Consider the following 57,671-nt stretch of genomic DNA (forward strand, 5'->3'; position numbering starts at 1 on the left):
CGAACTGTCCCGTCGGGTCACGGACGAGGCGCTGTCGCCGCGCGAGGTCGAGGTGCTCGGCGAAGTGGCCGCGGGCGGCGCCAACAAGCAGGTCGCGGACCGGCTCGGCGTGTCGGAGGAGACGGTCAAGACCCACATGAAGAACATCCTGGTCAAGCTGGGCGCCAGCGACCGGCTTCAAGCCGTCGTCATCGCCATGCGGCGCGGCATCCTCAACGAGGATCTCTGACCGGCCGCGGCCGTGATCCGGCCCCCGTCAGCCACTGCAGCCAGCCGCGCCGCGTCCGCCGGTAGGCCAGACGCCCCGGCACCCGCAGATGCACGGCGGTGCCGCCGGCGTCCGAGCGGACCTCCAGGATCGCCCGCAGGCGGGCGGCCCGTTCGCGCATGCCGACCAGGCCCCAGCGGTCGGCGTGCCGGACCGCGGTGTCGAAGCCGCGTCCGTCGTCCGACACCCGCAGCGAGAACGACCGGGGCGTGTAGGCGATGTCCAGCCGCACGGTCGCGGCCTCGGCGTGGCGGAACGCGTTGCTCAGGGCCTCGGTGGCCAGGCGCTGACACTCCTGCAGCACGATCGGGTCGAGGGCCCTCACGGCGCCCAGCACCTCGGCCCTGAAGGCGACGCCGGTGTCCTGCGACCAGCGTTCGCCGATCAGTTGCAGATCCGCGGCCAGGTCGATCGACAGGTCCGCCGGCTCGCGCAGGTTCAGCACGGCGTCCCGGCCCACGGCGATCACGTCGTCGGCGCTGTCCAGCGCGTGCTCCATCAGCTCGCGCGCGGGCTCATGCGGGGGGATGCGCTCCATCGCGGAATGGAAGCGCAGCATCAGGCCCTGCACGGCCTGCAGGAAGGTGTCGTGCAGCTCGCGCGCGATGCGCTCTCGTTCCACCATGCGTTCCTCCAGCCGCAGGCGCAGCCGGTCGTTGACCGCGCGCAGGCGCATCAGGTACAGCAGCCACAGCGCGCCAAGCACCGCGATCACGCACAAGGCGATGAACCACGGCGTCTGCACGAAGGCGGGCGGGATGACGACCTCGACGCTGGCGCCCGTGTCGCTCCAGAGGCCGTCGTTGTTGGCGGCAGTCACCTGGAATCGATACCGGCCCGGCGCCAGGTCCTTGAAGTAGACCTCGCGGTGATTGCCGATGTCCTGCCATCCGGCGCCCGCGTCACCCGAATCACCCATTGCGCCTGCATCGCCTGCATCGCTCGCATCGACCAGGCGATAACGGAAACGCACCCGCTCCGGCATCGTCAGGCTGGGCGCGGTGAAGGTGATCTTCAGATCGCGCGTGCGCAGCGGCAGTCGGGTCGGTGCATCCGCCGAGAAGGGATGGAGCGTACCGTCCGCGACGATGGCCTTCACCACCACCGTGGGGGCGACCGTGTTGCGCGGTCGTTTCGACGGGTCCATCCACACGACGCCGTTCACCGTGGCGAACCAGATCCGGCCGTCGTTGCCTTCGGCGCCATCGGGCACGCCGGGCAGGCCGTCGAGGTAGTCGAGCAGCTCGTGGCGGAGGCGATGGTCGGGACGCCCGCGGGCCAGCTGCAGCTCGGCCGCGTCCAGGCGGACCGGGCCCTCCACCGTGCTCAGCCACAGGTCCCCGGAAGCGGTCGGCACGATGCCGACGACGCCGATGAACGGCCCCCGCGTGCCTTCGACCGCCTGGAGGGCCAGCCGCTGTTCCTGCCGCTCATGCAGACGCTCATCCAGCCTCCACAAGCCCTTCTGTGTACCGATCCAGAGCGTCTCCCCCTGCTGCACGAAGACGGACACCTCTCCCAGCACCGGGCGCGGCGGCGTTTCCGCGGGCGCCACGACGGTGGCGAACCGGTCGCCGTCGAGCACGCCGACCCGGCCGTCGTCATAACCGAACCACACCCGTCCGCGCGCATCGGTGAACAGGGCCGTCACGTTGTTGACGGGCATGTCCGTGCGTCCTCCCCATAGCGTCCACTGGTCGCCGACGACGCGGTACACGCCGACGCGGAGCACGGACACCCACATGCCGCCTTGCGGATCCTGGGTCATCGCCTCGATATTGGAATAGGCGTTGGTTCCGGGCTGATTCGGGGCTGCGGCCGCGGCCCCGCGGCGCGCCGACCGGCGCCAGCGGTGATCCGGCAGGCGCTCCAGGATCGAATCGTCGGCGGCGGCCCACAGCGTGCCGGACGGGTCGGTGTAGAGGACGTCGATGCCGGCCCGGAAATGCGGATCGGACCTGACCTGTTCCTGCGCGCCGGGAGACGAGCGGAAGAGGTTGCCTTCCGAGGTCCCGATCCAGACGCCGCCGTCCCGGGCCGGGGCCAGCGGGTACTCCATGGCCCCCACGTCCAGCGGCAGCCTGCGCAGCGCGGGCGCGCGGATCCGGTCCAGCCCGCTGCGGGTGGCTATCCAGATGTTGCCTTCGCGGTCCTCCAGCACCTTCGCCAGGGAGGTGCCGGTGAGCGTCATCAGCGCGGTAGTCTCCGACCGCGCGGCCCGCGCAACCCGCGCGATGGTCGCGGTGGTCGCTGCGGTCGTGGAGGCCGCGGAGGCTCTGGCATCAGGAGCGGCCGGGAAGCGTCCGCCGCCCTTGAGTCCTCCGAACCACAGCTGACCCTGCCGGTCGAACCCGCAGCGGTTGGCACCGATGTCGACCGGGCGATCCGTCCAGCCGGGAATGACGGCCGGCTCGCGGGACGAGGCGGGCGACGTCAGCGCCATCACCCGGGTGTCCATGCACACCATGGCGGTGCCGTCCGGATGCAGCACCAGCGTCGAGTAGTCGCTCCTCGGGATGGTCGCGGCGAAGGTCTCGAACCGGGCGGCCCCCTTGCGGAGGAAGTAGACCCGGTCGGCGCTCATCACCCACAAGGTGCGGTCGCGGTCGAGCACCAGGGCGTCCACGGGTTCCGTCGGCACGTGCCAGGCGCTGTTGGCCGGGGACCAGCGGCCGCCCTCCAGCCGATAGAGGCCCCGGGTGGTCCCGGCCCAGATGGTGCCGTCGCCGTCCTGCCCCAACGCGCTCACCGACGATCGCGGCAGGCCTTGATCCGGGCCGTGGTTGACCAGCCGTCCCTGCTGCAGGCGGCTCACGCCACCGAGGTGATGCCCTATCCACAACGCGCCGTCCGCGGCGACGTTCAGGGAGTAGATGTCCTGGGACAGGAGCGGGACGCCGTCGACGCCCGAAAAGCGCTCGAAGCTCACGCCGTCGAAGCGGAACAGCCCGCCCGGGCTTCCCAGCCACAGGAAGCCGTCCGGGGTCTGGACCATGGCGGCAATGCCGGTCGGCACGCCGTCACGGACGGTCCACTGGGTGTGATACAGCTCGTCGACGCCGTAGTCCGCCGGCAGGGCCCAGACGGCGGCGCCGGTCAGCCATGCGATGGCGACCGCGGCCAGCCGGCCGATCAAGGTCTGGCGCAAACGCGGGACGATCCGTTGGAGAGCTCTTTTCAATCACAGGCCCGTGGATGGGAGGGGGCCATTATCTTTACTGGCTCACAGATGCTCGCTCACATCCGCTGACTCACAGGGACTGACTCACAGGGACTGACTCACGTCGCGGAGCCGTCTGCCTCGCCCAGGCCACGGCGCGACGCGCCAGCGCCGCAGTCGCATCGATCACCGGCAGTCCGGCCGACTGCTCATCGAGCACCAGCGGGATCTCGGTGCATCCGAGCACGAGCGCACGGGCACCCCGTGCCCGCAAGCGCTGCGCGGCCGCGGTCAGTCGCGGCGCCGCCATCGCGAGTTGCCCCGCCTTGACCTCCGCGATGGCCGGCATGATCAGCTCGAGCATCTCGCCCGCCGTCGGCAGCAGCCACTGCACCGCCCTTCCCTGCGGCGCCTTGCGGTTCAGATAGAGCCCGGAAGCCAGCGTGGCATCGGTCGCCAGCAGGCCGACCTTGCCGCCCTCGGGCACCAGGGCCAGGGCCTCCTCGATCGCGGCATCCACGAGGTGGATCATCGGCAGACCGAGCGCCTGCTCGAGGTCGTCGAACCACAGGTGCGCGGTGTTGCAGGGCACGACGACCACGCCCGCGCCCGCCGCGGCCAGGCGACGGCCGCTGACGATCATCGCGGCGAGCGGCGACTCGCCCTCGCCACGGAAGGCCGCGGTGCGGTCGGGGACCTGCGGGATGCTGCTCACCACGACGGGGATGTGCTCCTGGTCCGTGGCGGCCGGCGTGGCGTCGAGCAGCTTGCGCATGAAGTCGACCGTCGCCAGCGGACCCATGCCGCCGAGGACGCCGACGATGCCCGGCGCGGCGGGCAAGGCTCCGCCCTCGCCGCGCGCGGGTCGCGGTGTGGTGTGCGTCATGACGGGATCAGTGCGTGATCAGCGCGCGGGCTTGTCCGACAGCGCCTGCAGGTTCTCCTGCAGCTCGCGGCTCATCGGCGCGCCCAGCGTGATGCCCTTGGGCGGGATCGGCGACTGGAACCACTTCTTGTAGAGCGCCTCGAACTCGCCGCTCTTCATCAGGCCCGTCAGCGTGGCGTCGACCAGCTTCTTGAACGCGGCATCGTCCTTGCGGACCATGATCGCGTAGGGCTCCACCTGGACCGGATCGCCGACCACCGCGAGCTCGGCCGGATTGAGCGCCCCGGCGCGCAGCCCGTACAGCAGGATGTCGTCCATCGCGAACGCGTCGGCCCGGCCCGACTGCACCAGCAGCGCGGCGTCGGCATGGTCCTTGGCGCCGAGCATCTCGAAGCCCAGGTTCTGCTCCTGGTTCATCCGCCGCATCACCTGGTAGTTGGTCGTGCCGGTGGTCGACACGACCTTGCGTCCCTTCAGGTCGGCGAAGGTCTTGATCGGCGAGCTCGACTTCACCAGCAGCCGGGAGCCCGTGTAGAAGTAGTTGATCGCGAAGTCCACCTGCTTCGCGCGCTCGCTGTTGTTGGTGGTGGAGCCGCATTCGATGTCGATCGTGCCGTTGTCCAGCAGCGGGATGCGGTTCTGCGAGGTCACGGACTGCGTGGCCACCTTCAGGTCGGCGCGGCCGGTGGCCTTCTTCACCTGCTCGACGACCTTGCCGCAGATCTCCCAGCCGAAACCGGTCGGCTGCCCGTCCGCGCCGAGGTAGGAGAACGGGATCGAGGAATCCCGGTACGCGACGGTGATCACGCCCGAGGACTTCACCTTCTCGAGCGTGCCCGAGGGCTGCGCCGCGGCGGGTCCCGCGATGAACGCGGTCATGGCGGTCAAGGCGCAGACGGCGATCGACGCGATCGGAGCCGTCGAGGCGAAGGACACGGCAACGGCACGGGGAGCGGGCATCTTCATGGCGTATTCCTTTGTCGGGAGAAGTGAAGTTTGCATGGCGTCAACGATAGTGGCCATCGCCGTTTGCGAGCATCGGGATCGCGCCGCTTCGTATAAGCTGGCCTTATGTTCGTCGGCAATGTCCATCCATGCGACTGAAGCACATCGAGGTCTTCCACGCGGTCATGCTGACGGGCTCCGTGAGCGCGGCCTCGAAGCTGCTGCATGTCACCCAACCGGCGGTGACCCAGTCGCTGCAGCTGGCGGAGCTGCAGCTGGGGTACGCGCTGTTCACGCGGCAACGGCGGCGCCTGATGCCCACGCGCGAGGCGCAGGCGCTCTACCCGGAGGTGCAGGCGCTGATGTCGCAGCTGGAATCGGTGCGGCGCATGGCCACGGCGCTGGGCACCGGCGAGGGACAAGGTTTCCGCATCCTGATCGTGCCTTCGCTGGCCGTGAAGGCCCTGCCCGACGCCTTGAAGGTCTTCCGCCGGCGCTATCGCGATCTGCCGATCAGCGTGCGGACGCTGCATTCGAACGACATCGCGCGGGCGATGCTGCTGCAGGAAGGCGATGTCGGCATCGTGTACGGACGCCCGTCCCACGCGGCACTCTCCGAAGAACTCGTCGCCACCGGGCGGCTGGTCTGCGCGTCGCCCCGCGGCAAAGCGGGCACGGACCGTCGCACGACGGTGGCGCTGCAGGATCTGCTGCGGGAGCCGTTCATCCGCATCGACGAGCACGATCCGCTGGGCGCCGTGCTCGCCGATCAGTGGGCGCGACTGGCGCTGTCGCCGCGCGCCGGCATCACGGTGCAGACGCACCACATCGCGATGGTGATGGCCGAGCAGGGATTCGGGCCGGCCATCATCGACTCCTTCACCGCCCAGGCCAGCGGCGGCGACCTGCACATCCGCACGCTGCTGCCGGAGGTGCCGGTCGAGGTCCGCGCCGTCCAGCCGCAAGGGCTGCATTCGCCGCAGCCGGTCGCGGACTTCATCGCGGCGTTCAGGCAGGCGATCGAGGAATAGCGTCCTGCGCCAGCGCCCACTCGATGTGCTCGGCCACGACGGGCGTCGCCGTCGGCAACGCGGCGTTCAGCGCCGCGAGCAGCTCCGAGCGCAGCGCCGGCGCCAGGTCTTGCCTCAGCGCGTTCCCCATCGCCACGGCGATGTTGCGTTGCCATCGCGCATGGCCGATGCGGCGGATCGCGGAGCCTTCGGTGCGCTTGAGGAAGGCCGCCTCGTCCCAGGCGAAGAGTTCCAGGAGCGACGCATGTCCCAGCGGCTCGCGCCATTCGAAGTCCGGCAGCGGGTTCCTGCGCGCGAACTTGTTCCAGGGGCACGCGAGCTGGCAATCGTCGCAGCCGTAGATGCGGTTGCCGATCGCCTCGCGGAACTCGATCGGGATGGGACCGTCCTGCTCGATCGTCAGGTAGCTGATGCAGCGCCGCGCGTCGAGGCGGTACGGGGCGACGATCGCCCCGGTCGGACACGCGTCGAGGCAGGCGCGGCACTGGCCGCAATGCGCGGTGACGGGCTCGCTGGTCGGCAGCGCGAGGTCCAGGTAGATCTCCCCGAGGAAGAACATCGACCCGCTGTCGCGATGCAGCGTCAGCGTGTGCTTGCCGCGCCAGCCGATGCCGGAGCGGCTGGCGAGCTCGACCTCCAGCACCGGCGCGGAATCGGTGAACACGCGGTGCCCCATCGGGCCGACGCGTTCCTGGATACGGTCTGCCAGTTGCTGCAGCCGCTGGCGCAGCACCTTGTGATAGTCCCGGCCGCGGGCATAGAGCGAGACCTGCGCGCGCGCCGGGTCGCGCATCGCGGCCCATTCGCGGTCCTGCCAGTCGCCGCCGGCGGCCTCGGGCAGGTAGTCCATGCGGGCGGTCAGGATGCTGATCGTGCCCGGCACCAGTTCGGCGGGTCGAGCGCGCTTGAGGCCGTGCGCGGCCATGTACCGCATCTCGCCATGGAAACCGGCGTCGAGCCAAGCCTGCAAACCGGCTTCCGCGTCGCTCAGATCGACGTGGGCCACCCCAATCTGTGAGAATCCGAACTCAAGCGCCCAGGCGCGGACCTCGACCATCAGCGCACGCAGCGCGTCGGGGTCTCGGGAGGGGCTCGACGGGTCATCGGAGGACGCGTCGGGCCGTGGCGTGTTGACCAGGGAATTCATCGCAGTTGAGCATTCTAGAAACCCGCCCGTACCGTTGGCCCGACGAGGCCGCCTGCGAACGTTTCGCACAGGCGTTGGCCCGCTGTCCGCAGATCGCGGACCTGAGCATTGAACTCGACGGCGGCCTGGGGGCCGGCAAGACCAGCCTGGTCCGTCATCTGCTCCGCGCGCTGGGCGTCACCGGACGCATCAAGAGCCCGAGTTACGCCGTGGTCGAAGACTACGCCCCGCCGGGCCTGGGCGGCCTGCCCGCCCATCATTTCGACTTCTACCGCTTCAGCGATCCGCGCGAGTGGGAGGACGCGGGCTTCCGCGACCTGTTCGCCGCGCCGGGGCTCAAGCTCAGCGAATGGCCCGAGAAGGCCGCCGGCATGCTGCCGACGCCGGACCTGCGGCTGTTCCTCACGGTCAACGACGACGACAGCCGCGACGTTCGGGCTGAAGCGCACACGGTGCGGGGTCAGGATTTGCTGGTGGAGTTGGACCGGCAACTGGCCGGACCGTCCCACTGATCTGACGGCAAGCGCCCGCCACACATGAACGCAGACATGAACGGAGACATGACCGGCCTGCCCTCCTCCACCGCAGATACGACGCCGACGCGCGCCGACCTGCCCTCGCGGAGCCGCCGCAAGGCCCTGGGCCGCATGGGCGCGACGGTGCTGAGCTTCTCCGTGCTGCCCGCCGTGCCGGCGCTGGCCGCGAGCGCCACCAACATCGTCGCGGTGCGGGTCTGGCCGGCGAGCGACTACACCCGCGTGACGATCGAATCCGATCGGCAACTGGCCGCGAAGAGCTTCATGGCGGCGAATCCGGACCGGCTCGTGATCGACATCGACGGGCTGGAGCTGAACGCGGGCCTGAAGGAGCTGCTGGGCAAGGTCAAGCCGGACGACCCGTTCATCGCGGGCGTGCGCGTGGGACAGAACCAGCCGCGCGTGGTGCGCATCGTGCTGGACCTGAAGCAGACGGTGGCGCCGCAGGTGTTCACGATCGAGCCGGTGGCGGCCTACCAGAACCGGCTGGTGCTGGACCTGTATCCGACGCGCGAGCGCGATCCGCTGCTGGACCTGGTGCGCGGCAAGGAAGCGGCCGAGTCCGCCGCGGCGCAGTCGGTGAACGACGCGCTGGGCGAGCTGATCGGCCGCATCGACCGGCCGCTGTCGGCGGCCTCGTCGGCCGAGCAGGCCGCGAGCGCCGCGACGCCGCCGCAGCGCCCGGCGAGCGCGACGGCGATCGCGAAGATCGACACCCCGCCCCCGCCCGCGCCGCCGCTGAAGGAAGTGGCGCCGGAGATGAGCCAGACCAAGCTGGACCGGCTGATCGTGATCGCGATCGATCCGGGCCACGGGGGCGAGGATCCGGGCGCCATCGGCCCGACGGGCCTGAGAGAGAAGGACGTGGTGCTGGCGATCGGCAAGAAGCTGCGCGACCGCCTGAACGCGAACCCGCGCATCCGCGTGATGATGACGCGCGACGCCGACTTCTTCGTCCCGCTGGGCGAGCGCGTGCGCAAGGCGCGGCGGGTGCAGGCCGACCTGTTCGTGTCGATCCACGCGGACGCCTTCATCACGCCGAAGGCACGCGGCGCCTCGGTCTTCGCGCTGTCGACCAGCGGCGCGAGCTCGACGAACGCGCGCTGGATGGCCGACAAGGAGAACGCGGCCGACGTGATCGGCGGCGTCAACACCAAGGCGGTGAAGGACGCGGGCGTGCTGCGCGCGATGCTGGACATGAGCACCTCGGCGCAGATCAAGGACAGCCTGAAGCTGGGCGGCGAGGTGCTGGGTCAGATCGGCAAGCTGGCCAAGCTGCACAAGGGCAGCGTCGAGCAGGCCGGCTTCGCGGTGCTGAAGGCGCCGGACGTGCCGTCGATCCTGGTGGAGACCGCCTTCATCTCCAACCCCGAGGAAGAGGCGAGATTGCGCGATCCGGACTACCAGGACGACCTGGTCAAGGCGCTGGCGACGGGCATCGCGCGCTACTTCGCGAAGAATCCGCCGCTGGCGGCGAGACACCGCGCGCTGTGACGGTGCTCGAGGATCAGCCTGCGGCGCCCCGGCCGCTGTTCGGGTTCGGCTCGATCCTGCTGGCGGGGTTCATCGGCGGGCCGCCCGCGGCGGGCGTGCTGGCGTTCCTCAACCTGCGAACGGCACCGGCTCGCGCACGCCAGCTGGTGCTCGGCTTCTTCGTGGCGGCGTCCGCCGTCTGGTGGTGGTGCCTGACGCAGGTTCCACCGGATGCCCTCTCGCAGCTGCTGGCCCATCTCCCGGTCTGGGCCGTCCTGAGCTTGCCCGCCTGGCTGATGCTGCGCGGATCTCACCGCGCCCACAAGGTAGCGGGCGGAGCGTTCAGGTCTGCGTGGGCGGCAGTCGGGATTGCAGTGCTCGTCCGGGTCGCGCTGGCGATGCTGACGCTTGCAGTTGCGGTCGCGACAGTCGGTTCCTAGGCGCGATCAGCCCTTGCTCTTGGCCGCGCGACTCGACGCTCGTGCTCGCTGCCTGGCTGGCACGCCGCCCTCGGGCAACAGTGTGCCAAATCCGTCGAGCACGATGACCACGCCAGCAGCAGTACGAATGGTGAGCTGCAACTCTGCCCCCATCGCGGACACGTACTTCCGCAATGTCGAAAGCAGCATGTCGCTGCGCTTTTCCAGTTGAGCGACCGCGTTCTGTTTGATCTGCAGGACATCGGCCAATTCGGTCTGAGTCTTTTCCAAAGCGCGGCGTGCCTGTGCGAGCGTCTCCGCGTAACGGATCATGTCGTCGGCCATCTCACGACTCTTGGCCTCAACCTTTGCGCGCCGCTCCGGCGGAAGCTCCGCGACGATGCTCTTGAGTGATCGGCTCATCTTCATTTCCTCTCGAACGTCCTGCCCCGATGGCCTTTGCGAGCCAGATGATCGGCAAATCGCCGATCGGCAATGCGGATCAACTGCTCGTAGAACATCGCCTGGCTCCTACCTTGCTTCGCCCCTGCCACCAGCACGCACGCCTGTCGATCAGGATCAAACGCGAATGCAGCGCGCCACACTTCCTTGCCGGCATTTGCCGTAAATCGCAGCTCCTTCATGTTGGAAAACTTCGAACCATGAAGCGTGTCCACGTGCGGCCTACCTGTCATCGGTCCAGACAATTCGATCGCACCCGCCGCACCGACCAAAGCGTCTTGGACATCCAATTCCAGGGCTTCATATTCGGCGACGAATTCATCATGAAAGAAGACTTCCCATGCGCCGGGAGAACAATCGTATGAGGACAAAACCATAACCTTTGCGTGATATCACGTCAAGGTGATGGTAGGCATGCAATCGGCACTTGGGCGATCTTCTCCCCCGACGCCGACCCGGCTCCCTCTTCAGTGGGAAACAGGTCAGGATTCAGAAAGCAATCGGCACCAATGAAAAACGGGGCCGCAGCCCCGTTCCGTTTCGTGATGGCGAGATGCCTTACTTGCCGACCTGCGTCGGCATCGCCGGCGCCGTCGTGCGCTGGATCGGCTTCCAGGTCTTGAGGCGTTCGAGGACGCTCGCGACGCCCGCTTCGAGCTGCACATCACGTCCCGCGTTCACCGCCACCGGGTCCAGATCGACATCGATGTCCGGCGCGACGCCTTCGTTCTCGATGCGCCACTCGCCTTCCGGCGTGAAGAAGCGGAAGAACGGCACCACGAGGAAGCCGCCGTCGATCAGGCTCGGGTTCGCCGAGATGCCGATCAGGCCGCCCCAGGTCCGCTTGCCGATCAACGGGCCCAGGCCCGTGCGCTTGAACGCATAGGGCATGAAGTCGCCGCCGGAGCCCGCGTCCTGGTCGATCAGCATCGCCTTGGGACCGTAGATCGCGCCCGCGGGCGTGTCGTAGATCAGGCCGTCGCGGTCCTTCCAACTGCCCAGGTAGGCGCGGTTCAGCAGCTCCGTCACGTAGTTCGCCGCCTGGCCGCCGCCGTTGCGGCGGTCATCGACGATCAGCCCCGGCTTGTCCACCTGCGCGAAGAACATCCGGTTGAAGTGCTGGAAGCCCGGACCCGCCGTGTCCGGCATGTAGACGTAGGCGATCTTGCCGCCGCTCAGGCGATCCACTTCCTCGCGGTTGTGGTCGATCCAGGCCCACTGGCGCAGCCGGCCCTCGGTCGCGATCGGCTCCACGGTCACGCGGCGCGCGCCCTGCCCGTTCGCGTTGGCCGACACCGTCAGCTGCACCTGCTTGCCGACCGTGTTCTCCAGCTGCTGGTACAGGTTGTGCGCGCCGTCCACCGGCTGGCCGTTGACCGCCAGCAGGTAGTCGCCTTCCTTGACGCCCAGGCCCGGTGCCGCCAGCGGCGCCTTCAGGTAGGGATCCCAGCGGTCGCCCTTGAAGATCGTCTTGATGCGGTAACGGCCGTTCTCGACGCTGAAGTCCGCGCCCAGCAGGCCCACCGCGACACGCGCCTCCTGGTGCACGTCGCCGCCACCCGTGCGGTTGTGGCCGACCTGCAGCTCGCCGATCATCTCGACGAGCAGGTCGTTGAGGTCCTCGCGGCGCTGCAGTCCCGCCACCAGCGGCGAATAACGCTGGTACACGCCCTTCCAGTCGAGGCCGTGCAGGTTGGGGTCGTAGAAGAACTCCTTCTCCATCCACCAGGTCTCGTCGAAGATCTGACGCCATTCGGCGCGCGGATCCACGCGGGTCTTCAGGCCCGACAGGTCGATGCTCTTGGCGTCGATCTTCTCCTTGGCATCGGCGATCTCCAGGCGGCCGCCGCCCGGGCTCAACAGGATCTTCTTGCCGTCCGGGCTCAGGCTGTAGCCCTCGATCTGCGGCTTGACCAGCTTGGCCTTCTTCTCCTCGAAGTCGAAGCGGTACAGATCGCCCTTGCCGGCGTTGCCGGCCTCGGCGTCGATGGACACGCCCGGCTGCTTGCGCTCGATGTAGAACAGCGCGCCGTCGTCCGCGACGGCCAGGTCGTCGTAGCGCGCGGTCGACACCGGCAGGCCGACGATGCGATCCTTCAGGCCGGCGAAGTCGATGCGCACCGGCTTGACCTTGGGCTTCACGTCCTTGCCGTCGTCCTTCTTGCCGGACTTCCCGTCGTCCTTCGATTCCTTGTCGGCCTTGGCGTCCTTGTCGGCCTTCTCGCCCTTCTCGGACTTGTCCGACTTGTCGTCCTTCTTGTCCTCGTCCGCCTTCTTGTCCTTGCCGTCCTCGTCACCGGCCTTGGGCTCGAGCGGCGACTTGCCGTCCGCGCGCAGCACCGCCGCGTACAGGCCCATGCGCAGCGAGCGCTCCTGCGTGGACATGTCCAGGCCCACCTGAGCCGGGCCCGAGTTGATCGACGCGGCGAAGAACAGCACGTCGCCCTTGGCCGAGAACGCCGGCAGGTTGGCGTGGCTCAGGCCGTCGGTGACCGTGTGCTGCTGACCGGTCTGGAAGTCGGCGATGCGGACCTGGCTGAAGAAGTTCTTGCCCACCACCGTGTAGGCCAGGTAACGACCGTCGGGCGAGAAGCCGACGTCGAAGCCGGCGCGACGCTCGCTGCTGTCGATCTTCGCCAGCTTGCCCGACTGCGCGCCGGTCAACGGCAGCTGGTACAGGTTGAGGTGGTTGTCCTGCAGCACCAGCCGCGCGCCGTCAGGCGACCACGCGAGCAGCGTGTAGTAGCCGGTCTCCGGCAGCAGCAGCTTGCGCGTGGGCTTGTTGGCGGCCTGGTCGCCGAGCTGGTCGCGGATCACGACCTGGTGGCGCATGCCGGGCTCGTCGGAGACGTAGGCGACCTGCTGGCCGTCGGGGCTCCACAGGCCGTCCTTCTCGCGCACGCCGGAAGTCTGCGTCAGGTTGCGCACGACGCCGTCCTTCACCGGCACGGAGAAGATCTCGCCGCGCGCGCTCACCACGACGCGCTTGCCGGTCGCCGACAGCGACGCGCCGGTCATCGTCTTGGCGGCGTCCTTCCACTGCACGCGCGCCTCGTTGCTCGGTTCGTTCAGCGCGATGCTGAGGAAACGCGCGGTGCCGCCGTCGATGCCGACTTCCTTCAGCTGGCCGCCGGCCTCGTAGACGATGCGGCCGTCACGGCCGTCGGCGCTGCGCACGTCCCAGACGGTTTCCTTCGTCAGCTGGCGCAGCGCCTTGGTCCTGGTGTTGAACGCGAACAGGTTGGCCGCGCCGTCGTTGCGGTCGGAGATGAAGACGACCTCGTCGCCCATCCAGATCGGGTTGCTGTCGGTCGCGTTGACGTGGGGGATCTGCTCCCAGGTCTTGCCCTTGGGATCGAGGATCCAGATCGGCGGCGTCGTGCCGCCGCGGCTCTGGCGCCAGCCGCTCGGGCCGACGTACGCGGCCGCGTAGGGACGGTAGGCCAGGCGCGTGCCGTCGGGCGACCACGTGCCTTCGAAGGCCACGGCCTCCATCACCTTCTGCTCGAAGCCGCCGTCGACCGGCACTTCGAAGAGCTGTCGGCTGCGGTTGTTCAGCACCTCGCGGTTGGAGGCGAACAGCACACGCTTGCCGTCGGGGCTCCAGCCGGTCACCACGTCGGCGGCCGGGTGCCAGGTCAGGCGACGGGGCTGGCCGCCGCTGGCGGCGATGACGTAGACATCGGTGTTGCCGTCGTAACCCGCGGAGAACGCGATCCACTGGCCGTCCGGCGAGAAGCGCGGCGCGAACTCGGCGGCCGCGTGGCCGGCGAGCCGGCGCGGCTGGCTGCCGTCGCGGTTGGCGATCCACAGGTCGCCGCCGTAGACGAAGGCCAGATGGCGCGCGGACACGGCGGGCTCGCGCAGCAGCAGGGTCACGGCTTGCGTCGGTGCGGTCGTCGTGGCCGTCGCGGCGGCGGATGCGATGACGGCAGGCTGGGCCTGCTGAGCCTGTGTCGGGGCTGCCGCGATGACGGCGGTCAGACTCAGGGCCAGGGTGATGGCCTTGCTGAGGATGCTGGGTTGCATGAGCGTGATCGGCGGTGAAAACAGCGGGCGAGGATAGCCCTGCGATTTCACCGTGACGAAGCTCACCCCCGGGGTTTGCGCGCTCTGCGGGTCGGTGTTTTCCCTTTAGGTGCCGCCTGCCTGCCGCGACCGGGGCGTTGGCCGCTGGGGCATGGGGCCACAGGCGTCAAGCGCCTGAACCCCAAGCCCCACCGTCCCCAACCGCTCGTGGCGTACGACGTCTTGGCGGCTCGCTGTCTGCGTCGATCAGGCGGTGGTGGTCTTCGCGCGTGAGGCGCGCCATCCACCGTACAAAGCGATCAGGCCCGGGATCAGGATCATGGCCCAGATGATCTTGCTGAGATGGGTCTGCACGAACGGGATGTTGCCGAAGAGGTAGCCCGCCATCGTCAGACCGACGACCCAGATGACGCCGCCGGCGACGTTGTAGGCGGTGAAGCGGCTGCGGGTCATCGCCGCGACGCCGGCCACGAAGGGCGCGAAGGTGCGGATGAAGGGCATGAAGCGGGCGAGGATGATGGTGACGCCGCCGTGCTTCTCGTAGAACTCGTGCGCGGCGTCGAAGGCGCGCTTGTTGAAGAAGCGCGACTGCTCCCACTGGAAGACCTTCGGCCCGAAATAGCGCCCGATCGTGTAGTTGCACTGATCGCCCAGGATCGCGGCGACGAGCAGCACGGCGATCGCCAGCGGCAGGCTCATCATCCCGGTCCCGCACAGCGCGCCGACGACGAACAGCAGCGAGTCGCCCGGCAGGAAGGGCATCACCACGAGGCCGGTCTCGACGAACACGATCAGGAACAGCAGCGCGTACACCCACATGCCGTAGGCGGTGACGAACTCGGCGAGGTGCTTGTCGACATGCAGGATGAAGTCGACGAGGAAGTGCATCAGGTCCATGGGCGCGGATTATGGCGGGCGGTTCCCGGTCAACCGGTGACGAAACGCGAGATTGACCGACTCGAATTCGAGGAACTGAGCCTCGACCATCCCCTCCTGACCCTGGCCGGCGGCGGCGAGGTCGGCGCAACGGGCATGGGCGACAACTATCACTACACCGGCGAGAAGAGCTGGTACGAGTGCATGATGGATGGGATGACCGGCGGCGGCTACCAGAAGACCTTCCTCCAGGCGTTCGCGTCCTGCACCTTCTAAGCAGGATCAATGGGGGCCCGCAAGGGTGCCCCCTCTCAGGACACCTCATGAAAATGCTGAAAGCCGCCTTCCAGGCGCTGTTCGCGCTGGTTGAGACCGCCCTCGTCTACGTTGCCGTGCTTCACCTCATGGGCGCGCTGTTCCGCCTGCCATGGCGGAATTGGATCGACGACGCCGTCTGGGCCCGCGCGGCCCCGTCCGTATCGGCCGTTCTCTGCATGTTGGCCCTGTACCGACTCACGAGAAAACGGTATGCGCTGCCCATGCGGATCGCACGCGCGTCAGAGAGCCCGGAACGCTTCCAGCGCTGGTTTTCCGCAGTTGCACTGAGCACCGCGCCGGTTGTCCTCGTCATGGGCGTAGATCGCTTTGAGAGTCTGGAAACGTTCCACCTGATCTCCGCATCGGCATTGGTCGCTTCTCTCTTCAACGTGCTCTGGATCGCGTTGACCGAAGAGTTCATCTATCGCTACGTCCTGATGAGCCGATTGCTCCATCTCGGGGTGCCCATGCTCATCGCCGTTGCGATCCAGGCCAGCCTGTTCCTGTTGGGCCACGGGAAGCATGCCTTCATCGACCCCCACACCTCGGCGTGGTATCTGGTGGGCGGCCTCACCCTGGGAACCTTGTACGTCGCCACGAGGTCCATTTCCTGCACCGTTGCCTTGCATGTCGTCGTGGACATCTGCATCGCGCAGACCGGCCCTGCCTCCTATTGGCTGACGCAACGGGCGATCGATGCCATGCGCTACGACTGGGCGCACGTCGCCACTGGCATCTGGACACTCGCGCTCCTCGGCTACTGGTTCCATACGTCGCGAACCCGCGCGACGAGCCCGTACGACTTGGCGGGAAGGCACACCGTGCGGCTTCTCCGGTGACGCCCGGGCTCGACGGCGCTTTCGCCCAGGGGTGATTCCGCCGTACCTTCTACAATCGGGCCCCATGGACGACACCCTCGCCCCGACGGCGAACGCCGCGGCCGCATTCGACACCGCCGCCCCCGCGGGCCGGCGCGCGATCCGCGAACTCCCCGATGAACTGATCTCCCAGATCGCCGCCGGCGAGGTCGTCGAACGCCCGGCCTCCGTCGTGCGCGAACTGGTGGACAACGCGCTGGACGCCGGCGCCGGCCAGATCCAGCTCAAGCTGATCGCCGGCGGCATCCGCAGCCTCATCGTCGAGGACGACGGCCACGGCATCCCCGATGGCGAACTGCCCCTGGCCATCAAGCGCCACGCCACCAGCAAGATCGGCACGCTGGACGACCTCGAAGCCGTCGCCACGATGGGCTTCCGCGGCGAGGCCCTCGCCGCCGTTTCGTCCATCGCCGAACTGGCCCTGGTCTCGCGCTACGACGGCGCCGCCCATGCCTGGCGCCTGGAAGCCCGCACCGGCGAACTCAGCCCCGCCGCCCGCGCCAGAGGCACCTCCGTCGAAGTCCGCGAGCTGTTCTTCAACACGCCCGCCCGCCGCAAGTTCCTGAAGAGCGAGAGCACCGAGCTCGCCCATTGCCTCGAAGCGCTGCGCCGCCACGCGCTGGCCAGGCCCGACGTCGGCTTCGCCGTCTGGCACGAGGGCAAGCTGGTCGACCAGTGGCGCGCCTCCCCGTTGCCGCAACGGATCGCGGAAGTCCTCAACGAGGACTTCATCGCGCAGAGCCGCGAGGTGTTCGCCGAGGTCGGCCCGATGCGCATCCACGGTCGCATCGGCCTGCCCGAGGCCGCCCGCAGCCGCGCCGACATGCAGTACGTCTACGTCAACGGCCGCTACGTGCGCGACAAGCTGATCGCCCACGCGATCCGCTCCGCCTTCGACGACGTCCTGCACGGCCACCGCCAGCCGAGCTACGTGCTGTTCATCGACGTCCAGCCCGAGCTGGTCGACGTCAACGTCCATCCGACCAAGATCGAGGTCCGCTTCCGCGACGGCCGCGAGATCCACCAGCAGGTGCGCCGCGCCGTGGTGGCCGCGCTCGCGCTCTCGCGCAGCAGCGAGGAAAGCCAGCCGACCGCGGCGCCGCTCGCCACGACCGGCGAGCCCGCCGCCTCGCCGGGTCGCCAGCGCTGGACCGGCACGCCGGCCTGGGAACAGGGCGGCATGGCCGGTGCACCGGGCACCTCGATCGCATCGGGCACGGACGGACAGACTGCGGGCGACGCCGCTTCCGGCCAATTCGCCTACGAGCCGCCGGCCCCCTACACCGCGCCCTCCGCCCGGTTCGCCGGCCCCGAGGGCTGGCGTGCCCCGATCCCGACCCGCGCGCAGACGGCGCTCGCGCTGGAACAGGCCGAGGCGCTCTACGCTTCCGGTCCCAGAAGCGGCCTGCCGACCACGCCGGCCTCGGCTTCCGCGCTGTCGGCGCTGGGCGCCGCACCCGCCGCCCCGCTGCCGTCGAGCCAGGCCGGCGAATGGCCGCTGGGTCGCGCGATCGCGCAGATCCAGGGCATCTACGTGCTGGCCGAGAACGCGCAGGGCCTGATCATCATCGACATGCACGCGGCCCATGAGCGCGTGGTCTACGAACGCCTGAAGGCCGCGCTCGGCGAGACCCGCATCGACTCGCAGCCGCTGCTGATCCCGGTGACCTTCGCCGCGACGCCGGCCGAGATCGCCACCGCCGAGGCGCAGTCCGAGACGCTGCGGCGCCTGGGGCTCGACATCTCCCCGCTGTCGGCGAAGGTGCTCGCGGTGCGCGAACGCCCGGCGCTGCTGGCCGGCGGCGACGTCGTCGAACTCGCGCGCGGCGTGCTGGCCGAACTGGCACAGTTCGACGCCAGCCATGCGATCGAGCGCGCGCAGCATGAGATCCTCGCCACGATGGCCTGCCACGGCGCGGTGCGGGCCAATCGCCAGCTCACGATCGACGAGATGAATGCGCTGCTGCGCGACATGGAACGCACGGAACGCGCCGATCAATGCAACCATGGGCGCCCGACCTGGCGCCAACTGACCCTGCGCGACCTCGACGCGCTGTTCCTGCGCGGGCGCTGAGTCCGGGCGACTCGAACGCGCCCGCCCGTCGTCCGTTCCCTCGCTCCCCTCTTTTTCCGGCGGATCCCCGCAATTCACCCCGAAGCAGTACCGACATGGCCACGCTCAAACTCAACAAGAACAAACCGGCCGATGCCAAGTCGGCGGACGACAAGGGGCCGCGCCGCGCGCCGCTGCGCGGAAAAGGCGTCAACAAGCCGCGCCCGACGCTGGCACAAGCCCAGACCGACCGCGCCGAACGCGAGGCGGCGTTCCAGAAGCGCCTGGCTGAGGAAGGCCGTGAACGACGTGACCCGCGACGTGACGATCGCGGCCAGGACACCCGCGGCCCGCAGGGACGCGACGACCGCCGCGGCGGTCCCGGCGGCCGGCCACCGCGCGAAGGCGGAGGCTACGGCGACCGTCCGCGCTCGGATGACCGCCCCCGCTTCGACGGTGACCGTCCCCGCCGGGATGACCGCTACGGCGATCGTCCCGCCCGTCCTCAAGGGGATCGTCCGCAAGGCGACCGCCCGTATGGGGACCGCCCTCAGGGGGATCGTTCCTATGGCGACCGGCCGCAGGGGGATCGCTCGTACGGCAACCGTCCGCAAGGGGATCGTCCTTATGGCGACCGTCCTCAGGGAGATCGCCCCTACGGTGATCGCCCGCAACGCGACCGCGCCTATGGCGACCGGCCTCAAGGCGACCGTCCCCGGGGTGATCGGCCGTATGGCGACCGTCCCTCTGGCGATCGTCCCTCTGGCGATCGTCCCCAGGGCGACCGGCCTTACGGGGACCGCCCTCAAGGCAACCGCTCCTACGGGGACCGCCCGCGCGATGATCGCGGTGGCGACCGGGGCGGCGACCGCTATGGCCGCGGCAACGAAGGCTCGCGCTACGGGAACGGCCCCGGCGCCGGTCCGGGCGCCCGCTACGGCGACGACCGCCCGCGTCGCGCGCCTTACGGCGACCGCGATCCCGGCCACCCGTCCGACGTCCATGCCCGCGCCGAGCGCGAGGAGCGCGCCGAGCGCACCGACCGTCCGCGTCAGCCGGACGCGCCGCGCCAGCCCGCGCCGGTGCGCCTCGCCGACCAGGATGCCGGTGAGCGCCTGTCCAAGCGCATGAGCGAACTCGGCCTGGCCTCGCGCCGCGAAGCCGATGAATGGATCGAATCCGGCTGGGTGACCGTGGACGGCCAGCTCGCGACGCTCGGCCAGCGCGTCGGCCCCGACGCGAAGATCGAGGTCGACCCCGCCGCCCGCGAACAGCAGGCGCAGCGCGTGACCATCCTGCTGAACAAGCCGATCGGCTACGTCTCCGGCCAGGCCGAGGACGGCTACGAGCCCGCCTCGGTGCTGGTCAAGGCCGACACCCATTGGGGCGAGGATCCGTCCAAGATCCACTGGGCGCCGGGCCACGGCCGCGGCCTCGCGCCGGCGGGACGCCTGGACATCGACTCCACCGGCCTGCTGGTGCTGACCCAGGACGGTCGCATCGCGCGCCACCTGATCGGCGAGGACTCCGACGTCGAGAAGGAGTACCTGGTCCGCGTCGCCATCGAGAACGGCGATCCGGAGCAGGCCCCGCAGCACGCGCTCGACCCGCGCGCGGTCGCGATGCTGATCCACGGTCTGGAACTGGACGGCGTGCAGTTGAAGCCCGCCAAGGTGAGCTGGGCCAACGAGGACCAGCTGCGCTTCGTCCTGCGCGAGGGCCGCAAGCGCCAGATCCGCCGGATGTGCGAACTGGTCGGGCTGAAGGTGCTGGGCCTGAAGCGCGTGCGCATCGGCCGCATCCCGCTGGGTCAGCTCCCGCCAGGACAGTGGCGCTACCTCGCGCCCTGGGAGCGCTTTTGAGCGTTCCGTCGCCGGCGGCGGCTGACCGCGGCGCGAGCCCCGCGCCCGCGCTGCAGGTCGTCGCGCTGGCGATGCTGCTGGGGCTGCAGCCGGTCACGACCGACCTCTATCTGCCCGCCCTGCCCGGCCTGCGCGCCGACCTGCAGGCGGGCATGGGTGCGACGCAGCTGACGCTGTCCGCGCTGATGCTCGCGTTCGGACTCTCCCAACTGGTGCTGGGCCCGCTGGGCGATCGCTTCGGCCGGCGGCCGGTGCTGCTGGGCGGGCTGTCGCTGTACGTCGTCGCCGCGATCGGCGCGGCGCTGGCCTCGACGATCGAGGGCCTCGTCGCCTGCCGCGCGCTGCAGGGTCTGGGCCTGGCGGCGTCGGTCGTCGTCGCGCGGGCGATGCTGCGCGACTGGTTCGAGCCCCAGGAAGGCGCACGGATGATGGCCAAGGCGCTGTCCGGCCTCGGCGTCATCGCGCTGGCCTCGCCGCTGATCGGCGGCGTGCTCGCGGCCGGTCTCGGCTGGCGCTGGGCGATCCTGGCGACCGCCGTCTTCGGCGCCGCGACGCTGGCGCTGATCGCGCTGCGCGTCCCCGAAAGCCTGCCTCGTCCCGACCCCGCCGCGCTGCGTCCCTCGGGTCTCGTCGCCAACTGGCGGACCGTGCTCTCGAACCCGACCTTCCGCGCCTACGCGCTGCTCACCGCGCTCGCCTACGCGACGCTGTACGCCTTCCTCGCCGGCTCCAGCTTCGTGTTCATCGAGGTCCTGGGCCTGCGCCACCACGCCTACGGCGCGCTCGTCGCGGGCGGCGCCGCGCTCTACGTCACCGGCACGCTGATCTGCCGCCGCTGGCTGCGCACGCTGAGCATCGCCGACACCGTCGCGCGCGGCGCGTGCTTCACCGCGCTGGGCGCGCTGGGCATGGGCCTGGCCGCCTTCGTGCTGCCGCTGTCGCCGTGGGCGCTGATGATCCCGCACGTCGGCATCATGATCGGCCACGGCGTGCTCCAGCCCTGCGGTCAGGCCGGCGCGGTCGGGCCGTTCCCGCGCCAGGCCGGCGCGGCGGCGGCGCTGTCGGGCTTCGCGATCGCGCTCGCCGCCTTCGCCGTCGGCGCGTGGCTCAGCGCCAGCCTCGACGGCACCGTGACGCCGCTCGCCGCCACGATGATGGTGCTGGGCCTGTGCACCGCCACCTGCGCCTGGACGCTGGTCCGTCGGCACGGCCAGCCCTCGCCCCGATCCGCATGAGCGACCTCCGCCGCCCCGATACCGTGATCGACGCCGAGATCGACGCCGCGATCGACGCCAATCGCCCGGCGAGGCACGACCTGACCCCGCTCTGCATCGCCGGCCCGACGGGCTGCGGCAAGACCGCCGCGGCGCTTGCGATCGCGCGCCGCCAGCCGGTCGAGATCATCAGTGTCGACTCCGCGCTGGTGTACCGCGGCATGGACATCGGCACGGCCAAGCCGACGCCGGACGAGCTCGCGTCCGTGCCGCACCACCTGATCGACATCCTCGAGCCGACGGCGAGCTACTCCGCCGCGCAGTTCGTCCGCGATGCGATGCGACTCGTGCCGGAGATCCAGTCGCGCGGCGCGCGTCCGCTGCTCGTGGGCGGCACGATGCTGTACTTCAAGGCGCTCTTCGACGGCCTGTCGGAGCTGCCGCAGGCCGACCCCGCGCTGCGGGCGCAACTCGACGCCGAGGCCGCGCGCGACGGCTGGCCCGCGATGCACGCCCGGCTGGCGACGCTCGATCCCGAGACCGCCGCGCGACTGGCACCGCTGGACGCGCAGCGCATCCAGCGCGCGCTGGAGGTCTGCCTGCTCAGCGGCGAGCCGATGTCGGCGCTCTACCAGCGCCAGCGCTCGCAGGGCGTCGACTGGCCGCTGATCTCGCTCGAACCCTCGGACGAGGCCCGCGCCTGGCTGCATGCGCGGCTCGGGCAGCGCTTCGCGCTCATGCTGGAACAGGGCTTCATCGACGAGGTCCGCCGCCTGCGCGCGCGCGGCGACCTGCACCTCGGCCTGCCGTCGATGCGTTGCGTCGGCTACCGCCAGGCGTGGGAACTCCTCGACGCGAACGAGGCCGCGCCCGACCTCGCGGCGCTGCAGGAACTCGGCACCGCGGCCACGCGGCAGCTCGCCAAGCGCCAGATCACCTGGCTGCGCAGCATGCCGGCGCGCCGCATCGTGCCGGCCGAGGCGCCGGACGCGCTCGACCGGCTGATCGCACACGTCGACACGATCTGACCGGGCGCCCGCCAGGACAGGCGCCACAATCCCTCGATCGACCTCCGGCTTCTCCACGACGATCTGGAAGAGGGTTCCGACGATGGATGTCCCGCTCCTCACGGCCACCGGCCTGACCAAGCGCTACGGCGCGCAGACGCTGTTCGAGCACCTCTCGCTGACGCTGCAGCGCGGGGAAATGCTCGCGCTGCTCGGCGAATCCGGCAGCGGCAAGTCCACGCTGCTGAACGGCCTGGCCGCGCTGGAGCCGCTGGACCGGGGTCAGGTCGTGCTGCTGGGGCGCGACATCCTGTCGCTGGACGAATCCGGCCAGGCGCAGCTGCGCCGCGAGCAGCTGGGTTTCGTGTTCCAGGCCTTCCACGTGCTGCCGCATCTGAACGTCCACGACAACGTGGCCCTGCCCTTGCTGCTGCAGGGCAAGCCCGACGCGAAGCGCGTGGCCGAGATGCTCGACGCGGTCGGTCTCGCCGCGCAGGCCCGACACCTGCCGCGGCAGTTGTCCGGGGGGCAGCTGCAGCGCGTCGCGATCGCCCGCGCGCTGGTGCACCGGCCCGTGCTGGTGCTGGCCGACGAGCCCACCGGCAACCTCGATCCCGCGCATGCGGATCAGGTCATGCGGTTGCTGCGCCAGCAGTTGCTCGAGCAGAACGCGGCCTGCCTGCTGGTGACGCACTCGGCGCACGCGGCGGAACACGCGGACCGGCGGTTGCGGCTCGAGAACGGGCACCTCGTCGAGGCATGAGCCCGCAATGAGCCCGCAATGAGCACGCAATGAACTCGCGACACCACCGAAGCCGGCGATGAGTCCGCGATGCCCCCCGCCCTGCGCCCACGACGGGCCAACGATGAGCCGGCGATGAACGCGCGCGTGAACTCCTCCGCCGTCGCCGGCCTGCGCCGCGCCTGGGGCTGGTGGTGGCAGCTGTCGTGGCCGGCGCTGCGCCTGCAGTGGGGCCGCCAGCTGGCGGCGCTGCTGACGATCGCGCTGGGGCTCGCGCTGGCCGGCGCGGTGCACTGGATCAACGCGTCGGCGCTGGCGCAGTTCGAATCCGCCGCGCGCCAGAGCAGCGCGGTGGCCGATACCGAACTCAGCCCCGCGCCCGGCGCCGCGCCGCTGTCCGACCGCTACTTCGGCGAGCTCGCCGCGCGCGACGACATTGCCGCGATCTCGCCCCGGCTCGACGCCAGCATCCGGTTGCAGGGCCGCGACGGCTCCTGGCAGCGCGTGCGGCTGATCGGGCTGGACCTGGTGCAGCTCGGCGCCTTCCATCCGCAATGGTTCCCCAGATTGGACGGCGCTGACCTCGGCCGCGCGCTGCGCGAGCCAGCGCTGCTGGTCAGCGACGCGGCGTGGTCGAAGCTGGGCTTCGACATCACGGCGAACGCCGGCGCCGGCACGTCCGGAGCCCTCCCGGCCTCGGGGTCAGGTCTTGCCGCGTCCCCTGCGCCGCCCTCGCCCCTGCCCCGGACCCTGCGCGTCGACCTCCCGGACGAACCGGCCCCGCTCCCCGTCGCCGGCCGCGTGCCGGACCGCCAGCAGCCGCTGGTGATCGTCGACATCGCCTGGGCGCAGCAACTGCTGCACCGCCCCGGGCAGCTCGACGCGATCCTGCTGCGGATGGCGCCGGACCGCGCGGTGCCGACCGACTGGCCCGCCGGCGTCCAGGCCCATGCGCCCGAGGACCAGGCCCGCCAGCAGGCCGACGAGGCGCGCCGCCTCACGCGCGCCTACCGGCTCAATCTCGGCGTGCTGTCGCTGATGGCGCTCTTCGTCGGCGCGTTCATGGTCTTCGCGGTGCACAGCCTGTCGGTGGCGCAGCGGCTGCCGCAACTCGCACTGCTGGGCGTGCTCGGCATGAGCGCGCGTCAGCGGCTGGCGCTGCTGGTGTCGGAGGCGCTGGCGCTTGGCCTCGCCGGCGCGGTGCTGGGCCTGGGCCTGGCCGTCGCACTCGCCGAGCTGGGCCTGCACGCGCTCGGCGGCGATCTCGGCAGCGGGCTGACCGGGCTCAGCGGCGGGCGACCCGAACTGCAGCTCTCGGGCGCCTCGATCGCGGGCCTGCTCGCGCTGGGACCGCTGGTGAGCCTCGGCGCGGCCGCCCTGCCGCTGGCGCGGCTGCGCGGCCTGCCGGTCGCGCAGGTGCTCAAGGGACTCGGCAGCGGCGGCGATGCCGGCCGCTGGTGGTGGATGGGTCCGGTGCTGCTGGCCGCCGCCTTGCCGCTGACGTGGATGCGCCCCGTCTTCGGCCTGCCGCTCGGGACCTATGCGGCGATGGTCGCGCTGCTGCTCGGCGCGCTGGGCACGGTGCCCTTCGTGCTGCGCGCGATCACGGGCCTGCTGCGCGGCTGGGCGGCGCGGCGCGCGCTGCCGCTGCTGGCCGTCGAACGCGCCCGCGACCAGGCGGGCGAGGCGGGCCGCCTGATCGCGGGCGTGCTGGTCGCGCTCGCACTCGCCGTGGCCATGCTGGTGATGGTCGCGAGCTTCCGGAATTCCCTGGACCAGTGGCTGAGCGACATGCTGCCCGCCGATCTCTACCTGCGCCAGACCGCCCGCGACAGCGCCCAGCAGGGCCAGCCGATGCCGCCGGGGCTGGCGGCGTCGGCGGCGGCGCTGCCGGGCGTCGAGCGCGTGGCGGCGCAGCGCACGCGCTCGATCGGGATCCGGGTGCGCGGCATGACCGGCGGCACGACGCTGCTGGCGCGGCCGCTCGATCACCGGCTGCCGCTGCAGGGCGAGGCCGCCACGCTGCCCGACGGCCTGCAGCCGGTCTACATCAACGAGGCGATGCGCGACGAGCTCCGCCTCGCCCCCGGCGACCGCTTCATGCTCCGGCTCGACGGACGCCAGCTGCCGGTCGGCGTGAAGGCGATCTGGCGCGACTACAGCCGCCAGAGCGGCGCCGTGCTGATGGAGCGAAGCGATTGGGGAACGGCTCAGCGGCGACGCCGCGATCACCGAGCTCGCGCTGTGGCTGAAGGCCGGCGCCGATCCCATCGCCGTGCAGCAGGCGCTGCGCGACAGCTCCGGCGCGCCGGAGTCGCTGGAGATCGCCTCGGCCGGCGAGCTGCGGCGCTTCTCGCTCGCGATCTTCGACCGCAGCTTCGCGATCACCTACTGGCTGCAGGCGGTGGGACTGGGGCTGGGCCTGTTCGGCGTGGCGGCCAGCCTGTCGGCGCAGCTGCTGGCACGGCGGCGCGAGTTCGGCCTGCTGCTGCACCTCGGCCTGACGCGCGCGATGCTGCGCCGGCTGGTGCTCGCCGAAACGCTGCTGCAGGCCCTGGCCGGCGCGGTCATGGGGCTGCTGGTCGGGCTGGCCATCAGCGCGGTGCTGGTGTTCCGGCTCAACCCGCAGAGTTTCCACTGGAGCATGGACTGGGCCATCCCCGGCTGGCGCGTCGCGGCGCTGCTGGTGGCCAGCCTGCTCGCCACCGGCGCCACCGCCGCGTGGGCCAGCGCGCGTGCGCTGCGCGCCGGCAGCGGCGAGGCGCTGCGCGCCGTGCGGGAGGACTGGTGATGATCGGACGGCGCCCGCTGCTGGGCGGTTTCGGACTCTCGGCGCTGACCCTGGCGCCTCAGGCGTCGTTCGCCCAGGCGCGAAGGTCCAGCGCCGGGTCAGGGTCAGGGTCAGGGTCAGGGTCAGGGCCGACGTCGGCTTCGGCCTCGGAGCGCTTGTCCGCCGCACCGCTGCATTTCCCCCGCGACCACGGCGCGCATCCCGAGACGCGCGTCGAGTGGTGGTACGTGACGGGCGTGCTGTACACGGGTTCGGCCGGCGGCCGCGCCGGCAGCCAGGATCGGCAAGGACGGCGACGGCAGTCCCGCCCGGACTTCGGTTTCCAGCTCACCTTCTTCCGGGTCCGGAACGATCTGAAGCGTCCGTTGCAGTCGGCGTTCGCGCCGGATCAGATGATGCTGGGCCATGCGGCGATCTCGGACCTGGGCCGGCAGCGCCTGCTGCACGACCAGCAAGTGCTGCGGCATGGTTTCGCGAACGCGCGGACCGAGATCGACGACACCCGCGTGCGCCTGGGCAACTGGCAGTTGCGTCGCGTGGACACCCCCGGCGGCGCCGGCGGTGTCGGCACTGCCGGTGGCCGCAGCCGATACGCGCTGCTGATGGCGAGCGAACACGCCGGCTTCGCGCTCGAGCTGACGCTGGACGCGCCGCAGGCACCGCTGCTGCAGGGCCGCGCCGGCTGGTCGCGCAAGGGACCGGGCGAGCAGCAGGCGAGCCGCTACGTCAGCGAGCCGCAGTTGTCGGGCACCGGCCGGCTCGCGCTGCGCGAGGGCGGCACGCACGGCACACGCGATGTGCGGGCCCGGGCCTGGCTGGATCACGAATGGAGCAACCAGTACCTTGGCCGTGGCGCCGACGCGGCGCCGGACCGCGCGGTCGGCTGGGACTGGCTGGGTTTGAACCTCGACGACGGCGCGTCGCTGACGCTGTTCCGCATGCGCGGGCAGGACGGCAAGGGGATCTGGACCGGCGGCAGCTGGCGCGCGGCGACGGGCGGCGCCATGGTCGACTTCGAGCAGCAGCTCCAGTTCGAGCCGCTGGCGTTCTGGAAGAGCCCGGTCAGCCTCGCGACCTATCCGGTCCGCTGGCGGATCCGCACGCCGCGCGGCGTGTTCCTGGTCGAGGCCGCGTACGCGTCGCAGGAGATCGACGCGCGCCGCAGCACGGGCTTCCCGTACTGGGAAGGCGTGGCGCGCGTGGCCGACGAGGCCGGCCGCACGCTGGGCTGGGGCTACCTGGAGATGACGGGCTACGCGGGACGGGTCCCGCTGTAGCACCGCGCTAGGCCGGTCGCGTGCCGCTGTAGCGGTTGCGCCCGACGGGATTGCCGCGTAGGCGCGCACGCAGTTGCAGCCGGCGCTGCGGGCCAGCGCCAGCGCCTGCCGGGCCTGCTGCAGCAGTTGGTCCGCGCCCTGCTGCGGCTCGCGCCGCCAGTCCTGCCAATGGGCCAGGCCCAGGCTCGCGCTCAAGGGCAGCGCCTGCCCCTGCCAGCGGTAGTCGAGCGTGGCCACGCGGGCGCGCACCCGGTCGGCGGCATCCAGCGCGCCCAGCGGATCGGTGCAGGGCAGGTACGCGGCCCACACGCCACGCGGCAAGGGCAGCAACCAGTTCCCGCCGCGCAACTGTTGCCGCACAAGCTGGTCCAGGCGCTCATCCAATGCCTGGATGCAGTCCTCGCCATGCTGCTGCTGCAGTCGCGCCCAGGGGTCGAGTTCCAGCAGCATCAGCACGCCGTCGTGGCGGTGCCGCTGCGCACGGGCGGCCTCGCGTTTGAGGTCGTCCATCAACTGCGCCTCGTCGGCGGCGGCGATCCGCGCCGGAGGCTCGCGACGCGCCAGCCAGCGCCGCCGCAGGGAAGTCCACCAGGCCCCGGGGCCCCTGTCCGAGTCTTGAGCCATGCCGCCCACCTTCGCCGGAGATGAGGATCGATTGCAGCACAGGAGCAAGCCGCGCGCCGCCCCCTTGAGCGGGGGAGGATAGGCGCTTGCGCCACGGTGCGTCGCGTCAGTTGTAACGAATCCGGACGCGCCGCAGGGACGCGTGCGACCGGTCCGCGCCTGCTCTACAGTCAACGGCTGTGTCCAGCGCCCGCGGCCTTGCCGCCCTGCCCGTGCACGCCACACCAGAACAAGGTTCGCGAGATCCGGGAGACTCGCGGGATTCCACGTTCAATGAACCGGCCGCTCCGCCGCCCGGCGACCTGCCGATGCCGGCGGTCGTCGGCGCGCTGCTCGTGCTGCTGACCGGTCTGGCGCTGACGCTCAGCGCGATGCTGTGGAACCGCAACCGCGTCGTGGCCGAAGGGCATCGCGTCCTCGATGCCCAGATGGAGCGCCTGCAGCGCGACGTCGTCCAGCGCTTCATGCAACCGGTCTACGGCCTCAAGGGCGCGCGCGGGACGATCGCCGCGCTGCGTGGCCGGCTCGACCGCCACGCCTTCCGCGCCTACGTGCAGTCGCGCGATCTGGCGCGCGAATTTCCGGGAGTGCGCGGCTTCGGCTTCGTGCCGCGCGTGATGCGCGACGATCTGCCCGCGTTCATCGCCGCCGAGCGGGCCGACGGCGCGCCGCAGTTCTCGGTGCGCGGTTTCGGCGACGCCGCGCCGGACCTCTTCGTCGTCGCCCACATCGAGCCGCTGTCGCAGAACTATCCGGCCTGGGGCTTCGACCTCGGGTCGGAATCGACCCGCCGCCGCGCCATCGAACAGGCGATCGCCACCGGCGAGGCCACGCTGTCCGCGCCGGTGCCGCTGGTGCAGGATCGGGCGCACGGACCCGGCATGCTGCTGCTGGTGCCGGTCTTCCGCGACGGCGCGGATCCGGTCACGCCCGACCAGCGTCGACAGTCCTTGCTGGGCATGCTCTACGCGCCGCTGGTGGCGCAGGAGATCCTGCACGGACTCAAGGAGGGCCTGGCCGCGGCGCCGATGGATTTCCGGCTGCTGGTCGACGACCACGGCGCGACCGAGGACCTGCTGCTGGATTCGGTCACCGGCATCCAGCCCCTCGACACCCCGCCGACCGCGCGGGCCGGTTTCGACAACCGCATCGTCGCGGTCGAGCGTCAGGTCGAGATCGCCGGCCGGGCCTTCCGCGTGGAGGCCGCGCTGACGACGGCCTATGAGCGCGACGTCATCGACGCCGCGGGCTGGGGGCCGGGGTTGCTGGGCCTGGTGCTGACGACGCTGCTGGCGGCGACGACCTACCTGCTGTCGGCCGGCCGCGCCCGCGCGCAAGCCCTGGCTGACACGATGACCGAGGACCTGCGCCGCCTGACGCTGGACCAGCAGGCGATGCTGGACACCGAGGTCATCGCCATGGCCAAGCTGCGCGGCCGTCGCATCGTGTGGAAGAACGGCGCGCTGGAACGGCTCTTCGGCTACGGCAAGGACGGGATGCTCGGGCTGCCGGTGCGCAAGCTGTACGTCGACGAGGACACCTTCGCCGCGCTCGGCCAGAACGCCTATCCGGTGCTGCGGCGCGGCGGCCACTACCGCAGCCAGCAACAGATGCGGCGCAAGGACGGCAGCCTCGTCTGGGTGGACCTCAACGGCGTCGCGCTGCCCGGCGAGCGCGACGAGGAGACGACGCTCTGGATGATGGTCGACATCACGCAGAGCAAGGCCTACGAGGCCCGCGTCGAGCGCGCCGCCTTCCACGACGCGCTCACCGGCCTGCCCAATCGCGTGCTGCTCGCCGACCGGCTGCGCCAGTCGATGGCCGCGGCGCAACGGCAGCAGCAGTCGGTGGCCGTGGCCTACCTGGACCTGGACGGCTTCAAGGCCGTCAACGACGCGCACGGCCACGATGCGGGCGACGAGGTGCTGAAGGCCGTGGCGCAGCGGCTCGCGGAGACGATCCGCGCCACCGACACGGCCGCGCGGCTCGGCGGCGACGAATTCGTCGTACTGCTGACGCCCCTGCCCTCGCCCGAGGCCAGCCGCGTCACCTGCGAGCGGCTGCTGCGCGCGATCCTGGAACCGGTACGGCTCTCCTCGGGCGCGATGGTGCAGGTGGGCAGCAGCATCGGCGTCGCGCACTACCCGCTCGACGGTGTCGACGCCGAGGTGCTGATGAGCCGCGCGGACCAGACGATGTTCGAATCCAAGCGCGCCGGACGTTGCCGGATCCGCTGGCTCAACGGGGCGCTGCCGCCGGACGAGATCGATCTGTCGGCGCTGCGCCAGCCTTCGGAGCTGCCATCGGCCGGCACTTCGGCGGAGACATCACCCGCGACCGATCCGCAGCGTCTGCGGGGTGACCGGAGCCATGCGCGCTGAGCCGCCGTACAGTCGGGCGATGACCTGCCTGACCACCGCCCGCCTCCGCCTGGAACCGATGACCGACGCCCACCTGCAGGGCCTGTTCGAGATGAACCGCGACCCCGAGGTGATGCGCTACATCACCGGCAAGCCCGACACGCTCGAGGACACGCAGGCCATGATCGACCGGGTCAAGGCGCGCTGGGCCGAGTGGGGCTTCAGCTGGTGGACCTTCTTCGAGATCGGGACCGGCGAGATCGTCGGCGCCGGCTGCATCCAGCATTTGCGCGGCGACAAGGCCAACCCGCACGAGATCGGCTGGCGCCTGCGCCGCGACCGCTGGAGCCTGGGTTATGGCTCCGAGGCGGCGCGCCGGATGGCGGCCTTCGCGTTCGACACGCTGCAGGCGCCCGAGCTCGTCGCGGTCTGCGAGCCGGCGAACGAGGGCTCGGCCCACATCATGAAGAAGCTCGGCATGAGTTACCGCGAGCTGCAGCGCTGGCACGACGCGGACATCGCGGTCTACGGCATGACGGCGGACGAATGGCGCCGCTCGCCGGCGGCGGCCAAGGCGGCGCAAGAGATGTCCGCCACAACGCTGGCTCCCCGCGGCTGACGCGGCGCCGGTTTGGGATGCGCCGCTAGGCGCAAACCGGAGCCATAGCAGCGCTATGGCGAGGATTTGCAACGACGCGGCGCGCCCAAAGCGGTGCTGCGTCAGTCGTGGGGATCAGAGGCCGCCGACGAAGTAGCGCTTCAGGCCGGACAGGATCATTTCGACCGCGATGGCGGTCAGCACCAGGCCCATCAACTTCTCGATCGCCGAGACGACCGAGTCGCCGAGCAGCTTGCGGATCCGGTCCGCCAGGATCAGCGCGAGGAACGAGATCACCATCGCCGTGAACAGCGCGCCGATCCATTCGGCCACGCGGTCCGGCTGGCGCGAGGCCAGCAGCAGCACCGTGGCCATCGCCGACGGGCCGGCCAGCAGCGGCACGGCCAGCGGGAAGATGAACGGCTCGCGGCCGGTCTCCACGCCGTAGGCGGACTCGCCGGCGTGGCTGAAGATCATCCGGATCGCGATGATGATCAGGATCACGCCGCCGGCCACCTCGAGCGAACGCTCGGACAGGTGCATCAGCCGCAGGAAGCCCTCGCCCAGGAACATGAAGGCCAGCAGCACGCCGAAGGCGATGGTCACTTCGCGCAGCGCGACCTTGAGCCGGCGCTCGCGCGGCACGGCCCGCATGATGGGGATGAAGATCGGCAGGCTGCCCAGCGGGTCGAGCACCAGCAGCAGCAGGATGAGGGCGGAGAGAAAACTGTGATCCATGGGGCGGGATTCTCGCCGAAGGCGCCCCGCGGGCGACTGGGCGTTGGCGCGCCGCCACGCACGCTTCGTTCATCCGACTCCATAGAATCGCAAGGATTCCTCGCCCTGACCCCGATGATGAACAAGATGAACGACAGGATGGACAAGAAGACCGCCCCTGCCCGGCCCACCGGTCCGGTCGTGCTGGATGCGATCGACCTGCGGATCCTGGAGGCGCTGCAGCGCGACGGCCGGATGTCCAACGTCGATCTGGCGACTCAGGTCCACCTGTCGGCGCCGCAGTGCTTCCGCCGCGTGCGCGCGCTGGAGGAACGCGGCGTGCTGCGCGGCTACCGCGCCGATGTCGCCCCGCTCGCGCTGGGGCTGAGCGTCACCGCCTACGTCAGCCTGAACATCACCGCGCAGGCCTTCGTCCGCGTGCGGGAGATCGAGTCGCTGATCCGCGACTTCCCCGAGATCCTGGAGTGCCACACCGTGTCGGGGGACTCGGACTACCTGTTGAAGGTGGTCGCGCGGGACCTGCAGGCGCTGTCCAAGTTCCTGACCGACAAGCTGATGCAGCTGGACGGCGTCGCCGACGTGCGCTCGATGATCTGCCTGGAGGAGATCAAGCCGCCGGCGGGGCTGCCGGTCAAGTAGGCGCGTTCTGCTTCGACGGCACGGCGAATTCCAGGGCCGCGATCGCGTAGTTCAACGCTTCATGCTTGCGCTGGGCCACTCGATACTCCGCGCTCACGCCGCTGGGGTCGCGCGACGCGGGGACGCCTGACGCGGGGTCGGCCAAGCGGATCATCTCCCGCAGTCGGTCATCGCGCGCGGCCTTGATCGCCGGCAGCTGACCGCCATCGTCATGGAACGCATCGATGAGTCGCAGCCGCATCGGCGGCGTCAATTCATTGAATGCTCGACCAGCGGCCTTGGAGAGGTTCCGGGCAATGAATTCGGCCTCCCCGACACCGCTACCGCCGGCACCGGTCGCTTCGAGCTTCTGATGCACGTGACGGAGCTGGTCGACGACCAGCATCATCCGGTCCGCGATCTGATCCGCCAATCGGGCCTCCCCATTGCGGAACGGCAGGAGTCGCTTCAACTTCTGAGCAATGCCCAGGGAACTGTCGATCTCCCGGAACAGCGCTCCCATCGAATTCTGAAGGGGTCGTTCGCGCGAGGTCGCCAGCAGGTTGGCTTCGCTGGCCGCGCGCGCCTGCGTCAGTGCCAGCGCCAGCGTGGTCGCCGCTTCAGCATTCCTCGAGGTCTGCAGAAGGTCCGGGGCGGAAGCGGACCGCGGCAGCGCGGCGAACGCCTTCGGCAGACGGGCCATGGCGTCCATGATCTTGCGTTCCTTCAGGTCGGCAGCTTTGCGATCGTCGACCTCGGGATCATGGGTGGCCACTGCCGGCAACTGGGCGAACATTCGGTGGACCTCGGCGTTCGTGATCGCCGGGGTGGGCATCAAGGGCCGATGCAAAGCGGTGTGGGCGGGAATCGGCTCGTCCAGCAGCGATGACTCGGCCCCGGACATCGGTGCCGGTGCCGGTGCGGGCACAGGTGCAGATGCAGGTGCAGGTGCGGGCGCAGGTGCGGGCGCAGGTGCGGGCGCAGGTGCAGGCATGGGTGCGGGCGCAGGTGCCGGTGCCGGTGCCGGCGGTGCGGCTGCAGGTGCGGGTGCAGGTGCGGGTGCAGGTGCGGGTGCAGGTGCGGGTGCTTGCGCGTACACGCGCTCGCAGGCCTGGCTGAGCTGACGATCCAGCCCTTGCGCAAAGGCCTCGCCATGCCGGTCCCGCGCCTCCTGAATGAATCGGCGCTGCTCTTGCTGGAAGTGTTCCAGGCTGGGCCCTGACTGCTGCAGCTCATCCGCCTCCTGGCGGTGGCGATCCAGCGATTCCATCTGGTTCATCAGCGTGATCGCCGCACCGGAAGCCGTCGCGCCGTCCGCGCAGATCACCGCCAGGCCGCTGACGTCGCCGAGCGCCTCCTGCCTCGTCGCGACGGCGTCGCGAGCGCGGGCCACGTCCAGCTGAAACGCCTCCGGATCCCGCGGCTGGGCCTGCACGTCATGCATGCGCATCAGCCGCGACTCCACGGGCTCCCCGGGGAGCTGGATGTCCACCTGCAACAGCCAACTGCCGTCCGGTTCCATGCCGTCCAGGCGATACGCACTCGCGCGCGCTTCGCCGCCGTCGTCGGTCTGCAGGCTGCAGACGATCGACTGCCCCGGATGCTTGAGTTGCTCGAAGAATGGAGAGATCGGCTCACCAGGCCCCGGATGCAGCAGCATCACATCGGACACGTCCTGTTCGTCCAGGGCCTGCAGCACGCCGAGGAAGGCATGGGGATCGATGGGCGTCGGCGGCGACGACGGGGCAGGCACTGTCGCCGCGCGTGCCGGTGAAGCGGCGCGCTGGAGGTCCGGGCCGGCTTGCGGCGCCGGGCCGCTGCGCACACGAGCGCCGGACTGCGGTTGCGGCGGTCGCGGCGCGCTGGGTGCCGGCGCGGGGTACGGCACGTACCGGATCGGGGCACCAAAGGCCGCGGGAGGCGCCGCGGCTTGCAAGACGGGCGGCATGTACCGGGAGATCTCGTGCAGCGCCGCATTCAGGATCGGCGCGATCACGCCGTGCAGCGGATGGCCGACCGCGCAGGCCGCCAACGGCAGCAGGTGGGCCACATGGACCCCGTGCGCCACGGGCGGCCACACGGACGCGACGCCCGCCATCGAGGCTCCACCGAACGACGGCGCATGCATGGCGCCGCCCCAGCCGACAGCGGAGGCGAAGGAGGAATGGAAGAGCGTGTTTTCGAACATGGGGCGGGAGAATCGCGCGGGGCAAGGCCTCGAAACGGGCCTGGCCAACGATCCAGGGAAGCGTGGATAGCCGTTTGGTGCGGTCACCGTCCAACACGGTTCGGCGCGCCCCGCCCGCGCTCCCTCATCCCCTCGGGTGATGCGCCGCGTGCAAGGCCTTGAGGCGCTCCCGCGCCACATGCGTGTAGATCTGCGTGGTCGACAGGTCCGCATGGCCCAGCAACAGCTGGACCGCCCGCAGATCCGCGCCATGGTTGAGCAGGTGGGTGGCAAATGCATGCCGCAGCGTGTGTGGCGAGATCGGGCTCGTGATCCCCGCGATGAGCGCGTACTTCTTGACGATGCGCCAGAAGCTCTCCCGCGTCATGGCCTGGCCGAAGCGGCTGAGGAAGAGGTCGTCGGTGCCGCGCATGCCGAGCAGCTGCGGCCGCCCTTCCCGCAGATAGCGCATCAGCCAGGTGTGCGCCTCCTCGCCGAACGGCACCATCCGCTCCTTGTCGCCCTTGCCGGTCACGCGCAGCACGGCCTCGCGCAGCCCCACATGCACGCTCTTGAGCGTCACCAGCTCGGTCACGCGCAGCCCGCTGGCGTACATCAGCTCCAGCATCGCGCGGTCGCGCAGGCCCTGCGCGGTGCCCACGTCGGGCGCGTCGAGCAGCGCCTCGACCTGCTGCTGCGACAGCGTCTTGGGCACGCGCATCGGCTGCTTGGCGGTGATCAGCTTGAGCGTGGGGTCGCGCTCGATGCGGCGCTCCCGCAGCGCCCAGCGGAAATAGCGCTTGAAGACGGACAGCCGCCGGTTCGCCGAACTGGCCTTGCCGCCGTCATGCCGCGCGGCGGCGTAGCCCATCAGGTCGAGTTCCTCGACCTGGTCGAGCGTCCGGTCCCGTTGCGTGGCCAGCCAGTCGGCGAGCAGCTGCAGGTCGCGCCGGTAGGCCAACTGCGTGTTGCGCGACAGGCCTTCCTCGATCCAGAGCGATTCGATGAAGGCATCGACGGCCCGGCCGCTGCGCTCGCGCGCGCGGCGGAAGGAGCGAGAGGTTCGGTGCTGGAAGACGACGGGGAGGGGCACGACGGGGAGGGGGACGACGACATGCCGCGCATGATGCGCGAAAAAAAAAGGGCCCGCGCCACCACGCGCGGGCCCTACGGAGCAACCGCCACAGGCAGCGGTTGGTTGGGGACCGGGAAAGAGGGAGACGCCGCGCGTCAGCCGATGCGCACCGGCACGAAGATCTTGTCGCCGCCGCGCTGCACCAGCAGGGCGACCGACTTCTCCGCGCCCTTGACCGCGCTGCGGACCTGATCGAGCGATTGCACCGGCGTGCCGTTGACCGCCAGCAGCACGTCGCCGGGACGCACGCCGGCACGCGCCGCGGCGCTGCCCTCGCCCACTTCCTGGATCAGCAGGCCGTCACGGGTGCCGAGCTGGCGGCGCTCCTCGGGCTGCAGTGGACGCAAGGCCAGGCCCAGCTTGGCGTGATCGGCGTCCGCATCGCCGCCGCCGACCTTGGCCAGCTTGGCGCCCTTCTCGTTCGCATCGCCGAGGGTGGCGGTGATCGTTTCGCGCTTGCCGCCGCGCCAGACCTCGATGTCGACCTTGTCGCCGGGCAGCGACTGGTCCACCAGCGCCGGGAGATCTCCGCTGGACACGATGCGCTGCCCCTTGAAACCGAGGATCACGTCGCCCGAGCGCAGGCCGGCCTTGGCGGCCGGGCCGTCATCCTCGACGTTGGCGACCAGCGCGCCCTCCGGTCGGTCCAGCTTGAAGGAGTCGGCGAAGCCCTGGTTGACCTCCTGCACCATCACGCCGAGCTTGGCGTGCTGCACCTTGCCGCCCTTCTCGATCTGCTGGCGGACCTTGTTGGCGACCTCGACCGGAATGGCGAACGACAGGCCCTGGTAGCCGCCCGACGCGCTGTAGATCTGCGAGTTGATGCCGACCACCTCGCCCCGCGCGTTGAACAGCGGGCCGCCGGAGTTGCCGGGGTTGATCGCGACGTCCGTCTGCAGGAACGGCACGCGGCTCTCGTCCGGGCCCAGCGAGCGGCCCTTGGCGCTGATCACGCCGGCGCTGACGCTGTTCTCGAAACCGAACGGCGAGCCGATCGCCAGCACCCATTCGCCCACGCGCAGGTCCTTGGTCGCGCCCAGGCGGACGGTCGGCAGGTTCTTGGCTTCGATCTTCAGGACGGCGACGTCGGTCGACTTGTCGCTGCCCAGGACCTTGGCGCGGTACTCGCGACGGTCGGTCAGCTTGACGACCACTTCCTGCGCGTCCTGCACGACGTGGGCATTGGTCAGGATCACGCCGTCGGCGCTGACGATGAAGCCGGAGCCCTGGCCACGGATCTCGCGACTGCCGCCGCCTTCACCGCCGCCGTTGGGGCCGCCGGGCATGCCGGGCACGCCGAAGCGGCGGAAGAATTCGTAGAAGGGATCGTCGGGATCGATCTGCGGCGCACGCGCGGCCCGCGTCTTGACCGTGCCCGACACGCTGATGTTGACAACCGCCGGGCCCTGCGCCGCGGCGATCTGCGCGAAGTCGGGCATGCCCGCGGGCGGCGGCGTGAAGTTCCCGGCCGGCGCGGCGGCATTCGCCAGCGGCGTCGTGGCCGCGGCCACCTGGGTGTCGCCGTTCGACGCCGAGACACCGTCGGTCGACGCCGGCGCCGAGGTCTGCGCGACCGGCATCAGCTTCGCGTTGCGCATCGCGAGCGCACCGCCCGCGGCCCCCAGCACGCCAGCCGCGGCCAGCGCCCACACGAGTTTCTTCACCGGAATCATCTTCTCCACTTGAGCCATCTGAACCTCCAGATTCACAGGGAGTCGGCGACCAGTGCGGGACGCCTTGGCGCCGACTCGATGGCTTGAAGTTTGAGCAGCTTGGCTTAGGTCGCTCTTAATCCGCGGCAGGCGCCCTTCCGGTGCCGTTTTCAGCGGCCCGTCGACGATGCCGTGTCGCGCATGGCGCCGAGCACCTGCAGCGTGACCAGCAGCCGCTCGTTGCCCCGCCAGCACACGTTCTGCTCGGTGATCCCGGCGCACAGCTGCTCATGGCGTTTCAGCGTGTCCTGGAACGAGCCGTCGCCGCCGCTCACGCGTCGGGCCCATCGGCGTCGACCCGCGTCGTCCAGGCCGTCGAAGGCGGCCTGCATCCAGTCCCCGCAGAGCCTGGCGCCGACCTCGCGTCGCCGAGCGGGTGCCCAGTGCTTGGGCAGCTCATCGAGCACGGGCGCGACCAGCGACATCGCCAGCGGCTCCACGGCCCTGTGCTTCGGCCCGAAGACCCGCCGCAACCAGCCTTTCACCCCGGTGGGCGCCGTCATGCGCGCGGTGAGGCTGCGGATGGCGGTCTGGCGCCAGGGCGTCAGCAACCGGGCCGTCCACGCCGTGTCCTCAGCTTCCTGCGCCTTCTGCGCTTCCTGCTGCGGCGTGCAGGCGCGCGGTACCGCGGCCAGAGCCGTCGGCCCCGCGGCCACAGGCGTGTCGTGCGGCGGCGAGGCCCGGGGGGTGCTCAACTGGGACTTGCGCAGGCTCGCGCCCTTCGGACGAGGCCGCGCGGGTGCGTTGGCGTCATGGCCGCGCGGGCGCTCGCCGCCGGGCGCGATCCGACCATGCGGGTCAGGCGTTTGGGACGTTCGGGACGTTCGGGACGTTCGGGACGTTCGGGACGTTTGGGGCGTTTCGGCTGCGGGCCAGGACTCAGGCGACTTCAACGCGGAGAGGAAACGCGTCGAGGCGAATCCAGCGGACGGAATGAGCATGAGAGACCTTTCGCGAAGCGTTGAGGTCCTTCATGGGTGGGAGCGGGAAGACACCCGGTTCCCTCGCGACATCGCGTCCGGCGCTGGCGCGCGATCGGGCACGCGTGGTGGCCATACGGATGCGGATGCGGATGCGGATGCCCATGCCGCTGCCGCTGGCGGTCAGGCGGGCGGCAGCGCGGGGGGGCGGCGATGAAGGCGGCAGCAGCCCGGGCGGCGGCAATCCGGACGGAGGCGGGGACGCGGCCAGCGGCGCGCGGGAGAGCGGCATCGCCAGCTCGACGCGCAGCCCGCCCAGCGCGGTGCTGTGCCCCAGCCGCAGCGTGGCGCCGTGGTCGTCGGCGATGCTGCGCACCAGCGCCAGTCCGAGCCCGCTGCCCGGCGCCTGCTGCGCCTGCGATTCGGACCGGTAGAAGCGGTCGAACACGCGCCCGCGCTCCGCGTCGGGAATGCCGGGGCCGTCGTCCTCGACCACCAGCAAGGCCTGGCCGCCGCTGCGCTCCAGGCTCAGGTCCACGCGGCCGCGGCCGTACTTGATGCCGTTGTCCAGCAGGTTGCGCAGCAGCATCGTCAGCGCCTCGCGATGGCCGTCGACCAGCACCGCGTCGCAGCGCTCCATGCCGAGGTCGATGCCGCGCGCCTGCGCCAGCGTCGCGCCGTCGATGACGGCATCGCGGCACAGCACGTCCAGCGCGATCGGCTGCGCCGGCGCCTGTGCCTTGGCGCTGTCCTGGCGGGCCAGTGCCAGCAGTTGCTCGATGAGATGGGACGCCCGGTCGATGCCCAGGCCGAGTTTCTCCAGCGCCTGGACGCGCGCGCCCTCGTCCGGCGCGCGGCGCAGCGACTGCAGCTGGAGCTTCAGCGCGGCCAGCGGCGAACGCAGCTCGTGCGCGGCATCGGCGACGAAGTGCTGCTGCTGCTCGAAGGCCTGGCGCACCCGGTCCAGCAGCGCGTTGAGCTCGGTGACCAGCGGCTGGACCTCGGCCGGCAGGTCCTCCTCGTCGACCGGGGCCAGGTCTTGCGCGGCGCGGCGCGACAGCTGCTGGCGCACCCGCTCCAGCGGCGCCAGCGAGTGCGACACCACCCACCACACGACCAGCGCCAGCATCGGCAGCATCAGCGCGGTGGGCAACACGGTGCGCCAGGCCAGCTGTCCGGCCATGCGCTGGCGCACGGCGATGTCCTGCGCCACCTGCACGACCTGGAAGCGCCCCTGCACCGCGAAGACGCGATAACGCTTGCCGCGCAGCGCGACGTTGGAGAAGCCCAGCACTGCGCGCTGCGGCAGCCAGTCCGGTCCGGCCGAGCGGTACAGCGGCGTGCCGTCCAGGCCCCAGACCTGCACGATCAGGTCGATGCTCTGCTCCTCGCCGAGCGGCAGCGGCAGCCCCGTGCCCATGCCCGCGCGCAGCGACAGCGCCACCTGCTGCATCTGGTAGTCGAAGATCTCGTCGGTCTCCATCAGCGCGTTGCGGTAGGCGCTCATGCCCTGCGCGAGCGCGCCGGTCAGCACCGCGCCCAGCAGGAACAGCAGCAGGCGGTAGCGCAGCGATCGCGGCAGCAGCGACAGCCGGCCGCGGCGGCCCGTGCCGGAGCCGGCGTCCGCCTTCACGCCTCCATTCGCGTCCGCCTTCATGTCCGCATTCACGTCCGCCTTCATTCCTTGGGCACGCGGTAGCCCACGCCGCGCACGTTCTGGATCAGTTCCGCGCCGAGCTTCTTGCGCAGCCCGTGGATGTAGACCTCGACGGCGTTGCTGCTGATCTCGTCCTTCCAGCCGTAGAGCTTCTCCTCGAGCTGCTGGCGCGAGAGCACCATGCCCGGACGGGCGAGCAGCGGCTCCAGCACCGCCCACTCGCGCTGCGACAGCGTGACCGGATGGCCGTTGGCGGTGACCTCGCGCGTGGCGGGATTGATGCTGACGCCCATGTGCTCGTAGACCGGCTCCGCGCGGCCGGCCGCACGGCGCAGCAGCGCGCGGATGCGGGCCAGGAGCTCGTCGAGCTCGAAGGGCTTGAGCACGTAGTCGTCCGCGCCGGCGTCCAGCCCGGCGACGCGCTGGGCGGTCGCGTCGCGCGCGGTGGCGATCAGCACCGGCACCGCCTGCTTGCGGCCGCGCAGCGCCTGCAGCACGCTCATGCCGTCGCGCCTGGGCAGGCCCAGGTCCAGGATCACCAGGTCGTAGGTCTGGGATTGCAGCGCGGTGTCGGCGATCTCGCCGTCACGCACCCAGTCCACGGCGTAACCCTCGGCACGCAGCAGCTCGAGCAGCTGCTCGCCGATCATCAGGTCGTCTTCCACCAGCAGGAGTCGCATGGGCACGATTGTGCACGCGCGCCGGGGCGACCGCGGCCGCGAGCGGCCGGTCAGGCGTCCGCGGGGCGCCGTCGCACGGGGCCGGCCTCGAGGACCGCGGGCGCACGCCAGTCGCGCGACGGCGCGATCGGGAGCGGTGGGGGTGGCGGCAGCGGCAGATCCTTCGCCGGCGAGGGCGTTCTCCGGCGCCGGGCGGCAAAGCCTGCCCCCGCCTCCTTGGGCGATGTCCCCGCACGCAGCTGCTCGATCACGCAGCGGATCTGGACGAGGTCCCGCTGGCGCTCATGGATCACGGCCAGGCCGTCATGGTCCTCGGCGTCCTCGCGCGGCGAGCGGCATCGCCTGGCCAGCGCGATGGCGTCCCGCAGGCCGCTCGCGAACCGGACCGCCTTGCCGGTCGGCAGCGCATGCACGGAGAGGGACTTCCTGCTGCGCAGTTCACCGTCCACCTCGATCGTCAGTTCGATCCCACGCGGCAACTGGCCCGGCGGCGCCGGCAGCGGCCCTGTCCGGATCCGCAACCGGCCATGGCCCGTGAGCTCCCGATCCACCGAGCACGGCCCGCCGAGCAGGCGCTCGACCAGCGAGCGGTGCTCCGGCGCCACCCTCGGATCGGGTTCCTGGCGGACCGGAATCGCCACGCCGCCGATCCCCTGGTTCAGCACCGCGTCGGCCAGACGCACGAGCAGATCGCCGTCCTGCCCCGCGCCGGGTCCGGCGGCGATGGCCCAGGGATCGCCGGGGCGGCGCAACACGCCGGATCGGGATCCGGGCTCCAGCCCGGCCACCGGCCTCAGTCCGGCCCGCCAGGCCGCCACGCCCTGGGACAGCAGTCGCCGGCGCTCGGACGCCTCCTTGCTGCCCGGCGCCGGTCCCTCCCGCCTCGCGGCGCTCCAGGCAGACTTCAGGTCGTGGCTGTCGGCCTTGGCATCGAGGCCCAGGCAACGCGTGAACAACGAAAAGATCGATGAGATGACCGGCATGTCGAGGGTTTCCATTCCTGCCCGTCCATCGGGCCGCTCCCCCTGTGTGCAGATGACGGCGCGGAGCACCTGTAAACCAGGCGGTCGCGAGGCGGACCGATTCCATGACTACAATGCGCGCCTGTCAGGAGAGAGCTCCCTCGCGGGAGCCGCCGAAGGCGCAGTGGCACAGGTGATCCCACGCTGCGAACGCTCAGGCAAAAGGACTGACGAAACGCTCGAGACATCGGGCGTCCTCACTGGAGAGAGGCGGGGCGGACCCTTTGGGTCGAGCCCGTCCACCGAAGGGGCAAGCCGCCGGTCAACCGCCGACGGCCAATCTCTCAGGTAAAGCGGACAGCGAGGGCATCTCCCCCACCTTGACGTGACCGGTTCACAGTCGGGGTGGTCATGACGAATGCCCTCGGAGCGAGACATGTCCGCTGATCAGTCCTTGAACGCCCCCCTGCACAAGACCCCGCTGCACGCGCTGCACGTCGAACTCGGCGCCAAGATGGTGCCCTTCGCCGGCTACGACATGCCGGTCCAGTACCCCGCCGGCGTGATGGCCGAACACAAGCATGCGCGAGCCCAGGCCGGCCTGTTCGACGTGTCGCACATGGGCCAGGTGCTGCTGGTCGGCGACGACGCCGCCGCAGCGCTGGAAACGCTGGTGCCGGTCGACATCGTCGACCTCGGGATGTTCAAGCAGCGCTACGCGCTCTTCACCGCCGACGACGGCGGCATCCTCGACGACCTGATGGTCGCGCGCCGCACGGACGGCCTGTTCGTCGTGGTCAACGCCGGCTGCCGCGACCAGGACATCGCGCACATGCGCAAGCACCTGTCGGGCCGCTGCGAGGTGCGCCCGCTGCCGGACCAGGCGCTGCTGGCGCTGCAGGGCCCGCAGGCCGTCACCGCGCTGTCGCGCCTGAACGCCGAGGTGGCCAAGCTCGTCTTCATGACCGGCGGCTTCTTCGAGCTGGACGGCATCCCGACCTTCGTGACCCGCTCGGGCTACACCGGTGAGGACGGCTACGAGATCTCGGTCCCCGCCGACCGTTCGGTGGAACTGGCCCGCAAGCTGCTGGCCCAGCCGGAAGTGATGCCCATCGGCCTGGGCGCGCGCGACTCGCTGCGCCTGGAAGCCGGCCTGTGCCTGTACGGCCACGACATCGACACGACCACCACCCCCGTCGAAGCCTCGCTGACCTGGGCGATCCAGAAGGTGCGTCGCGCCGGCGGCGCCCGCGCGGGCGGCTATCCGGGCGCCGCGGTCATCGACAGGCAGTTCGCCGAAGGCGCCGCGCGCAAGCGCGTGGGTCTGGTCAGTTCGGAGCGCATGCCCGTGCGCGAAGGCGCGAAGCTCGTCAACGCGGACGGCCTGGAGATCGGCGTCGTCACCAGCGGCACGCTGGGCCCGACGGTGGGCAAGCCGGTGGCGCTGGCCTATGTGCAGACGCCCTACGCCGCGCTGGGCACCGAGCTGTTCGCCGAGGTCCGCGGCAAGCGCACCCCGATGACGGTCTCTTCCACGCCGTTCACACCCAACGGATACTTCCGCGGCTGATCCGCGATTCCGGGTCACACGTCCTTCGATTCCCTCGAGCTCACCCTCGAGATTCCCCTTTCAACTTTCCGACGCACGGAGCCTCTCCATGAGCATCAAGTACACGCCCGACCATGAGTGGGTCGACACCACCGACGGCATCGCCACCGTGGGCATCACGGTCCACGCGCAGGACGCGCTGGGCGACGTCGTGTTCGTGGACCTGCCGGACGTCGGCAAGTCCTTCGCCGCCAAGGAAGTGGCCGGCGTGGTCGAGTCGGTCAAGGCCGCCGCCGACGTCTACGCGCCGGTGTCCGGCGAGATCGTCGAAGTCAACGAGGCGCTGCGCGCCGACCCGTCGCTGGCCAATACCGACCCGCTGAAGACGGGCTGGTTCTTCAAGGTCAAGCTGTCGGATCCGTCGGAGCTGGATGCCCTGATGGACACGACGGCTTACGACGAGCTGGTCAAGAACAGCTAATCGCTTGAGCGATGCACGCAGGGCCCCTCGGGCCCTGCGGCAATGAATTCTTCTCTCCAGGATCGCCCCGCCATGTCCGCCCTGCCCTCGTTCGCCGAACTTGAAAACGCTGCCGAGTTCCACGCCCGTCACATCGGTCCCGACGCCCATGACGAGACGCTGATGCTCTCGGCCATCGGCGCCGCGTCGCGCGCCGCGCTGATCGACGCCATCGTCCCGGCCGCCATCAAGCGCGCCGCGAAGATGGACCTGCCGGACGCCGTGACCGAGTCGCAGGCGCTGGCCGAGCTCAAGGCCATCGCGGGCAAGAACCAGATCCTGAAGAGCTTCATCGGCCAGGGCTACCACGGCACGATCACGCCGGGCGTGATCCTGCGCAACATCCTCGAGAACCCCGCCTGGTACACCGCCTACACGCCCTACCAGGCCGAGATCTCGCAAGGCCGCATGGAAGCGCTGGTCAACTTCCAGACCATGGTCTGCGACCTGACCGGCCTGGCCATCGCCAACGCGTCGATGCTGGACGAGGCCACCGCCGCCGCCGAAGGCATGACGCTGGCCGCGCGCATGGGCAAGAGCAAGAGCCAGACCTTCTTCGTCGCCGACGACGTGCTGCCGCAGACGCTGGAAGTCGTGCGCACGCGCGCCGAGCCGCTGGGCATCACCGTCCAGGTCGGCAAGGCCGAGGACGCCGGCAAGACCGAATGCTTCGGCGCGCTGGTGCAGTACCCCGGCGTGACCGGCGTGGTGCGCCCGCTGCAGGCGATCGCCGACGCGGTGCATGCCCAAGGCGGCCTGCTGGTCGTCGCGGCCGACCTGCTGGCGCTGACGCTCATCGCGTCGCCCGGCGAGCAAGGCGCCGACATCGCCGTGGGCACCACGCAGCGCTTCGGCATGCCGATGGGCGCCGGCGGCCCGCACGCCGCCTACATGGCCTGCCGCGACGAGTTCAAGCGCTCGCTGCCGGGCCGCCTGGTCGGTGTGTCCGTCGACTCGCACGGCAAGCCCGCCTACCGGCTGTCGCTGCAGACCCGCGAACAGCACATCCGCCGCGAGAAGGCCACCTCCAACATCTGTACCGCGCAGGTGCTGCCGGCCGTCGTGGCCAGCATGTACGTCGTCTATCACGGCCCGCAAGGCCTGAAGCGCATCGCGCAGCGCGTCGCCGCCTACGCCGCCGTGCTGGCGCAGGGCCTGAAGGCGCTGGGCCTGACGCTGGTGCACGAGACCTCGTTCGACACGCTGCACGTGAAGACCGGCGCCCACACCGGCCCGGTGCTGGCCGCCGCCGTCGCCGCCGGCATGAACCTGCGCCAGGCCGGCGAGGACAGCATCAGCCTGACGCTCGACGAGACGACGACGCGCGCCGACATCCAGGCGCTGCTGACGGTCTTCGCCGAAGGCAAGCCGGTCGCGGACGCGTTCGGCGGCACGTCGGCCTCGACGCTGATCCCCGCGGCGCTGTCGCGCACCAGCGCCTATCTGACGCATCCGATCTTCAACATCCACCACTCCGAAACGGAGATGCTGCGCTACATCCGCCTGCTCTCCGACAAGGACCTGGCGCTGGACCGCAGCATGATCCCGCTGGGCTCGTGCACGATGAAGCTGAACGCGACCAGCGAGATGATCCCCATCACCTGGCCCGAGTTCGCGCAGGTGCACCCGTTCGCGCCGCAGAGCCAGCTGCAGGGCTACGCGCAGCTCGACCAGCAGCTGACCGCCTGGCTGTGCCAGGCCACCGGCTACACGGGCGTCTCGCTGCAGCCCAACGCCGGCTCGCAGGGCGAGTACGCCGGTCTGCTGATCATCAAGGCCTGGCACGAGTCGCGCGGTGACGCGCACCGCAAGATCTGCCTGATCCCGGAATCGGCCCACGGCACCAACCCGGCCTCCGCGCAGATGGTGGGCATGCAGGTCGTCGTCACCAAGTGCGACAAGGAAGGCAACATCGACCTGGCCGACCTGAAGGCCAAGTGCGAGCAGCACAGCGCCAACCTGGCCGCGATCATGATCACCTACCCCTCGACGTACGGCGTGTTCGACACGCACGTCAAGGAGATCTGCGCGCTGGTGCATGAACACGGCGGTCGCGTGTACGTGGACGGCGCCAACATGAACGCGCTGGTCGGCATCGCCGCGCCCGGCCAGTTCGGCGGCGACGTGTCCCACCTGAACCTGCACAAGACCTTCTGCATCCCGCACGGCGGCGGCGGCCCGGGCGTCGGTCCGGTGTGCGTGGTGGAGGACCTCGTGCCCTTCCTGCCGGCGCACCGCTCGGCCGGCCTGGGCGAGAAGACCGCCATCGGCGCCGTCAGCGCCGCGCCGCTGGGCAACGCGGCGGTGCTGCCGATCTCGTGGATGTACATCCGCATGATGGGCGAGGTCGGCCTCAAGGCCGCGACCGAGACCGCGATCCTGTCGGCCAACTACGTGGCCGCGCGCCTGTCGGACCACTTCGACATCCACTTCAGCGGCAACATCGACGGCGTCAAGGGCGGCGGCGTGGCCCACGAGTGCATCCTGGACCTGCGCCCGCTCAAGGACAGCAGCGGCATCTCGGCCGAGGACGTCGCCAAGCGCCTGATCGACTACGGCTTCCACGCGCCGACGCTGTCGTTCCCGGTCGCGGGCACGCTGATGGTCGAGCCGACGGAAAGCGAATCCAAGTTCGAGCTGGACCGCTTCATCGCCGCGATGCTCCAGATCCGCGAGGAGATCGCGAAGGTCGAATCCGGCGCCTGGTCGAAGACGGACAACCCGCTGGTCAACGCGCCGCACACGGCCGAGAGCCTGCTCAAGACCGAGTGGTCCCACGGCTACAGCCGCGACGACGCCGCCTACCCGGTGCCGGCGCTGCGCCACGTGAAGTACTGGTCGCCGGTCGGCCGCGTGGACAACGTCTACGGCGATCGGAATCTGGTCTGCTCCTGCCCCCCGCTCTCGGCCTACGCCGACGAGTGATCAGGGTGATCGACGAAGGCCGCTGACGCGGCCTTCTTTTTGGCCTAGTTTCCATCCAGGCCGTCCGGCCCCGCGCGTCACGAGCGACGCGGGCGGGCGTTCCACATCCGCAAGAGCCACCCACGAGGTCCGCCATGGCAGTTTCCGTCTTCGACCTGTTCAAGATCGGCATCGGGCCGTCGAGCTCGCACACCGTCGGTCCGATGCGCGCGGCACGCATGTTCGTGCAGCGCCTGCGGCATGAGGGCGTGCTCGATCGCACCGTGCGCGTCGCCACGGCGCTGTACGGCTCGCTCGGCGCGACCGGCAAGGGGCACGGCAGCGACAAGGCGGTGCTGCTCGGCCTGGCCGGGCACGAGCCCGACACCGTCGACATCGAGGCCATCCCCGGCGTCCTCGAGGGCATCCGCAACGACAAGCGCCTCGCGCTGGGCGGCGATCACGTCGTCGCCTTCGACGAGGCGCGCGACCTCGTCATGTACCGCCGCCAGAGCCTGCCGCTGCACGCCAACGGCATGCGGCTGATCGCCTACGACGCCGACGGCAACGAGATCCAGAACCGCGTGTACTACTCGGTGGGCGGCGGCTTCGTCGTCAGCGAGGAGGTGCTCGCGGACGGCAGCAAGCAAAAGCAGATCGCGCCGGACACCACCGTCCTGCCCTACCCCTTCAGGTCGGGCGCCGAGCTGCTCGAACTGACGGAGAAGGAAGGCTGCTCGATCGCCGAGATCATGCGCCGCAACGAGCGCCACTGGCGCACCGACGAGGAGACCCGCGCCGGCCTGCTGAAGATCTGGCAGGTGATGCAGGACTGCGTCCAGCGCGGCTGCCGCACCGAGGGCATCCTGCCCGGCGGCTTCAAGGTGAAGCGCCGCTCGGCCGCGCTGTACCGCGACCTGATCGCCCATCCGGAGGCCGCGTTGCGCGATCCGCTGCAGGTGATGGACTGGGTCAACCTCTACGCGCTGGCGGTCAACGAGGAGAACGCCGCCGGCGGCCGCGTCGTGACGGCGCCCACCAACGGCGCGGCCGGTATCGTGCCGGCGGTGCTGCACTACTACGCGCGCTTCGTCCATTCGGCCAACGAGGACGGCATCGTCGACTTCCTGCTGACGGCCGCGGCGATCGGCATCCTCTACAAGGAGAACGCGTCGATCTCGGGCGCGGAGGTCGGCTGCCAGGGCGAAGTGGGCGTGGCCTGCTCGATGGCCGCCGCGGCGCTGTGCGCGGTGATGGGCGGCACGCCGGCGCAGACCGAGAACGCGGCCGAGATCGGCATGGAGCACCACCTGGGACTGACCTGCGATCCGGTCGGCGGCCTGGTGCAGATCCCCTGCATCGAGCGCAACGCGATCGCGTCGGTCAAGGCCATCAACGCGGCGCGGATGGCGCTGCGCGGCGACGGCACCCACCACGTCAGCCTGGACAAGGTCATCAAGACGATGCGCGAGACCGGCGCCGACATGATGACCAAGTACAAGGAGACCGCCCGAGGCGGTCTCGCGGTGAACATTGTCGAGTGCTGACACGCCGCCGACGTGTCAGAGGGGGAGGCCGATTCGCGTGCCCCGGCGGTACGGCTTGCCAGAATCAATCGCGAGTCAGGCGGCGAAAACTGTCAGCACTCGAGCAAACGGTGGGTCCGGATCTCCCTGCCAGGCGTCCGTCCCATGACGATGACGCAGACTTCCTGACGGGAAGACCGGACCGGGATCGGATCAGCCTGGGTCGCTGATCGTCACGGTGCGGTGTCGCTGTCGGTGTCGGTTTCGGTGCCGCAGCCCGGCACGACGCCGGCCGGCGACGGGATCGCGGAACCGAAGCTCAGGTGGGCATCGGACACCATGCGGGCGCTCGTGACCGTCACCGGGAAGGTGTCGGTCACCGGCGTCGCGCCGCGTGCTTCCTGGACCGCGCTGAACATCAGGCCGGCGCCGATGGCCAGGCTGCTCAGCAGGATCGCGGTCTTGAAACTGCTGTTGCGTTCGGTGCGGATCGCTCGCAGGTACTTGGCGGTGCTCATGTGATGCCCCCCGGTTGATGGAACGAATGTTCCGCCTCAGTGCGTTCAGGCGGCAGACGTGCATGCCGCATCGCGCGGTGCAACGAAGCCGGCAGGCCGCGTAGGCGATCGACCGACAGCTGACAGCCGGTGACAGCACCGACCGCCGGGCAGGCGAACGGCACTGGCGGCGCCCCCTCGCCCGCTGCTACAAACGCGTCCGTGTCGATGTCACGGCGGCCCGCCCGTCGTGGGGACAGACACCCTCGGTTCAACACCTCCTCCTGGCCATGACCTCTCACCTTGATCCGAAACGGCGCCGCTGGCTGGCGCTCGGCGTGCTGTGCCTGGGCGTGCTGATGATCGTGCTGGACACGACCATCGTGAACGTGGCGCTGCCCTCGATCCGCGCCGACCTCGGCTTCACAGAGACCTCGCTGGTCTGGGTCGTCAACGCCTATATGCTGACCTTCGGCGGCTTCATGCTGCTGGGCGGCCGGCTGGGCGACCTCCACGGCCACCGGCGCATGTTCCTGGCGGGACTGGCGCTGTTCACGGCCGCGTCGGCCGCCTGCGGGCTGGCGCACACGCAGGCGCTGCTCATCGCGGCGCGCGCCGTGCAGGGGCTGGGCGGGGCGGCGGTATCGGCGATCTCGCTGTCGCTGATCATGAACATGTTCACCGAGCCCGGCGAACGCGCCAAGGCCATGGGCGTCTACGGCTTCGTCTGCGCGGGCGGCGGCAGCATCGGCGTGCTGCTGGGCGGGCTGCTGACCAGCACGCTGAGCTGGCACTGGATCTTCCTGGTCAACCTGCCGATCGGCGTGGTCGTGATCGGGCTGTGCCTGTGGCTCATCGAGCGCGGTGGACCGACCGCGCCGGACGAGACGCTGGACTGGGCCGGCGCGGTAACCGTCACGCTGTCGCTGATGCTGGCGGTCTACGCGGTGGTCAACGGCAACGAGGCCGGCTGGACCTCGGCGCGCACGCTGGGGCTGATGGGCACGGCCGTGGCGCTGCTGGCCGCCTTCCTCGTGCTGGAGACGAAGGTGGCGCACCCGCTGATGCCGTTGTCGCTGTTCCGGCTGCGCTCCGTGGCCGTGTCCAACGTGATCGGCGTGCTGTGGGCCGCGGCGATGTTCGCGTGGTTCTTCCTGTCGGCGCTGTACATGCAGCTGGTGCTGGGCTACGACGCGATGCACGTCGGCCTGGGCTTCCTGCCGGCCAACCTGATCATGGCGGTGTTCTCGGTGGGCCTGTCGGCGAAGCTGGTCATGAAACTGGGGCTGCGCAAGCCGCTGTGCGGCGGGCTGCTGCTGGCGGCGCTGGGGCTGGCGCTGTTCGCGCGCGCGCCGGCGGACGGCGGCTTCTGGCTGGACGTGCTGCCTGGGATGCTGCTGTTGGGGCTGGGCGCCGGCGTCGCGTTCAATCCGGTGCTGCTGGCGGCGATGAGCGAGGTCGCGCCGAGCGAGTCCGGGCTGGCCTCGGGCGTGGTGAACACGTCCTTCATGATGGGCGGATCGCTCGGACTGGCCGTGCTGGCCAGCCTGGCCGCGGCACAGACGGCGGAACTCGGCGCGATGGGCGCCGCGATGCCGGCGGCGCTGGCGGGCGGGTATCGCGTGGCCTTCGCGGTCGGCGCGGTGTTCGCTGCATCCGGCGGATTGCTCGCGCTGCTGCTGCGCGAGCCGGCGCCGCAAGCCGACGCGGCGGCGCCGGTGGCGCACCCGGGGTGAGGGCCTGTCGGCCCAGTCGCGCCCCTCACTTCGGGACGACTCCGACGATGACTTCGCCGATCACTTGCCCAGCAGCGGCCACACGTACTTCACCGGCACCGCGTAGGTGATGCCGCTCGGCGCGCTGAGCGCCGATTCACGCGTCCCCTTGAGCACCACCATGTTGACGATGCCCACCACCTTGCCGGTACGGATGTCCAGCAGCGGACCGCCGCTGTTGCCCGGATAGGCCGTCGCGTCGAGTTGCAGGAATTCCATCGCGCCTTCGCGCAGCTGGCGCACCGCGCGCTCGGACAGCGTGTTCGAGGTCGGCGCGGGCAGCGCCGCACGCGTGATCGCGGCCACGGTGCCGCGGTGCGTCGCCATCGTCACGCCCAGCGCCGTGCCGATCGGATAGCCCATCAGCGCCACGGCGGCGCCCTCGCGCACCACGGGCTGGTCGCCGTCGGTTTCGGCCAGGGGCAGCACGTCGACCAGCGCGCCCTTGTCGTCAGCCAGTTCCAGGATCGCCAGGTCGCGCGCCGTGTCGCGGCGCAGCAGCTTCACGGCCCGCAGTTGCGGCTGCCCCGACGCGTTACCCACCGCGGGCACGGTGATCATCAGGTCCTTCTCGATCGGGTTCGGGATCACGTGCGCGCAGGTGACGATGCGCCGGCCGTCGGCGACCGCGAAACCCGTGCCGCGAAAACCGAAGCGCGGGTTGTCCGTGGCCGCGAAGGTCCCCACCGCCACCACGGCCTGCCGACTGCGGTCGATCAGGTCGGGCAGCGTGTTGGACATCTCCTGCGCCCGCGCCGGCGCGGACGCGCCGAACAGTCCCGCCATGCCCAGGGCGCCCCCCGCGCCCAGTGCCAGCAGCTCGCGGCGCCTCGGCGCCGTGGCACGCATGCCGCGATTGCTCGGCTCATTCACGGGATCGGACGTCGGATCGGACATCGGGTCGGACATCGGGTCGAACATCGGAACGGTACTGCCAGTCATGCGGCCAAGTCCTTCGTCGTGGTGCCCATCTCCAACGTGGAGACGAAGCTGCGCCAATGGCGGTCGGGTTCGTCGATGCGGAAGCCGTAGAAGCTGCCCTGCTCGGTGTCCTTGCGTCGCACCGCGCGCGCGCGGTCACGTGCGCGGTCTCGTTGTGGCCGAGCTCGATCTCCACCGTGCCGTCCTGGTTCAGCGGCAGGTCGTGGTCGCACTCGGCCTGGAAACCATGCGCCGACACCTCGATCACATCCAGGTCGAAATGCCCCAGCTGGCTGTCGTTGGCGGCACGGATGTCGAGATGGCCCGGGCAGCGGATCGAGTAGCGCGGGTATTGCCGCAAGGAACGCCCCAGGTCCTGACCGCCGCCGCTGAGCATCGGCAACACCTCGCGGAACTGCGCGTCGTCGCGGTACACCGACCACAGCAGCGCCTTCTTGCGGTCGTCCATCGTCGGGAACACCGGCACGACCTGGTTGAAGAAGTGGTCGAGCAGCGCCGGCGTCATGACCGGGTCGTTGGTCGTGTGGAAGCGGCGTTCCGGCAGCCGGATGTTGGGCAGCCGGTGGCGGAAGAAGTAGTGGTGCAGGTTCTTCTCCGGCCGGCGACCGCGGTAGCGGCGCTCGAACAGCGCGTCGGCCTCGTGCAGGTCCAGCGTCGCGCCGACCGCGGGCGCGCCGTTGGCGAAGTCGTACTCGGCCACCGTCTGCTCGCGCAGCCGCGTGAAGGACAGCAGCGCCTCGTAGAGCTCGATCTTGTCAGGGTTCACGGCGATCACCAGGTGCCGCGTGTCGAAGTACTCGGTGCAGTACTGGTGCATGAACTTCATCAGCGGGAACAGGATCGCGCCGCCGGTCTTGCGGAACGCGGGCGCGATCGCCAGCGCCGAGATCTCCGCGACCTTGCCGCCCTTGGCGCGCACCCCCTCGAGGTCGAAGACCGACTGCAGCGGGAAGCCGAAGACGCCCTCGCGCACCATCGAGATGGTGCCCACCACCTGGCCGTCGTACTTGGCGCACAGCGTCGTGGTCGTCGGCAGCGCGTGATAGATCGTCACGCGCAGGCCGCTCGGGTCGGGTTTCATGAAGCCGCTGCCGACGTAGGCGTCGTGCAGGATGCGGAAGCAGGCGTCGAGTTCCTCCTGCGTGTCCGCGACCTTCAGCTCCAGGCGCTCCGACGGCGCGGGATCGCAATCCACCATGCGCCGGTAGACCGCGAAGCGCATCGGCTTCGGGAGCGAGGAGAACAGGCGCCGCAGCCCCTGATGGAGCCGCTTGCGCAGGCTGGATCGTCGAATCTGGCTCATGACCGTCCCCTCCCCGGGCGCGGTGGTGCCACCGTTACGCGGTCCCCGCGGCGATCGACCTCAGGATCGGACGCCTCAACGGATCGCGGCCTGCAGCTTGCGCACCTCGGCTTGTTGCTCGAAATTCGGTCCCAGGTCTGCCAGGCGCTTGAGTTCCGCCTCGGCCTCGCCCTTGTTGCCACCCGCCACGTAGAGCTGCGCGAGGCGCAGCCGGTACGCGGGAATGGTCGGCGCCTGCTTCACGGCGTCCTTCTGCACCTCGATGGCCTTGGCGTTCTGCCCCTTGGCGGCCAGCGCCTCGGCCAGCGTGTCCATGTACGGCGGCACGTTGGGACGGAGCTTGTTCGCTTGCTGGGCAAATTTCAAGCCCTCATCCGCCTTGCCGGCCCGCAGCCGCAGCCAGGCGACGTTGTTGGCCGCCGCCGCATTGTCCGGATTGGCGGCCAGCACCGCCTGGTACCGCTGCTCGGCCTCAGGATAACGGCCGGCGTTGAGCGCCACGTCGCCGAGGTGATACGTGAACAGCTCGTCCGACTTGAACTTCGCCAGATACGCGGCGGCCCAGCGGTCCGCCTCGTCCTTCTTGCCGGACTCGATCAGCACACTGTGCAGCGCGATCGCGAGCTCGGTGTTGGGCACCTTCGCACCGGCGTCCGCGGCCAACTGATCCGCCTTGCGGTAGGCCGCGATCGCGGCCGGTGCATCCTTGCGTGCACGGGCGATGTCGCCCTCGAGCTTCCAGCCCAGCCCGAACTTCGGCTGCGCCGTCTGCAGGCCCTTGGCCGCCGTCAGCGCCAGGTCGGGCAGCCCCAGTTGCAGGCTCTTCTCGACCACCTTGCGGGCCAGCTCTCCATCACCGGGCGCGATGGCCTGGGCACGCTTGAGCGCCGCGGTCGCAGCCGCCTTGTCGCCCGCCTGCGCATGCAGATCCGCCAGCCGCAGCGGACCGAGCGGCGAGCGGGGCTGCAAGGTCGCGACCTTGTTGAAGCTGCTGATCGCCTGCTGGCGGTCACCCGTGGCGGCCTGCACCTGGCCCAGCAGGTCGACCAGCGCCGGGTTGTCCGGGCTCGCCGTCACGCCTTCCTGCGCCAGCGACAGCGCCGTCTTGAAGTCCTTCTTCTCCATCAGCAGGCCGACCGCCGCCTGGCGCGGCGTCGCGTCGTCCGGATGCTGCTTGGCGAGTTCCGTCAGGCGCTTGACGGCCGCGTCCCTGTCGATCAGCTTGTGGGTCAGCTTCAGACCCAGGAGGGCCATCTCCGCGCGCAGGTTCTTCGGCTCGGCCTTGAGCACCGCTTCATAGCGCTTGACGGCGTCCTCGGCCTTGCGGTCCTGCAGGTCCTGCGCGACCAGGCTGTTGGCCGCGGTCATCGAGCCCGGGTCGCGCTTGACCGCTTCCTCGAAGCTCGCCCGCGCGCCCGCGCGGTCGCCGCGCAGCAGCGCCAGGCGGCCGCGCAGCTCGGCGGGCGTCGCGGACTTGGGATCCTTCTTCTCCAGCGCCGCGATCGCCTGCGAGGCGCCCGCATCGTCCTTCTTGCGCGCCAGCACGCTGATCAGCGCGATGTCGGCCACGGTGCCCTTGTCCTCGGCCGCCAGCTGGCGCAACGCGGCCAGCCCGGCCGCTTCCTGGCCCTTCTGGATCTGGTTGAGCGCCAGCCCGACGCGGCTGCGCACGTCGTTCGGGTTGGCCTCGGCGGCGCGCGCCAGGAAGCGCTCGGCCTCGCCGCCCTGCCCTTGCTTGAGCCGGATCTCGGCGGCCAGCGCGAGCGCCTCCGACGAAGCCACCTTCGCATCGAGCGCCGGTTGCAGCGTGGTCATCGCCTGCTCGGCATCGCCGCCGCGCAACTGCAGCTGCGCCAGGGCGACGCGTGCCGGCTGCGCCTCGGGCGCGGCCTGGATGACCTTGCTGTACTGCGACTCGGCCTGTCGCAAGTCCCCGTTGGCCTGCGCCACCCGACCCGCCAGGAAGAGCGCGCGCTCGTTGTTCGGCGCCACCTTCAGCAAGGCCTGCGTGAGGTCGGTCGCCTCCTTGACCTGGCCCGCGTCCATCGCGAACACGGCGGCGTAGTAGTAGGTCTGGGGGTGCTGCGGCGCGGCCGCCTTCATCGCGGCGACGGCGTCCTTGGCCCCGGCCTTGTCACCGGCGCGCATCAGCTGGTTGATCAGCCCGGCATGCGCGCCGACAAGCTTCTTGTCGAGCTCCAGCGCCTTGCGGAAGCTCGCGACCGGTTCCGCCGATGGCGCCTCGGCCAGCACCTGCAGCTCGCCCTTGAGCTGCCAGGCCTCGGCCGACTGCGGCGACTTCTCCAGCACGCGCTCGACCTCGGCGCGGGCCTCGGGCAGCTTGCCCTCGCTGGTCAGCAGACGCACGTTGACCAGGCGCACCGCCGCACTGTCGGGCGTCGCGCGCAGCGCCGCGTCCGCGGCCTTGCGCGCTTCGGCCATCTTCTGCTTCGCGACATAGGCGCCGACCAGCGTCATCTGCAGATCGGCCTCGTCGGCGGCGTTCTGCAGATGGGCGTTGCCGTACTGACCGAGCAGCTCGTCGACCTTGCCCTGCATCAGCAGCAGCCGCGCCTGCAGCGCGACCAGCGCGTCGCCGCCGAAGCCTTGCGTCTTGGCCTTCCCGGCCTCGATCGCCGCGCCGGCGACATCGCCGCTGTCCAGCAGCGCCTTGGCGAGCAGGTAACGCGCCTCGGCCAGCGACTCGTCCTTCTGCAGCGCGTTCTTGAGCTGGATGATCGCGGCCTTGTTGTCCCGCTTCTCCAGGTGGCCCTTGGCGGACTTCACCAGGTCCTGCGCGGACTCGCCGAAGCAACCGGCCAGCAGCAGCGCCGAGCCCAGCGCCAGCGCGGTCGCGCCGCGCCGCAACGCCCGGCGGCCGTCGCGGGAAAGGCCGGCGTCCGCCACGCCGCAGTCAGCAGTCTGGGGGGCAGGCAAGGGTCCGGTCATCTTGGTGTTCTCAGGCTTGCGGGACATGCGTCGTCTCTTTCGCTGTCGGGTGGTCTGTCGGGTGATCGATGCTCAGGCCTTGACGCCGAGGCGGGCCATCAGGTCGTACAGCGTCGGCCGGCTGACCCCCAGCAGGTCGGCGGCCTTGGCGATGTTGCCGTCGGTACGGGCCAGCGCGGCCACGACGGCCTGGCGCTCGGCGCGCTCGCGCACGGTGCGCAGGTCGAGGTCGGCCGCGTCCGCCGGCACTTCGCCGCCGGCGGGCAACGGCAGGTTGAGGTCGTCGGCGGTGATGCGGTCGCCGTCGGCCATGATCGACGCGCGCTTCATGACGTTCTGCAGTTCCCGCACGTTGCCGGGCCAGCGGTGGGCCTCGACCGCGCGGATCGCATCGTCGGCCAGGCGCAGGATGGGGCGGCGCTGCTCCGACGAGAAGCGGCGCAGGAAGGCATGGCTCAGCAGCACCGCGTCGCCGGCGCGATCGCGCAGCGGCGGGATGTCGACGACGATCTCCGCCAGGCGGTAGAAGAGGTCTTCGCGGAACAGGCCCTGCTCGATCTTGGCCTTCAGGTCCTGGTGCGTCGCGCCGACGATGCGCACGTCGACCGCGATCTCCTGACGCCCGCCCAGGCGTTCGATGCTGCGTTCCTGCAGGAAGCGCAGCAGCTTGGCCTGCAGCGACATCGGCAGGTCGCCGATCTCGTCGAGCATCAGGGTGCCGCCGTGCGCGGTCTCGATCTTGCCGACCGTGGTCTTGGTCGCGCCGGTGAAGGCGCCGCGCTCGTAGCCGAAGAGTTCGCTCTCGAGCAGCGCCTCGGGGATCGCCGCGCAGTTGATCGCGACGAAGCGGCCCTTGCGCTTGGACGCGTCGTGCAGCGACTGCGCCAGCACTTCCTTGCCGGTGCCGCTCTCGCCGAGCAGCAGCACGGTGGCGTCGCTGCCGGACACGCGTTCGACGGTGCGGCAGATGCGCTGCATCTGCGCGTCGCGCGTGAGCAGCTTGCCGGTGGGTTCGCCGTCCTGCTGGGTGAGCAGCCGCTGGTTCTCCTGCTGCAGCTCATGCAGGCGCATCGCGCGCTCGACGGTCAGCACCAGCACGTCCGGATCGACCGGCTTGGCCAGGAAGTCGTAGGCGCCCATGCGGATCGCGCGCAGCGCATTGCTCTGGTCGTTCTGGCCGGTGAGCACGATGATCTTGGTGCCGGGTTCGAGCTCGATCAGCTTCTCGAGCAGCTTGAAGCCCTCGGAGGTCGAGTCCTGGTCGGGCGGCAGCCCGAGGTCCATCGTGACGACCGGCGGCTTGTGCCGGCGGAACTGCAGCACCGCGCTGGCGACGTCATCGGCGGTGACGGACTCGAAGCGGTCCATCGACCACTTCAGCTGCTTCTGCAGCGCGAGGTCGTCCTCGACGATCAGCAATGCGGGAGGTTGAGCGCTCATGTGGACTCCCGCCGCTTCGCGGGACCCTTCGGGAGGGAGGGCGTGCCGCCTTCGGGCGGCCGTGCGTCGGCGCTCATCGCGCCTCCACCAGTCCGGCATCGCTGCCCGACTGGGCGAAAAACAGCGGCAGCAAGATGGTGACCTTGGTGCCTCGTCCGGGCGCGCTTTCCACGTTGATCTTCCCTCCAAGTTCCTGCAGGTACTGATAGCTCTCGTAGGCGCCGATGCCCATGCCCGCCGCCTTCGTCGTCTGGAACGGCTTGAACAGCCGTTGATCGATGAACTCCTGCGACATGCCGCAGCCAGTATCTTCCACTTCCACCTGCGCGTGGCTGCCCACGCGCTGCAATCGCAGCGTCACGCGGCCGTCGATCGGCGTCGCGTCCAGCGCGTTCTGCACCACGTGGCCGAGCACGCGCTCGATGCGTTCCTCATGGCCACGCGCGCTGACCTCGTCGCGCAGCTCCAGGTCCAGCGCGCGGCCCTTGCTGACGGCCGCCGCGGCCAGCCGCCGCGCGATCGCCGTCAGCGCGACGCCGCCGGCGCTGCCGTGATGCGGCTTGTCGCCCTCGCGCAGCTGCAGCATCAGCTGCCGCATCTTCTCCAGGGAGTTCTCCACCGTGTCCAGCATGTCCTGCTGGAACTCCGGGTTGTCGCGCAGCCGCTTGGCGTTCTTCATCATCAACGACAGCTGCGTGACGATGTTCTTGAGGTCGTGCAC

Annotated in this window: 45 protein-coding genes, 3 pseudogenes and 2 riboswitches (2 of these 50 running past the window's edge); of the genes and pseudogenes, 25 read left to right on the forward strand and 23 right to left on the reverse strand. The window is 70.3% G+C overall.

All coding sequences use genetic code 11. The annotated features are described in order from the left end of the window. On the forward strand, positions 1 to 229 hold the 3' portion of the coding sequence (locus ACFJIX_RS26550; protein ID WP_377161993.1) for a response regulator. 389 nt of this gene lie to the left of the window's left edge; 229 of the gene's 618 nt are visible here — the last part of the coding sequence; the start codon falls outside the window, past its left edge; its stop codon occupies positions 227 to 229. Here ACFJIX_RS26550 and ACFJIX_RS26555 read toward each other — a convergent pair. The 3 genes from ACFJIX_RS26555 to ACFJIX_RS26565 form a co-directional block, all read right to left on the reverse strand. Then, positions 213 to 3,416, reverse strand: coding sequence for a two-component regulator propeller domain-containing protein (locus tag ACFJIX_RS26555; protein ID WP_377155614.1), 3,204 nt, complete (start codon positions 3,414 to 3,416; stop codon positions 213 to 215). The genes ACFJIX_RS26550 and ACFJIX_RS26555 overlap by 17 nt on opposite strands. A gap of 103 nt (positions 3,417 to 3,519) precedes the next feature. Next, complete coding sequence (locus ACFJIX_RS26560) at positions 3,520 to 4,314, reverse strand: aspartate/glutamate racemase family protein (RefSeq protein ID WP_377155616.1); 795 nt, start codon at positions 4,312 to 4,314, stop codon at positions 3,520 to 3,522. 18 nt (positions 4,315 to 4,332) lie between these two features. Next, entirely contained in the window at positions 4,333 to 5,274 is a 942-nt protein-coding gene (locus tag ACFJIX_RS26565; protein ID WP_377161995.1) for an amino acid ABC transporter substrate-binding protein, read from the reverse strand. A 134-nt stretch (positions 5,275 to 5,408) separates the two neighbouring features. Between ACFJIX_RS26565 and ACFJIX_RS26570 the strand changes: the two genes are divergently transcribed. Then, entirely contained in the window at positions 5,409 to 6,290 is an 882-nt protein-coding gene (locus tag ACFJIX_RS26570; RefSeq protein WP_377155618.1) for a LysR family transcriptional regulator, read from the forward strand. Here ACFJIX_RS26570 and queG read toward each other — a convergent pair. After that, positions 6,268 to 7,347, reverse strand: coding sequence for a tRNA epoxyqueuosine(34) reductase QueG (gene queG / locus ACFJIX_RS26575; protein ID WP_377161997.1), 1,080 nt, complete (start codon positions 7,345 to 7,347; stop codon positions 6,268 to 6,270). The two genes, ACFJIX_RS26570 and queG, sit on opposite strands and share 23 nt — an antisense overlap. A gap of 95 nt (positions 7,348 to 7,442) precedes the next feature. Here queG and tsaE point away from each other — a divergent pair, with 95 nt between their 5' ends. The 3 genes from tsaE to ACFJIX_RS26590 are packed head-to-tail and all read left to right on the forward strand — an operon-like array spanning position 7,443 to position 9,886. Beyond that, positions 7,443 to 7,949, forward strand: a complete 507-nt coding sequence (gene tsaE / locus ACFJIX_RS26580; protein ID WP_377155619.1) for a tRNA (adenosine(37)-N6)-threonylcarbamoyltransferase complex ATPase subunit type 1 TsaE — start codon at positions 7,443 to 7,445, stop codon at positions 7,947 to 7,949. A 36-nt stretch (positions 7,950 to 7,985) separates the two neighbouring features. Then, complete coding sequence (locus ACFJIX_RS26585; RefSeq protein WP_377155621.1) at positions 7,986 to 9,467, forward strand: N-acetylmuramoyl-L-alanine amidase; 1,482 nt, start codon at positions 7,986 to 7,988, stop codon at positions 9,465 to 9,467. Further along, a complete protein-coding gene (locus ACFJIX_RS26590; RefSeq protein WP_377155623.1) occupies positions 9,464 to 9,886 on the forward strand; it encodes a hypothetical protein in 423 nt (140 codons plus the stop codon). The genes ACFJIX_RS26585 and ACFJIX_RS26590 overlap by 4 nt, the downstream gene beginning before the upstream one ends. A 6-nt stretch (positions 9,887 to 9,892) precedes the next feature. Here ACFJIX_RS26590 and ACFJIX_RS26595 read toward each other — a convergent pair whose 3' ends face one another. The 4 genes from ACFJIX_RS26595 to ACFJIX_RS26610 all read right to left on the reverse strand — a co-directional run bounded on the left by ACFJIX_RS26595 (position 9,893) and on the right by ACFJIX_RS26610 (position 15,253). Next, entirely contained in the window at positions 9,893 to 10,288 is a 396-nt protein-coding gene (locus tag ACFJIX_RS26595; protein WP_377155625.1) for a hypothetical protein, read from the reverse strand. A gap of 2 nt (positions 10,289 to 10,290) precedes the next feature. After that, positions 10,291 to 10,698 carry a type II toxin-antitoxin system RelE/ParE family toxin gene (locus ACFJIX_RS26600; RefSeq protein WP_377155626.1) on the reverse strand — a complete coding sequence of 136 codons (408 nt, stop codon included), beginning with the start codon at positions 10,696 to 10,698 and terminating at the stop codon, positions 10,291 to 10,293. Between the two features lie 187 nt (positions 10,699 to 10,885). Beyond that, positions 10,886 to 14,356 (reverse strand): PDZ domain-containing protein, encoded by a 3,471-nt coding sequence (locus tag ACFJIX_RS26605; RefSeq protein WP_377155628.1) that lies wholly within the window; start codon positions 14,354 to 14,356, stop codon positions 10,886 to 10,888. Between the two features lie 246 nt (positions 14,357 to 14,602). Next, a complete protein-coding gene (locus tag ACFJIX_RS26610; RefSeq protein ID WP_377155629.1) occupies positions 14,603 to 15,253 on the reverse strand; it encodes a DedA family protein in 651 nt (216 codons plus the stop codon). A 36-nt stretch (positions 15,254 to 15,289) separates the two neighbouring features. On the opposite strand from ACFJIX_RS26610, the gene ACFJIX_RS26615 reads away from it, so the two are divergent. From ACFJIX_RS26615 to ACFJIX_RS26665, 11 genes and pseudogenes are all read left to right on the forward strand, one after another. Continuing rightward, positions 15,290 to 15,508, forward strand: a complete 219-nt coding sequence (locus tag ACFJIX_RS26615; protein WP_377155630.1) for a hypothetical protein — start codon at positions 15,290 to 15,292, stop codon at positions 15,506 to 15,508. A 47-nt stretch (positions 15,509 to 15,555) separates the two neighbouring features. Continuing rightward, positions 15,556 to 16,389, forward strand: coding sequence for a CPBP family intramembrane glutamic endopeptidase (locus ACFJIX_RS26620; protein WP_377155632.1), 834 nt, complete (start codon positions 15,556 to 15,558; stop codon positions 16,387 to 16,389). 64 nt (positions 16,390 to 16,453) lie between these two features. Continuing rightward, on the forward strand, positions 16,454 to 18,502 hold the full coding sequence (mutL, locus tag ACFJIX_RS26625) for a DNA mismatch repair endonuclease MutL (RefSeq protein WP_377155633.1): 2,049 nt from the start codon (positions 16,454 to 16,456) through the stop codon (positions 18,500 to 18,502). A 95-nt stretch (positions 18,503 to 18,597) separates the two neighbouring features. Beyond that, a complete protein-coding gene (locus ACFJIX_RS26630) occupies positions 18,598 to 20,343 on the forward strand; it encodes a pseudouridine synthase (RefSeq protein ID WP_377155635.1) in 1,746 nt (581 codons plus the stop codon). After that, positions 20,340 to 21,578, forward strand: a complete 1,239-nt coding sequence (locus tag ACFJIX_RS26635) for a multidrug effflux MFS transporter (protein WP_377155637.1) — start codon at positions 20,340 to 20,342, stop codon at positions 21,576 to 21,578. The genes ACFJIX_RS26630 and ACFJIX_RS26635 overlap by 4 nt, the downstream gene beginning before the upstream one ends. Next, entirely contained in the window at positions 21,575 to 22,585 is a 1,011-nt protein-coding gene (gene miaA / locus ACFJIX_RS26640; protein ID WP_377155639.1) for a tRNA (adenosine(37)-N6)-dimethylallyltransferase MiaA, read from the forward strand. The genes ACFJIX_RS26635 and miaA overlap by 4 nt, the downstream gene beginning before the upstream one ends. 82 nt (positions 22,586 to 22,667) lie before the next feature. Next, positions 22,668 to 23,327, forward strand: a complete 660-nt coding sequence (locus ACFJIX_RS26645) for an ABC transporter ATP-binding protein (protein ID WP_377155641.1) — start codon at positions 22,668 to 22,670, stop codon at positions 23,325 to 23,327. 1,017 nt (positions 23,328 to 24,344) lie between these two features. Then, positions 24,345 to 24,701, forward strand: a pseudogene (locus ACFJIX_RS26650) (FtsX-like permease family protein); the annotation flags it as partial. A gap of 1,036 nt (positions 24,702 to 25,737) precedes the next feature. Beyond that, a complete protein-coding gene (locus ACFJIX_RS26655; RefSeq protein WP_377162000.1) occupies positions 25,738 to 26,097 on the forward strand; it encodes an FtsX-like permease family protein in 360 nt (119 codons plus the stop codon). A 272-nt stretch (positions 26,098 to 26,369) separates the two neighbouring features. Further along, a pseudogene (locus tag ACFJIX_RS26660) lies at positions 26,370 to 26,873 on the forward strand (lipocalin-like domain-containing protein); the annotation flags it as partial. Between the two features lie 21 nt (positions 26,874 to 26,894). Next, entirely contained in the window at positions 26,895 to 27,374 is a 480-nt protein-coding gene (locus ACFJIX_RS26665; RefSeq protein ID WP_377162002.1) for a lipocalin family protein, read from the forward strand. A gap of 132 nt (positions 27,375 to 27,506) precedes the next feature. Here the strand turns inward: ACFJIX_RS26665 and ACFJIX_RS26670 are convergent. After that, positions 27,507 to 27,884 (reverse strand): annotated as a pseudogene (locus tag ACFJIX_RS26670) (diguanylate cyclase domain-containing protein); the annotation flags it as partial. Here ACFJIX_RS26670 and ACFJIX_RS26675 point away from each other — a divergent pair. The 3 genes from ACFJIX_RS26675 (at position 27,780) to ACFJIX_RS26685 (ending at position 30,977) form a co-directional block, all read left to right on the forward strand. Further along, complete coding sequence (locus ACFJIX_RS26675) at positions 27,780 to 28,022, forward strand: hypothetical protein (RefSeq protein ID WP_377155642.1); 243 nt, start codon at positions 27,780 to 27,782, stop codon at positions 28,020 to 28,022. The pseudogene ACFJIX_RS26670 and the gene ACFJIX_RS26675 overlap by 105 nt on opposite strands. A 284-nt stretch (positions 28,023 to 28,306) precedes the next feature. Beyond that, positions 28,307 to 30,379: a CHASE domain-containing protein gene (locus ACFJIX_RS26680; RefSeq protein ID WP_377155644.1), complete on the forward strand. Its 2,073-nt coding sequence runs from the start codon at positions 28,307 to 28,309 to the stop codon at positions 30,377 to 30,379. Between the two features lie 58 nt (positions 30,380 to 30,437). Beyond that, positions 30,438 to 30,977 (forward strand): GNAT family N-acetyltransferase, encoded by a 540-nt coding sequence (locus ACFJIX_RS26685; RefSeq protein WP_377155645.1) that lies wholly within the window; start codon positions 30,438 to 30,440, stop codon positions 30,975 to 30,977. 114 nt (positions 30,978 to 31,091) lie between these two features. Here the strand turns inward: ACFJIX_RS26685 and ACFJIX_RS26690 are convergent, their stop codons facing one another. After that, positions 31,092 to 31,694 carry a MarC family protein gene (locus ACFJIX_RS26690; RefSeq protein ID WP_377155647.1) on the reverse strand — a complete coding sequence of 201 codons (603 nt, stop codon included), beginning with the start codon at positions 31,692 to 31,694 and terminating at the stop codon, positions 31,092 to 31,094. A gap of 138 nt (positions 31,695 to 31,832) precedes the next feature. On the opposite strand from ACFJIX_RS26690, the gene ACFJIX_RS26695 reads away from it, so the two are divergent. Next, positions 31,833 to 32,333, forward strand: coding sequence for an Lrp/AsnC family transcriptional regulator (locus ACFJIX_RS26695; protein ID WP_377162004.1), 501 nt, complete (start codon positions 31,833 to 31,835; stop codon positions 32,331 to 32,333). On the opposite strand, the gene ACFJIX_RS26700 is transcribed toward ACFJIX_RS26695, so the two are convergent. From ACFJIX_RS26700 to ACFJIX_RS26730, 7 genes are all read right to left on the reverse strand, one after another. Further along, complete coding sequence (locus ACFJIX_RS26700; protein WP_377155650.1) at positions 32,326 to 34,500, reverse strand: hypothetical protein; 2,175 nt, start codon at positions 34,498 to 34,500, stop codon at positions 32,326 to 32,328. The genes ACFJIX_RS26695 and ACFJIX_RS26700 overlap by 8 nt on opposite strands. Positions 34,501 to 34,624: 124 nt before the next feature. After that, positions 34,625 to 35,572 carry a site-specific tyrosine recombinase XerD gene (gene xerD / locus ACFJIX_RS26705; RefSeq protein ID WP_377155651.1) on the reverse strand — a complete coding sequence of 316 codons (948 nt, stop codon included), beginning with the start codon at positions 35,570 to 35,572 and terminating at the stop codon, positions 34,625 to 34,627. A gap of 137 nt (positions 35,573 to 35,709) precedes the next feature. Then, positions 35,710 to 37,305, reverse strand: coding sequence for a DegQ family serine endoprotease (locus ACFJIX_RS26710; RefSeq protein ID WP_377155653.1), 1,596 nt, complete (start codon positions 37,303 to 37,305; stop codon positions 35,710 to 35,712). Between the two features lie 131 nt (positions 37,306 to 37,436). Beyond that, positions 37,437 to 38,021 (reverse strand): hypothetical protein, encoded by a 585-nt coding sequence (locus ACFJIX_RS26715; protein ID WP_377155655.1) that lies wholly within the window; start codon positions 38,019 to 38,021, stop codon positions 37,437 to 37,439. Positions 38,022 to 38,205: 184 nt separating this feature from the next. Further along, the gene (locus tag ACFJIX_RS26720) at positions 38,206 to 39,915 is read right to left on the reverse strand and encodes an ATP-binding protein (protein WP_377155657.1); all 1,710 of its coding nucleotides are present in this window, start codon (positions 39,913 to 39,915) and stop codon (positions 38,206 to 38,208) included. Between the two features lie 8 nt (positions 39,916 to 39,923). Beyond that, positions 39,924 to 40,583, reverse strand: a complete 660-nt coding sequence (locus ACFJIX_RS26725) for a response regulator transcription factor (RefSeq protein ID WP_297524135.1) — start codon at positions 40,581 to 40,583, stop codon at positions 39,924 to 39,926. A 50-nt stretch (positions 40,584 to 40,633) separates the two neighbouring features. Next, positions 40,634 to 41,581, reverse strand: coding sequence for a hypothetical protein (locus tag ACFJIX_RS26730; protein WP_377155658.1), 948 nt, complete (start codon positions 41,579 to 41,581; stop codon positions 40,634 to 40,636). A gap of 100 nt (positions 41,582 to 41,681) precedes the next feature. Beyond that, positions 41,682 to 41,785, forward strand: a riboswitch (glycine riboswitch). A gap of 10 nt (positions 41,786 to 41,795) precedes the next feature. After that, positions 41,796 to 41,916: riboswitch (glycine riboswitch) on the forward strand. 65 nt (positions 41,917 to 41,981) lie between these two features. Here ACFJIX_RS26730 and gcvT point away from each other — a divergent pair. The 4 genes from gcvT to ACFJIX_RS26750 all read left to right on the forward strand — a co-directional run bounded on the left by gcvT (position 41,982) and on the right by ACFJIX_RS26750 (position 48,065). Next, a complete protein-coding gene (gene gcvT / locus ACFJIX_RS26735; protein WP_377155660.1) occupies positions 41,982 to 43,115 on the forward strand; it encodes a glycine cleavage system aminomethyltransferase GcvT in 1,134 nt (377 codons plus the stop codon). A gap of 88 nt (positions 43,116 to 43,203) precedes the next feature. Then, positions 43,204 to 43,575: a glycine cleavage system protein GcvH gene (gene gcvH, locus ACFJIX_RS26740; protein ID WP_297524138.1), complete on the forward strand. Its 372-nt coding sequence runs from the start codon at positions 43,204 to 43,206 to the stop codon at positions 43,573 to 43,575. 72 nt (positions 43,576 to 43,647) lie between these two features. After that, on the forward strand, positions 43,648 to 46,539 hold the full coding sequence (gcvP, locus tag ACFJIX_RS26745) for an aminomethyl-transferring glycine dehydrogenase (RefSeq protein WP_377155662.1): 2,892 nt from the start codon (positions 43,648 to 43,650) through the stop codon (positions 46,537 to 46,539). A gap of 134 nt (positions 46,540 to 46,673) precedes the next feature. Next, positions 46,674 to 48,065: an L-serine ammonia-lyase gene (locus tag ACFJIX_RS26750; protein ID WP_377155664.1), complete on the forward strand. Its 1,392-nt coding sequence runs from the start codon at positions 46,674 to 46,676 to the stop codon at positions 48,063 to 48,065. Between the two features lie 212 nt (positions 48,066 to 48,277). Here the strand turns inward: ACFJIX_RS26750 and ACFJIX_RS26755 are convergent, their stop codons facing one another. After that, complete coding sequence (locus tag ACFJIX_RS26755; protein WP_377155666.1) at positions 48,278 to 48,562, reverse strand: hypothetical protein; 285 nt, start codon at positions 48,560 to 48,562, stop codon at positions 48,278 to 48,280. A 269-nt stretch (positions 48,563 to 48,831) separates the two neighbouring features. On the opposite strand from ACFJIX_RS26755, the gene ACFJIX_RS26760 reads away from it, so the two are divergent. After that, complete coding sequence (locus ACFJIX_RS26760; protein WP_377155667.1) at positions 48,832 to 50,277, forward strand: MFS transporter; 1,446 nt, start codon at positions 48,832 to 48,834, stop codon at positions 50,275 to 50,277. Positions 50,278 to 50,337: 60 nt separating this feature from the next. Here the strand turns inward: ACFJIX_RS26760 and ACFJIX_RS26765 are convergent, their stop codons facing one another. From ACFJIX_RS26765 to prsK, 5 genes are all read right to left on the reverse strand, one after another. After that, on the reverse strand, positions 50,338 to 51,189 hold the full coding sequence (locus ACFJIX_RS26765) for a serine protease (RefSeq protein WP_377155668.1): 852 nt from the start codon (positions 51,187 to 51,189) through the stop codon (positions 50,338 to 50,340). Then, positions 51,182 to 52,561, reverse strand: coding sequence for a GNAT family N-acetyltransferase (locus ACFJIX_RS26770; protein WP_377155669.1), 1,380 nt, complete (start codon positions 52,559 to 52,561; stop codon positions 51,182 to 51,184). Before ACFJIX_RS26770 ends, ACFJIX_RS26765 begins: the two co-directional genes overlap by 8 nt. Positions 52,562 to 52,636: 75 nt before the next feature. Beyond that, complete coding sequence (gene prsT, locus ACFJIX_RS26775; protein WP_377155671.1) at positions 52,637 to 55,537, reverse strand: XrtA/PEP-CTERM system TPR-repeat protein PrsT; 2,901 nt, start codon at positions 55,535 to 55,537, stop codon at positions 52,637 to 52,639. 45 nt (positions 55,538 to 55,582) lie between these two features. Beyond that, on the reverse strand, positions 55,583 to 56,950 hold the full coding sequence (prsR, locus tag ACFJIX_RS26780; protein WP_377155672.1) for a PEP-CTERM-box response regulator transcription factor: 1,368 nt from the start codon (positions 56,948 to 56,950) through the stop codon (positions 55,583 to 55,585). A 73-nt stretch (positions 56,951 to 57,023) separates the two neighbouring features. After that, a protein-coding gene (prsK, locus tag ACFJIX_RS26785) for an XrtA/PEP-CTERM system histidine kinase PrsK (RefSeq protein WP_377155675.1) crosses the window boundary here: on the reverse strand, positions 57,024 to 57,671 show its 3' portion. 1,491 nt of this gene lie beyond the right edge of the window; 648 of the gene's 2,139 nt are visible here — the last part of the coding sequence; its start codon lies off the right edge, out of view; its stop codon occupies positions 57,024 to 57,026.

Origin of the sequence: Roseateles sp. UC29_93, from assembly GCF_042695725.1 — a bacterium.
Lineage (GTDB): Bacteria > Pseudomonadota > Gammaproteobacteria > Burkholderiales > Burkholderiaceae_C > Roseateles > Roseateles noduli_A.

Bases quoted from the DNA above. Each gene is read 5' to 3' on its own strand.
- ACFJIX_RS26560 (WP_377155616.1), bottom strand. From the start codon at position 4,314: ATGACGCACACCACACCGCGACCCGCGCGCGGCGAGGGCGGAGCCTTG.
- ACFJIX_RS26565 (WP_377161995.1), bottom strand. From the start codon at position 5,274: ATGCCCGCTCCCCGTGCCGTTGCCGTGTCCTTCGCCTCGACGGCTCCG.
- ACFJIX_RS26570 (WP_377155618.1), top strand. From the start codon at position 5,409: ATGCGACTGAAGCACATCGAGGTCTTCCACGCGGTCATGCTGACGGGC.
- queG (WP_377161997.1), bottom strand. From the start codon at position 7,347: ATGGTCGAGGTCCGCGCCTGGGCGCTTGAGTTCGGATTCTCACAGATT.
- ACFJIX_RS26585 (WP_377155621.1), top strand. From the start codon at position 7,986: ATGAACGGAGACATGACCGGCCTGCCCTCCTCCACCGCAGATACGACG.
- ACFJIX_RS26595 (WP_377155625.1), bottom strand. From the start codon at position 10,288: ATGAGCCGATCACTCAAGAGCATCGTCGCGGAGCTTCCGCCGGAGCGG.
- ACFJIX_RS26605 (WP_377155628.1), bottom strand. From the start codon at position 14,356: ATGCAACCCAGCATCCTCAGCAAGGCCATCACCCTGGCCCTGAGTCTG.
- ACFJIX_RS26610 (WP_377155629.1), bottom strand. From the start codon at position 15,253: ATGGACCTGATGCACTTCCTCGTCGACTTCATCCTGCATGTCGACAAG.
- ACFJIX_RS26620 (WP_377155632.1), top strand. From the start codon at position 15,556: ATGAAAATGCTGAAAGCCGCCTTCCAGGCGCTGTTCGCGCTGGTTGAG.
- mutL (WP_377155633.1), top strand. From the start codon at position 16,454: ATGGACGACACCCTCGCCCCGACGGCGAACGCCGCGGCCGCATTCGAC.
- ACFJIX_RS26630 (WP_377155635.1), top strand. From the start codon at position 18,598: ATGGCCACGCTCAAACTCAACAAGAACAAACCGGCCGATGCCAAGTCG.
- miaA (WP_377155639.1), top strand. From the start codon at position 21,575: ATGAGCGACCTCCGCCGCCCCGATACCGTGATCGACGCCGAGATCGAC.
- ACFJIX_RS26645 (WP_377155641.1), top strand. From the start codon at position 22,668: ATGGATGTCCCGCTCCTCACGGCCACCGGCCTGACCAAGCGCTACGGC.
- ACFJIX_RS26675 (WP_377155642.1), top strand. From the start codon at position 27,780: ATGCTGCTGCTGCAGTCGCGCCCAGGGGTCGAGTTCCAGCAGCATCAG.
- ACFJIX_RS26680 (WP_377155644.1), top strand. From the start codon at position 28,307: ATGCCGGCGGTCGTCGGCGCGCTGCTCGTGCTGCTGACCGGTCTGGCG.
- ACFJIX_RS26685 (WP_377155645.1), top strand. From the start codon at position 30,438: ATGACCGACGCCCACCTGCAGGGCCTGTTCGAGATGAACCGCGACCCC.
- ACFJIX_RS26690 (WP_377155647.1), bottom strand. From the start codon at position 31,694: ATGGATCACAGTTTTCTCTCCGCCCTCATCCTGCTGCTGCTGGTGCTC.
- ACFJIX_RS26695 (WP_377162004.1), top strand. From the start codon at position 31,833: ATGGACAAGAAGACCGCCCCTGCCCGGCCCACCGGTCCGGTCGTGCTG.
- ACFJIX_RS26700 (WP_377155650.1), bottom strand. From the start codon at position 34,500: ATGTTCGAAAACACGCTCTTCCATTCCTCCTTCGCCTCCGCTGTCGGC.
- ACFJIX_RS26710 (WP_377155653.1), bottom strand. From the start codon at position 37,305: ATGGCTCAAGTGGAGAAGATGATTCCGGTGAAGAAACTCGTGTGGGCG.
- ACFJIX_RS26725 (WP_297524135.1), bottom strand. From the start codon at position 40,583: ATGCGACTCCTGCTGGTGGAAGACGACCTGATGATCGGCGAGCAGCTG.
- ACFJIX_RS26730 (WP_377155658.1), bottom strand. From the start codon at position 41,581: ATGGAAACCCTCGACATGCCGGTCATCTCATCGATCTTTTCGTTGTTC.
- gcvT (WP_377155660.1), top strand. From the start codon at position 41,982: ATGTCCGCTGATCAGTCCTTGAACGCCCCCCTGCACAAGACCCCGCTG.
- gcvH (WP_297524138.1), top strand. From the start codon at position 43,204: ATGAGCATCAAGTACACGCCCGACCATGAGTGGGTCGACACCACCGAC.
- gcvP (WP_377155662.1), top strand. From the start codon at position 43,648: ATGTCCGCCCTGCCCTCGTTCGCCGAACTTGAAAACGCTGCCGAGTTC.
- ACFJIX_RS26750 (WP_377155664.1), top strand. From the start codon at position 46,674: ATGGCAGTTTCCGTCTTCGACCTGTTCAAGATCGGCATCGGGCCGTCG.
- ACFJIX_RS26755 (WP_377155666.1), bottom strand. From the start codon at position 48,562: ATGAGCACCGCCAAGTACCTGCGAGCGATCCGCACCGAACGCAACAGC.
- ACFJIX_RS26760 (WP_377155667.1), top strand. From the start codon at position 48,832: ATGACCTCTCACCTTGATCCGAAACGGCGCCGCTGGCTGGCGCTCGGC.
- ACFJIX_RS26770 (WP_377155669.1), bottom strand. From the start codon at position 52,561: ATGAGCCAGATTCGACGATCCAGCCTGCGCAAGCGGCTCCATCAGGGG.
- prsT (WP_377155671.1), bottom strand. From the start codon at position 55,537: ATGTCCCGCAAGCCTGAGAACACCAAGATGACCGGACCCTTGCCTGCC.
- prsR (WP_377155672.1), bottom strand. From the start codon at position 56,950: ATGAGCGCTCAACCTCCCGCATTGCTGATCGTCGAGGACGACCTCGCG.